The following is a 57,361-nucleotide window of genomic DNA, read 5'->3' as shown; positions in this document are numbered from 1 at the left end:
ATCTGGCCCTCGCGCCCCACGAGGGGCGAGTTTGACGGCTCAAAGACGATGGCGAGCGTAGGGGGATCTATCTCTATGGGCTCAAGCTCCACGGGGTTGTCCGGGTCGGTGTAGACGTCGCCGATGTCCGTGCCATCGATGCCCACGACGGCGGCGATGTCGCCGGCCTCGACCTCCTGGCACTCCTTACGCCCCAGGTAGTCAAAGGTGAAGAGCTGCTTGACCTGCGCCATGGCCCTGCTCCCGTCGTTCTTCACAACCAGGATCCTGTCGCCGGCGCGCAGGGTCCCCGAGTAGACGCGCCCAATGCCGATGCGGCCCACGTACTCGGAGTGGTCAATGGTCACGCACTGCATGGCCAAAGGCCCCTGCGCGTCAACGTCGGGAGCGGGCAGGGCGTCCACGATCATGTCGAGCAAGGGGAACATGTCCATGTTGCCGTCATCTGGCGAGAGGCGCGCAAAACCGTTGACGGCGGAGCAGTAGATGACGTGCTCCATGGCAAACTCAAGCTGGTCGTCCGTCGCGCCCAGGTCCATCATGAGGTCGAGCGAGGCATTGAGGGCGTGCTCGGGGTCAGCGGCGGGCTTGTCGACCTTGTTGATGACGACCATGACCTGCAGGCCGGCGGCAATGGCGTGCCTGAGCACGAAGCGCGTCTGGGGCATGGGGCCCTCGGCGGCGTCAACGAGGAGCAGGGCACCGTCGGCCATCTTGAGGACGCGCTCGACCTCGCCGCCAAAGTCGGCGTGGCCCGGGGTGTCGATGACGTTGATCTTCACGCCCTGGTACTCGATGGAGATGTTCTTTGCCAGGATGGTGATGCCACGCTCGCGCTCCTGGTCGTTCGAGTCAAGCACGCGCTCCTGAACCTGCTGGTTCTCGCGAAACGCGTCCGTAGCGCGCAGGAGCTTGTCCACGAGCGTCGTCTTGCCGTGGTCCACGTGGGCGATGATGGCAATGTTTCTTATGTTCTCTTGGAGCATGCGGGCCTCTGTCCCTCGTTCTGTGGTTTGCCGGCAGACGCGGCACGTAACTGGAAGACTGTATACCACGCCGCCGCCGGGGCGACGGGCGTCGGTGAGAATGCTGCGTTATTTCACGGACGTCACGCCCGAGGAAGGGGAGCTCGCCTCTTGGGAGCGGAGGCGGACAACGTCACAGAAGCGGCTCAATCTCGCCTGCGGGGGCAGGGTCGCTCCATTGAAAGTCCTCGTGGGCGCCCCTGCCTGCCACGAGCGAGTAGGCGGAGTAGGCCCGGTAGCCCCGCTCGCCAAACTCGAGCATGAGCGCATCGTGATAGGAGCCGTCGTCGTCGGCGACGGCCCCCTCGTAGGCGATCGCGTAGCGCACCGGCGCCTTAGGGTCATGTGCGTCCGCGTCCGCGGCGAGTGACCTGACCGTCTCGCGGGCGCCCATGAGGCAGGCCTCCACCCCGTCGTCAGAGACGTCGTAGGACGTCACGGCGCCGTTGCAGGCCTGGACGACGAGCAGAACGTTGAGGTCCCTGCCGTCCGCGAGGAGGTTGAGCGCGTCGCCCGCGAGCGTCGCTCCCAGGCTGTCAAGCTCGGGCGACATGCCCTCTTGTCTTTCGGCTGAGGATGGCGACATGGACGTTGCCCTTTCTTGGACGCGATGTTCCCACAGCATAGCGCAGCGCACGAGACCGCGCTAAGACGGCGAGGCGGGGCAGATGGAAAAGGTCACAGGCGAAACGCCCGTGACCTCGCGTCGTGTGGTGGAGACGATGGGGTTCGAACCCACGACCTCAGGCTTGCAAAGCCCGCGCTCTCCCAGCTGAGCTACGTCCCCTTTAGCAATAATCACCCCAGCGGCGACTCGGCTCACGCTGGGGTGATTATTATCAAGGAAGGTGGTGGGCCCGACAAGGTTCGAACTTGTGACCTCCCGGTTATCAGCCGGACGCTCTGACCAACTGAGCTACGGGCCCAACGCAAGGAGAGATATTACTCCCCGCAGCCAAAGAGGTCAACCGTCAAGTTGGTAATTCCTCGGCCATAATTTATCGATTGTGGGCGGGCAGGGCAGGCGGGACGGGTACCATGGCCAGACATAGGGACAGACTGCCACACGAGGGGGTGCTCATGGTACGCATGGACATACAAACCATCATGGTCGGGGCGGGGCCCATGTCATCCCTCGTCGTGCTGCGGCCACGATCGGACGGGCGCGAGGGCGGCGGGGCCTCGGGGCGACTTCCCATTCGCATCGGCGTGCTCGAGGCGAGCTGTATCTCGGCGGGAATCGAGGGTTCGCCCGTGGGGCGACCCCTTACCCATGACCTGCTGCTTGACTGCATCGGGCGGATGGGCGGGTCATTGGACTCCGTCGAGATCGTTGACGTGCGGGGCACGACCTTCTTTGCCCGTCTCAACGTGAGCTGCGCGTCGGGCAGCCACGTGGAGCTTGACGCCCGACCCTCGGACGCGCTGGCGCTCGCCATCCGCGCGGAGGTGCCCATCTTTGCCGACGAGACCGTGCTCGAACGCGCGACCATGCCCGACTTCGACGCGGTCGAGAAGCGGGAGAGGCAGCAGGAGCTCGAGGAGTTTCACGACTTTGTCGAGCATCTCTCGCCCGAGGACTTCTCCTAGCCCATCGTTGCTGCGGCCCGCCGTCCCAGCGGGAGGCGGGCCGCAGCAAACTCTCTTCGCGAGAGGTCGCAGGTCATGGATCGCAGGTCACGGGCTGGGCCTACTCGTCGTCACCCTCGATCATGGTGTCGTCAAGCTCCTCCTCGCCGCCGATGTCAACGGGCTCCTCCTCGGCAGCGTCGGCGGCGCCTGCGCCGGCAAGGTCGAGCACACCCTGGTTGGCCTGGGCCTTTGGGGCCTTCTTCTTGCGGGCGACCATGCGCGCGAGGGCGCTCACCTGATCGTTGTCGCTCATGTTCATGATGCGGACGCCCTGGGTCGAGCGGCCGAGCCGCGAGATGTCCGCCGTCTTGACGCGAATGACGATGCCCTCCTCGGACACGATCATGAGCTCGTGCTGGGGACCCACCACGCGACATGCCACGAGGTCGCCCTTCTTGGCGGTCATCGAGATGGTGGCGACGCCCTGCCCGCCGCGGCGGTGCTGGGGATACTCGCTCACGGGCGTTCGCTTGCCGTAGCCCTTCTCGGTCACCACGAGCAGGTCTCCCCTGCCGTTGGAGATCTCCATGCCCAGCATCTTGGCGTCGCCCTTGAGCGTGATGCCGCGCACGCCCGAGGTGGCGCGTCCCGTGGGCCTGATCTCCGACTCGTCAAAGACGATGGCCTTGCCGGCCGTGGAGCACAGGATGGCCTTCTCGCCCTGCTTGACGCGACGCACGTTGACGAGCTCGTCATTGCGCTTGAGGTTGATGGCAATGATGCCGTCACGGCGGCTCTTGTCATAGTCGCTCATGGCGGTCTTCTTGACCATGCCGTCGCGGGTGGCAAACATCAGGTACTCGTTGGCGGGGAACTCGCGCGTGGTGATGACGGCGGTGGGATGCTCGCCGTCCTCCAGCGGTATGACGTTGACGAGCGCCGAGCCCCGGGCGTGGCGCGAGCCAATGGGCAGCTCATGCACCTTGACGCGGTACACCTTGCCCTTGTTGGTAAAGAAGAGCACGTAGTCGTGGGTGGAGGCCACAAAGAGATCCTCCACGAAATCGGTTTCCTTGAGCGAGAGGCCCTGGATGCCCTTGCCGCCGCGGCGCTGCGAGCGATAGGTCGAGACAGGCAGGCGCTTCACGTAGCCGGCGTGCGTCACGGTGATGACCATGTCCTCCTCGGCGATGAGGTCCTCCACGTCAAGGACGACCGGCGCGTCCGAGATGGCAGTGCGGCGCGCGTCCGCGAACTTGTCCTTGATCTCGAGCATCTCGCTCTTGATGACGCCGAGGATCTTCCTCTCGTCGGCGAGGAGTTCCTCGTAGTAAGCGATGGCGCGCCTGAGGCCGTCGAGCTCCTGCTCGATCTTGTCGCGCTCCAGGCCGGTCAGGCGCCGCAGGCGCATCTCGAGGATGGCCGTCGTCTGCTCCTTGGTGAAGGCAAAGCGCTCGGTCAGGCGCGCAGCCGCCTCGGCGTCCGTACGACTTGAGCGGATGATGGAGATGACCTCGTCGATGTGATCGAGCGCCAGCAGCAAGCCCTCGAGGATGTGGGCGCGCGCCTGGGCCTTCGCAAGGTCAAAGCGCGTCCTGCGCGTGACGACGTCAACCTGGTGGTCAATGTAGTGCCTGAGGATCTGAGGAAGCGAGAGCAGCTTGGGCACGCCGCCCACAAGGGCCAGATCGATGATGCCGAAGGAGGTCTGGAGCATCGAGAACTTGTACAGGTTGTTGAGCACGACCTCGGGGATGGCGCCCTGCTTGAGCTCGATGACCAGGCGCAGGCCCTTGCGGTTGGACTCGTCGCGCATGTCAGAGATGCCCTCGATGCGCTTGTCGTTGACGAGCGTGGCGATCTTCTCCTGAAGGTTGCCCTTGTTGACGCCGTAGGGAAACTCCGTGAAGACGAGCTTGTTGCGGCCGCCCTTGGTTGACTCGACGTGCGCCTTGGCGCGCACGGTGAGGATGCCGCGGCCCGTCTCGTAGGCCTGACGGATGCCCTCAGAGCCCATGATGACGGCGCCCGTGGGAAAGTCGGGGCCCGGCATGACCCGCATGAGCTCCTCAATCGTGACCTCGGGGTCGTCGATCATCAAGCAGGTGGCGTCGATGACCTCGCCGAGATTGTGCGGCGGGATGTTGGTGGCCATGCCCACGGCGATGCCCTGCGACCCGTTGACGAGGATGTTGGGGAAGCGGGACGGTAGCACCGAGGGCTCCTGGAGCGACTCGTCATAGTTGGGCTGCCAGTCCACGGTGTCCTTGTTGAGGTCGCGCAGAAGCTCCATGGCGGGGCGAGCCAGGCGGCTCTCGGTGTAGCGCATGGCGGCCGCCGAGTCGCCGTCGATGTTGCCAAAGTTGCCGTGGCCGTCAACCAGGGAGATGCGCATGGAGAACCACTGCGCCAGGCGGACCATGGCGTCATAGACCGCCGCGTCACCATGCGGATGATACTTACCGATGACCTCGCCGACCGTCCAGGCCGACTTCTTGTGGGGCTTGTTGGGAAAGATGCCCGCCTCGTTCATGGCGTAGAGGATGCGCCGATGCACTGGCTTAAGGCCGTCGCGCACGTCCGGCAGGGCGCGGGCGGTGATGACCGACATGGAGTACTCGATGAACGACTGCTCCATCTCGTGGCCGAACTCGCGCGTCTGCAACGTCCCGCCGTGGATGTCGGTATCGTCCCCGCCGCCGCGGGCGTCGGGGAGCGGCTCGAGGTCGTCGTCCGTCTCGGCGTCCGCGTCGTCGTCCGTGCCGGCCTCGTCGTCGGCGTCGGGGTCATAGGCCGGCAGCGTCGGATCCTCTTGGTCGCGCTGGGCACGCGCGAGCAGCTCGCGGAGGTCGTCGGGCATCATGACGTCGTCGTCGGCGCCCGGCCTGGTTGTCGTTTCGTCAGCCACGTGGCTTGTCCCTTCGTCTAGATGTCGAGGAAGCGGGCGTCCTTGGCGTGACGCTCGATGTAGTCTCGGCGATACTCAACCTGCGTGCCCATGAGGCGTGAGACTGACAGGGCGGCCTTCTGACCGTCCTCGATGGTGATCCTCTGCAGGATGCGGGTCTTGGGGTCCATCGTCGTGTCAGCCAGCTGCTGGGGGTCCATCTCGCCCAGGCCCTTGTAGCGCTGCACGCTGTACTTTCGCTTCTTGCCCTCGACGTCGAGGGGAACATGCTCGTCGATGGCGCGGGCCAGGAGCGTCTCCTCGGAAGTCTTGCTGTCTGGGTAGACGTAGTGGACGCGCTTGCCAACCTTGACCCCAAAGATGGGGGGACAGGCAGAATAGACGTATCCCGCGTCGATGAGGGGACGCATGTACTTGTAGAAGAACGTCATGAGCAGGATGCGAATGTGCGCGCCGTCGACGTCGGCGTCGGTCATGATGATGATCTTGTGATAGCGGGCCTTGGTAATGTCAAAGTCGCCGCCGTCGCCGGTGTTGTTGGTCACGCCCGTGCCGATGGCCGTGATGAGCGACTGTATGGACTCGGACGAGAAGGCGCGATGGTCGCCCACGCGCTCGACGTTGAGGATCTTGCCGCGCAGGGGCAGGATGGCCTGGATGTCGCGGCGGCGGCCGTCCTTTGCCGAGCCGCCTGCGGAGTCGCCCTCCACGATGAACAGCTCGGTCATGGAAGGATCTCGCACCGAGCAGTCAGCGAGCTTGCCCGGCAGCGCGGCGCTCTCCAGCAGTCCCTTGCGACGCGTCGCCTGGCGGGCCTTCTGGGCGGCAAGACGCCCCCGAGCCGCCGAGGAGGCCTTCTTGAAGATCTCCTTCGCCTGATTGGGGTGCTCCTCAAGGTAGTCGGAGAGCCCTTGCGACACGACCCTGTTGGTGAGCGAGCGCATGTAGGAGCTTCCGAGCTTTGACTTGGTCTGTCCCTCGAACTGCGGGTCGGGAAGCTTGACCGAGATGACAGCCGTGAGGCCCTCGCGCACGTCATCTCCCGTCAGGTTCGAGTCCTTGTCCTTAAGGAGCTTCTTTGAGCGGGCGTAGTCGTTGATCGTCTTGGTGAGCGCCGTCCTGAAGCCCTCCAGGTGCATGCCGCCCTCTTCGGTGTAGATGTCGTTGGCAAAGGACATGACCGTCTCGGAGTAGCCCGCGTTCCACTGAAGGGCCACCTCGACGTCACCCTTCCTGTGAACGGGCTCGCCGGGGTCGGAGCTTCCCTCGATGTAGACGATGGAGCGCTGGCAGTTGGGCAGGATGGTCTTCTCGGCGTTGAGGAACTTGACGAAGTCGATGATGCCGCCGGAATAGCAGAACTCGTCCACGCGCGGCGTCAGCTCGCGCTCGTCCGTGAGGACGATCTTGAGGTTCTTGTTGAGGAAGGCCGTCTCCTGCAGGCGGTCATGCAGCGTGTCGTAGCTGAAGGAGGTCGTCTCGAAGATGGTCTCGTCGGGCCAGAAGGTCACGGTGGTTCCCGTTGCCTTTGAGCTGCCGATCTTCTTCATCTTGCTCGTGACCTTGCCGCGCGAGAACTCCATCTGATAGATGCCGCCGTCGCGCTTGACGGTGGCGACGAGCCTGCTGGAGAGCGCGTTGACGACGGAAATGCCCACGCCGTGCAGGCCGCCCGAGACCTTGTACGCGGCGTTGTCAAACTTGCCGCCGGCGTGCAAGATCGTGAGGACGACCTCGAGCGTGGGAATCTTCTTCTGGGGGTGCTTCTCGACGGGGATGCCGCGCCCGTTGTCCTCAACGGACACTGAGCCATCCGGGTGCACGGTCACGGAGATCTTGGTGCAGAATCCCGCCATGGCCTCGTCGACGGAGTTATCGACGATCTCCCACACCAGATGATGGAGGCCCGCCGCGGAGGTCGTGCCGATGTACATGCCAGGCCGCTTGCGGACCGGCTCGAGGCCCTCGAGGACCTTGATCTCGCTGCCTCCGTAGTTGCTGTTGCTTGTTGCCACGAGCTTCCCTTCCTTGCAGGGGTACACGTTGAGAACACAGTCTTCTAATTTTAGGGTAGAACGCCCGTAAACCCAAGAAATACTTCGGAGCGACAATAATATCGGTAACGTGAGGGGGCAACATCGCCTCTCCGGCGTTGTGACGGCGATTTTGAGCCCGTTGCGTCAAACCTCGTGTCCCCCCGGCGGGGCGCGCACGGACGTCACGACGCGGGCGGAGGGGGCGTCCGGTCGCGATGCAGGCTGTCCCTCATGGCCTGGGCCAGGCGCTCCCTCAATCCCGGCGGCAGTTCGGCGCAGCGCCTACGGATGCGCTCCTCATCCTGCATCGAAAGGGACCCAGACGCGGTCGCGGCGGGCGAGGTGGGGCGGGGTGACGTGGGCGGACGGTGGTTGCGCGCCAGCCTGAACTCAAGGCCCGAGAGCTCGAGGCCCGCCGCGGCGAGGCGGGCGAGGTAGATCTCTCGGTTGGTGTTCCAGTCCATCAGTCGCGCATGGGAGTCAACGTAGACGCCCATTACCGGCGGCAGCGCGGCGTTTGGGGGTTTGCGCAGATAGACGCCGCAAGTGTGCATGCGTTCCACGTCGCCGTTGGCGTCGCGCCATGCGACGGCGGCGCGCTGGTTGGCGCTCAGGGAACGTCCCAGGCCGCGAGACAGGAAGCGTCCCAGAAGGTGATCAACCGACTCAGAGCCCCTCTCGCGCGGGTTGAGACCCCACACCGACCTCAGGGCGCCCGAGCTTGGAGGCTTCCACTCACTCACCTATGTTCACCACCCGCGCGGCCCCAAGGAGCGAGGCAGGAAAATACCCCAGGTTCGTGGTGGTGATGACGGTCTGGACGCCCTCCTGCACAAAGCTCGTCATCGCGCTACGACGGCGCTCGTCAAGCTCGCTCATGACGTCATCAAGCAAGAGCAGGGGCGCGCCGCCCGTGAGCTCGTGGCTGAGCGCCAGCTCGGCCATCTTCCACGCCAACACGATGGTGCGCTGCTGGCCCTGTGAGGCAAAGGAGCGCGCGTCGCGGCCGTCAACCAGGAAGGTCACGTCGTCGCGTTGGGGTCCCACGAGCGTCTGCTGACGGCGTCGCTCCTGTTCGCGCAGCTCGCCCAGGCGCCTGAGGAAGATCTCGCGCAGCTCGTCTCGGGAGAGCGTGGTAGGGTCGACGTCGTCGCCCAGCGAGCATAGGTAGGAGCAGTCCAGGCACTCTCCCTCCGCGAGCTGGGCGTGGATTCTCTTGATGTGCGCCGCCAGGCGCGTGAACATCCTCACGCGGGCGGCCAGGAGGGTCGCGCCGCCCAGTGACAGGGACTCGTCCCAGGCCTCGAGCAGGGAGCTGTCCGGGTTGATATCCTTGAGCAGACGGTTGCGCTGCTCGACGGCATGGAGGTAGGAGCCAAGGACGCTCCCGTAGCCCTTGTTGGCCTGCCTGCCGAAGGCGTCGAGCTCGTCTCGGCGCCATGAGGCCCCACGCTTGACGAGCGAGAGATCGTCGGGCGTAAAGAGCACGCTCATCAGCGACGCGGGAAGGTCGGCGGCCACGCAGCGCTTGCCGTTGCGCTCAAAGAGGCGGCGCGCGCCCTCGACGCGGCAGGCCACGTCGATGACTCGTCCGTCGCCGGTGAGCGTCGCGGCGGCGCGGGCGCAGGACGCGCCCTCCAAGATGAGGTCCTGGGGTCGGGGACGCCTGAAGGAACATCCCGCCGTCAGGAGCTGGAGCGCCTCTATGACGTTGGTCTTGCCCGCGGCATTATGGCCGTGCAGTATGGTCATGCCCCCCGCAAACGTCAGGGACTCGTGGCGAAAGTTGCGCCAGTCGTCGAGCGTGAGGGTCCGCACGAGCAGTCCCATGGCTACATCCTGACGGGCATCAGCAAATAGAGGTAGTTGATCTGACCATACGACTTGAAGATGCCGGGCTGCATGGTGTTCTGGAGCTCGAGCGTCAGCTGGCTGTCTGTGGTCGCGGCGTTGACGCAGTCAAAGACGTAGTGATAGTTGAGGGCGATGGACATGCTCTCTCCCTCCGCGCGGACGGGGATCGTCTCCGTCGAGTCGCCCTGGTCGGGAGAGGATGCCGACAACCTCATGACCTCGCCCTCGACGTCGATGTCAAAGCGCACAGACGAGTTGGACTGGGCGATGACGGAGACCCTCCTGAGGGCCGCCGAGAGGGTCTCGACGTCAACGGTGACGGAGGTTCCGCAGCTCGACGGCAGCAGCTGCTTGTAGTTGGGAAACGTCCCTTCGATCCTTCGGGCGACATAGGTCGTGGCACCAAACGAGAACACGACCTGGCTTTCGTTGGTGCCCATCATCATGCTGTCGGCGTCTGAGGCCAGCGAGAGCACGTCATGCAGGGTGGAGCCGGCAACGATGGCCGTAAAGGGCTCGTCCGTGCCGGACGTCTCGGTGTTGGAGTCGCACACGGCGAGACGATACGAGTCTGTGGCCACCATGCGAATCGTGTTCTCGTGGACGGAAAGGAGCACGCCTGAGAGGATGGGTCGTGAGGTGTCCTTTGAGGTAACCTTGTAGACCTTGTCGACCATGGCGCCCACGAGCGCGCAGGGAAGCTCGATGGAACGTTCGAGGGTGTAGGAGGGAAACTCGGGAAAGTCCGCCGCGTCGAGCGTGTTGAGACGAAAGCGAGACTTCTCGCAGGCGATGGCGACGACGTGGTCGCGGCTTTCGAAGCTGACCGCCGCGTCCGAGAGCGTCTTCACGATGGCCTGCAAGGTCTTGCCCGCGACGACCGTCTCTCCCTCCTCCTCGACGTTGGCGGCGACGCTGTGGCGTATCGAGATGGTGAGGTTGGTGGTCTGTAGCTCGATGGCCCCAGGTCTGGCGATGATGTGGATGCCTGACAGAATGGGGAGGGTCGAGTTTGACGCCATGCCCTTCGTTACGACGGCGAGGGCCCTCTCCAAGGACGACTGGCTTACCGAGAACTTCATCGTGACCCCTTTCGACGCGGCCGCCCCGGGCGCAGGGCAAAGGTTGGTTGCTGCTACTAATACTGTCTTATATATAAGAGAACAGTACTACCAATATCGCGTGACGATTTGTAGAGAACTGTGACGTCAGGCAGGTGGAAGGGCATGTTTCGCGCGACGGGACAGGGGGCGGGACTCTTCATCATCAACATCAACGCCCCTTCTCCCATCGTCCTTCAACGTCGAGCGCCTGGTTTTCATAGCTCGTCGCAACGGTTTCAACGTAGGTTTCAACATCTCATCCCTTGTCGATGATGCTGTCTTTGAGCGTCTCAAGCTGGTCAAGGAAGAGCCGGTCCTCCTTCATGGCCTTGTCCACCCAGATGATGCTGTGCTTGACGGTGGCGTGCGAACGACCGCCAAACTTCTTGCCGATGTCGGCGAGGGTGTTATCCGTGAGCTCGCGCGTGAGCCAGATGCCCACGTGGCGCGGCTCCATGAGCTCCTTGTTGCGCTTTGACCCCACGAGCTCTGAGTGGGAGACGTCGTAGTGCCCCTCGACGGCCTTCTGTATCTGCTCAATGGTCACCGCGCGCTGGCCGCTGGGCCATTTGGCGTTCGCCAGACGGATGACGTCCTCCCGCCCCAGGGCGGTGCCCTTCTGCTCGAGCCGGCCGGCGTTCATGATGCAGGTCTGGACGAAGCCCTCTATGACGCGGATGTTGGTGCCCGAGCGCTCGGCCATGAGCTGACGCATGTCCTCGCTGATGCTGCCGGTGAGGCCTCCCACGTGCTCGCGCTCGGCGTCCTGGCGCATGCGCTCGTAGAAGGCGTTTATGAGGTTGAGCTTGAGCTCGTAGTCGGGCACCTGGATGCTCACGGTGACGCCGGAGTCCATGCGGCTGGTCTCGCGCTCGTCGAACTTGCTCTCCCCCATGCCCAGCTGCGAGGGCGAGCGGTCGGCGGCGAGCACGATCTGCTTGCCATGGGCCATGAGGGCGTTGAAGGTCTCGAAGAAGAAGCGGATCGTGCCTGCCGCCGTGCGCATGTTCTGCACGTCGTCGATAATGAGTATGTCGACGTTCTGGTAGTTGTTGGACAGGGCGCTGCGCGCTGAGGTCTCGCTGTTGTTCCAGGCGATGCGATAGTCCTCCACGAACTCCGCCGCCGTGCGATACACGCAGACGCGCGACGGGTCGTTGGTGACCACGTAGTTTTGGATGGCTCGCAGAAGATGCGTCTTTCCCAGGCCGCTCTTCCCATAGATGAACAGCGGGTTGTATCCCTTGTTCTCGCCGTTGGCGACCTGCTTTGCCGCCTCGAAGGCCAGCATGTTCTCCTCGCCCGCGACGAAGCGCTCAAAGGTGAGCTTTGAGTCGGCGAGGTCGCCGGCGGTGTCCGCGAGCGGGCTGGCGTTTGTCGCCGTGCCGCCAGACGGCGAGTGCGCCTTGGCGGGCGCCTGCGCGCGGGCCTCGGAGGTGATGCGCCTCAGCTCGCTGCTGGAAAGATGCGAGCTGGTGTCAATCTCCATCGACTCGCTCGGTTGAGCGAGGAGCACCCTCAGCTCCACCGGCTGGAAGGCCGCCTCGTTGAGGCAGGCCTCTATGAGCTGCGTGCATTGACGAATCTTCCTCTGGGCAAAGCCAAGGTTGGTGGAGATGGACAGAGCCGTGCCGTCAAAGCCGATGACGTCGCAGCTCTTGAGCATGGCGAGAACCGAGGGTGCCAGGCTCTTGGTGTCCAGCATGACCAGTACGTCATGCCAGAGAAGCTTTGCGTCGTCCTGCGTCGAGTCCATGTGGTCCACCTGACGCCCCATGCGGGGCTGTGAGATTGTAGAAAAGTGAGCGCCCGTGGCGCGCAGTTTCCTAGTATATGATGAAAACTCGCCCAGGTGAGGGAAAGTCGGCCTCATGCAGGATGAGCGTCACCATCTGTCGTCGCGAGAAACGCCCTTCCCGCCGCAGAGAGACGACGCTTCTGCTCGCCGCGCCGCTTGTTGACAAGCCCCAGGTCCTCCAATGACGAGAGCTCGCGCGACCAGGTGGGCTGAGAGCTCCCGTACGCCCTCATGAGGTCCGTGGGACCGACGCTCTCATGGTCGCGGAGAAACGAGAGGACGAGGTGGCCCCGCTCGCTGATCTCAAGGGTGTGAGCTTTCGCCTCGTCGGCGGATGCGGCGCCAGCGCCTGACGGCCACGGCGCCGTTGTGGGGTATGTCGCGGCGGGCAGGGGGGTTGAGGGCGCCGATCCCCAGACCACCGCGCCCTGACGTTGGGTCGCGGCGCCTGGCATGATGGACGGCATGGCGCCCGGCGCCGCCTGTGGCCATCCCACCTGAGGCTGCGCCTGGTAGGGGGCGGCCGGGTGTGCGAGCGGCCATGAGACCGCCGTCCCAAACGGCGCGAGCTCCTGCGCCGCGCCGACCGTCGGTGCGGCACCTGCGCTCATGAGACCTTGCGATTGGGCGGGCCACGACGTCGTGCCGGACTGCCCTGCCGCCTGAGGGGCGCACCCTGCCGTCCTCGTATCCGCATGTGGCGTCCTCACGGCGGAGATGGTCACGACCGTGCCGGTGGAGATGTTGTCCTCGATGGTGAGGGCACCGCCCTTGTCCTGCATGTACTGCTGCACGTAGGGCAGCCCCGACCCGACGCCTCGGATGTAGCGGCGCATCTCCTCCGTGGCTGAGCTGGTGCCAAACTGCAACGCCCGGTCCTTCTCCTTGATGCCGGGGCCCTGGTCTGAAAAGCGCAGGGTGTTGCCGTCGTCCAGGATGCTGATGGTCGGCTGGCGAAAGAAGGAGTGAATGAAGTTCTCCACGATCTCGCGAATGACCATGAAGGGCACCGTGCTGCCCTGCTCCCTGGCGAGGCGGGACACCGTCGCCGTGATCTCGTCCAGATAGGGCCGGACGTCCTGGGGCTCTATGACGACGACGCGCGGCGCCGCGGAGACGTCGTCATAGACGGCGATGCGCGCGGGATACCTGACCACGAGTGAGCGCGTCTCGGATGGTGGGCCCTCGCCGGGATCGTCGTCTCCCACAAAGGGGAAGAAATCCCTAGCCATGGTCCCACCTCCCCTTTCGACAGCAATTCATCATTGTTGAAAACTTTCATTCAAAGTGCGATGTGTGAATGGAATATTTCAACAATGGTGCAATGTTGTAGAAAACCACAGTTACAAAGCAGTCATGCAAGAAAAATAGTACCACGCCATGGATGAAAGAAGTGCGTGCCTGACGTAGGTCATTCATCCTGCGTCAGCGTCCGGCGCGGACCATCATGGCCGTGGGGGTGATTGGCGATTATTTTATGTGTGGTGTGCAGGGAATGTTTGACAGCATCCAGGTATGACTCATATAATCTTAGGGCTTGCTCACATTAGTTTTTTGGTATCCCAGGAGGGTTTGCAATGAAGCGTACGTACCAGCCCAACAAGCGGAAGCGTGCCAAGACGCATGGCTTCCGTGCTCGCATGGCCACCAAGGGCGGTCGTGCCGTACTCGCCCGTCGCCGCGCCAAGGGGCGCAAGGAGCTGACCGTCTAAGCTCGTCATGAAGACCATCAAGTCCAAGCGCGATTTTGAGAGGGTCTACGCGACGGGACGACGAGTTAATCACAGGCTTGTGCGCATGACAGCTCTTGTGGGTGATGAAGGCGACTTTGGAAGGGTCGCCTTTGTTGCACCTAAACGCCTGGGAAACGCCGTCCTCAGGAACAGGTGCAAGAGACTGCTCAGGGAGGCCGCTCGCCAATGCGGGCTTCCGCGCCGGGGGTGCGACCTCATCCTGTTTGCGACGCGTCAGACGCACATAAGCGACCCAACCGAACTTGCGCGGGCCCTTGAGGTCGTACTTGGCAAAGCGGGAATCAGGTGAGCGTGCCATGTGTCGCATAGATGCGGGGAAGCTGATCGTTCGCGCTCTCCGCTGGTATCAACGGGTGATCTCCCCCCTCTTCAGGGGTCATTGCATCTATGTGCCCACCTGCTCCCAGTACGCGGTCGAGGCCATCTCGACCTATGGCACCGCACGGGGGAGCCTCCTTGCGGTGAGAAGAGTCCTTAGATGCAATCCCTTGCACAGGGGCGGGTTCGACCCCGTACCCTAGCTGCCTTACCTGGAGGAACCATGTGGGAATGGATATGTAATCTTCTGACCAGCATCCTTGCTGCGATTCAGGGCGTCTGTGGTGACTGGGGCCTCGCCATCATCATCCTGACCCTCTTCATCCGTCTGCTCATCACGCCGCTGATGACGCGCTCGACGGCCTCGTCCGCGCGCATGCAGGCGCTCCAGCCCAAGATCAAGGAGATTCAGGAGCGCTACGCCGACGACCCTCAGCGTATGAACGAGGAGATGCAGAAGTTCTACTCGGAGCATAAGTTCAACCCGCTTGGCGGATGCCTGCCCGTGCTGCTCCAGGCCCCCATCTTCTTTGCCCTCTTTACCGTCGCTCGCCAGGTGGGCGGCGATGCTCATTTTTACAACATCATTCCCTCGCTCTCGCAGTCCGCGTCGGGGGCCATGGCAGAGCTGGGATTTGCGGGCGGCTGGGTGTATGCGGCCCTCGTTGCGGCGTTTGGTGTCCTGACGCTCATCCCCATGGTCATGAACATGAAAAACATGCAGGAGGAGCAGCGCTCGCAGTCGCTCATCATGGGCGCCGTCATGTCCGTCATGATGCTCTGGGTCGGATGGGGCCTGCCCGCCGCCGTCATCCTGTACTATGACACCTCCGCCGTCTGGCAGGTCATTCAGCAGATAGTCGTCACGCAGCGCGTCATGGACAAGGTCAAGGCCGAGACGGAGGCAAAGTTGGCCAACCAGCCCGTCCAGCTTGACGTCGTCCGCAAGGAGCGCAAGCCTCGGCCCAAGAAGACGAAGTAAATATTCAGAAAGTTTTCAGCATAAGGGAGGTCAGCGTGGATTCGGATGAGATGAGTTCCTCCACCACCGGCGCTCAAGAAGAAGGTGCGGCTGCTGCTGTAGTCTCTGACGTCTCGTCGCAGGACCGTTTTGCCGATATCAAGGAACGCTTTGAGTCCGGCAGCGATCTGAGTGACGCGGACGTTGACGCCATCGCGGACGTTGCCCTGACCTATGTCAGACAGATCATGACGTTCTTTGGCGAGGAGCATGTCACGATAGACGAATATGATGGTGACGATGGTGAGCTGATTCTTGACGTGAGTGGTGACGATCTTGCCGTGTTCATCGGTAGGCATGGACGCACCCTTGATGCCCTCCAAATGCTCGTCACCTCGTACATGAGCAATGTCATGCGCTTTCATTACCCCATCGTCATTGACATAGAGGGGTATAAGGCTCGCCGTCGGCAGAAGCTCGTCTCTTTTGCCACGCAGGCCGAGGCTCACGCAATTAAGCAGCGCGGTGAGGTTCGCCTGGCGCCGATGAATGCCTACGAGCGGCGTATCGTGCATCTGACGCTCGCCAACAGCGAACGGGTCAGCACGCACTCAGAAGGCGTTGACCCGCAGAGGAGGGTCGTCGTAACCTTCGTGCACTGACCGTTTGACGCATAGTTTATAGCTGTTCGTCATTACAGGTTCTGCTGTCGTACACTATGGGGAGAGATTTGATCTCTCCCCCTTTTTGTCAATTGTTCTTGAATCAAGGAGTTCTGTCACATGGATGTTTCAGACGCAATCGTAACTGACATGGGACATTTGGATTCAGTGCATAGTGTTCCCGACGCTGACAAGATTGAGGTCTTAATGTCCTATGCGTCTGCATACGGCCTCTCTCTCACTCCCGAGCAAGCCAAACTCCTCATCCAACATATCCTGCTTGTCATTGACAAAAATAAGCAGCTCAATCTCACGAGAATTACTAGCATGGAATCAGCATTGGTTCTGCACGCGCTTGATTCACTTCTTGTCGTCAACGTATATGATGCATCCCGCACCTTATCGTGCTGCTCCACTGAGCAGGAGCGTTTTCTTGACATTGGAACAGGAGCAGGATTTCCTGGCATTCCTTTTGGCATCGTTACAGGCATGAACGGTCTGCTTCTTGACTCCGTCAACAAGAAGGTCATGGCTGTCAAAGAGTTCATTGGTGAGCTTGGGATGACATCACAGCTCACAACAAGCTCACTCAGGGCAGAGACTCTCGCAAAAAAGGAAGGGCAGACCTTTTTCCTCGTCATGGCACGTGCTGTCGCAAGTATGAATGTGCTCGTCGAGTACGCGTCGCCTTTCTTACAACAGCATGGTCTTCTGATCTGCTCGAAGGCCCGTATTTCTGATGATGAGGTACAACACTCTCTCCATACGGCTCGTTTGTGCGGCATGAAGCTTGTTTCACGTGAAACATTCGATCTTCCTCACGACCTTGGGTATCGTGAGCTTTTTACGTTTGAGAAATCATCATACCCTCGTCTTCACCTGCCACGAGCTATTGGAATGGCGAAAAATAAACCTCTTTAATCGTATGTGCCTTTATGAGATTAAAAAATAGGCGAAGTAAGAGCTACTATGTCATAAAGGTAGCAAGGTAAACATTATCAACGTATCCAAGGTTTGTATCATACGTCAATGAGAGTACGTGGCGCTTGTAAGCTTCTATGGCGGCAACATGGGAGGATATGTGGAGTACAAGGAAATAAAGCGTGCCTTTCCCGATAAAGAGACACGCATCATTGCCATCATCAATCAAAAAGGTGGTGTGGGAAAGTCAACGACGGCCGTCAATCTTGCGTCAGTCTTAGGCGAAAACAAGAAGAAGGTTCTCCTCATTGATTTTGATCCTCAGGGGAACAGCTCAAGCGGTTTTGGCATCCAGAAGGACGAACTAACACATGATATCTATGATGCCCTGCTTAAGGACGTGCCTCTTGAGGAAATGGTGCTTCCAACCATAGAAAAATCCGTCTTTGTGGTTCCGGCGACCATCCAGCTCGCGGGAGCAGAGATTGAGCTAGTCGCTCATGTTTCACGTGAAACAATACTCAAGGAGATTCTTGAGCCCATAGCCAAGGAGTTTGACTATGTCTTCATAGACTGTCCTCCGTCTTTAGGGCTATTGACAATGAACGCGCTTGTGGCGGCAGATTCAATCCTGATTCCCATCCAATGTGAGTTCTATGCGCTGGAGGGATTGAGCAAGCTTCTTGAGACCATGAAAATGGTAAAAAAGCGCCTCAATCCCAATCTTGACGTATTTGGCGTCGTTATGACGATGTTTGACGCACGTACTACGCTTTCTCGTGAAGTGGTCAACGAGGTACGAAAGTACTTTGGAACGAAGGTGTTCAAGTCAATCATCCCGCGTAGCGTAAAGCTGTCGGAGGCGCCGTCGCATGGGTTGCCGATTAACCATTATTCGCGCGTGAACAAGGGCGCCTTAGCCTATCAACGGCTTGCTCGAGAGGTGGTGCGTCGTGGCTAGAAAAAGTGGATTGGGAAAGGGCCTTGAATCGCTCATGGGCGTGGCCGACGCTGAGGTACGTGCCATAACGGCAGACTCGACGATTCCCATCGAAAAAATCATGCCAAACAAGGATCAGCCGCGCAAGGAGTTTGATGAGGACAAGCTTCATGAGCTTGCTGACTCCATACAAAAGAATGGCGTCCTCCAGCCCATCCTTGTGCGAAAAAAGGGTCACCGATATGAGATTGTTGCTGGCGAGCGAAGATATCAGGCGGCGAAGCTGGCTGGCCTCACGGAACTGCCTGCCGTCGTTCGCGATATTTCCGACGACGAGGTGTTTCAACTTGCCCTCATTGAAAATCTTCAACGAGCAGACCTCAATCCCATTGAAGAGGCACAAGGTTATGCCAGGCTGCTCAAGGAGAACGGCTTTACGCAGGAGCAGCTTGGCCAAGTCCTATCAAAGTCACGGTCGGCAATAGCGAACACGCTGCGCCTGCTTGACCTGCCCCGAGAAGTACAGGAGATGATGGCGTCAGGAAAGATAACGGCCGGCCATGCTCGTGCCATACTATCCGTGGCGGGCGAAAATCAACGGCTGCTCCTTGCCCAAAAGGTTATTGACGACAATTTGACGGTACGTCAGACAGAACATCTCGCTCCATTGATATCTGTCAATACAGAGACGTCACACCATCGTGAGCCGACGCCCCAGGCATTCAAGCGTGCGGCGCGCCAGCTGCGCATCAGTCTTGGCACAGGCGTACGCGTCAAACGCGTGAGGAACAGGAACAAGATTGAGATCGAGTTTGCTGACGAGGAAGAGCTTGCCCGTTTGACGGAGCTCATCGTTGCCGCGCAGTCAGGAAGTGAGTAGCATGAGGCAGAGGCGCGGGCTCGTTGGAATCTTGGTAGCGGTTGCGGCCGTCTACGGTGCCTCGCGGATTCTGCTGACGCCCGAGGCACGCAGGCATGTGACGGACGCAGGCAAAGACATACTCAACCTTGCGCGCACCTGCCTTGACCAGAGCCTGTCAGTGGCAGCTCCGAGCGTCGACGTGCAGGAGCTCGAACGACGTCGCAAGGACATAGAGAGTCAGTGGGAGCAGCTAATCCAGGCGTAAGAGGAGCGACGTTTCAACTATAAGAACATATGTTCTATAATCACGGGGCGCCGCGATGGCTAGGGGCGGCGCCCCGTTGCGCTAGCGAATGGATCTGCGTCCCACGTTCTGCCTAAGCTGCCCGCAGGCGGCGTCGATGTCCGCGCCGCGGGAGTTGCGCACGGTGGCCACGACGCCGACGGAGGAAAGGCGCCTCACAAACTCCTGGGCCCGTGCGTCCGAGGAAGGCTGGAACCTGGAGCCCTTGACGTCATTGAGCTTGATCAGGTTGACGTGGGCAAGGTTGTCGCGACAGAAGTCGCACAGCGCCCCCAGCTCATCGTCCGTGTCGTTGACGCCCTTGATCAAAGCATATTCGTACGTGGGGCGACGCCCGGTCTTGTCGACGTAGTCGCCCATGGCGTCATACAGATGTATGAGCGAGAACTTCTTGACGCCCGGCATGAGGGCGTCACGGGTTCGCTGCACGGCGGAGTGAAGCGAGACCGCGAGCGAGAACTGCTCGGGCTCGTTGGCAAAGCGCATGATCATGGGAATGATGCCGCAGGTTGACACCGTAAGATGACGCGCCCCGATGCCCGCGCCGTCGGGGGAGTTGAGCTTGCGCAGGGCGCCCACGGATGCGTCGTAATTTGCGAAGGGCTCCCCCTGTCCCATGAGTACGACACTCGTCACGCGCCGTCCAAAGTCGTCACGCACGTGCATGACCTGCTCATATATCTCGGCCATGGAAAGCGACCGCGTAAGCCCGGAGGCTCCCGTGGCGCAGAAGGCGCATCCCATGCCGCAGCCGGCCTGTGTGGAGGCACAGACGGCAAGCTTGTCGCGTGAGGGCATGCCCACGCACTCCACGGTGACGCCGTCGGCAAGGCGCAGCAGGTACTTTCTGCTCCCGTCCGCGGACGCCTGCCGCACGACCTCCACAGGGACGTCCAGGTACAGGCGTTCCTCAAGCTGCGCACGCAGCGTCTTGGGGAGGTTGGTCATCTCGTCAAAGGAGGAGGCGTTCTTGGTCCAGACCCACTCCTTAATCTGCCGCGCCCTGAAGACAGGCTGCCCCAGCTGCCTCAAAAGCTCCCTCAGCCCCGCGTCGTCCAGGTCGCGCAGGTCCTGCCTGCGCACGGCCGCCCCGTCCGTTTGGGGGGAGGTCGGGCGGTCCCGAGTGATGTCGCTCGTGTCATTCTGCATGATTTGCAGGTCCCATTCTGTGTATGTCTCCCAAGGTGGAGTATCCTCGACTGAGCCACCGGGACCATCCCGGCGGCAGACGCCTCGCGCGTGTGATTCTACGCTAGCATGCTGCGCCAAAAGGAGAGCCCTCAATGGAGAAGACCGAGCTAACACACTATAAGGTCATAGTCCTTGGCGGCGGCTGGTCTGACGAGAGGGACATCTCGATGGCCTCGGCTCGCGCCTGCAGGGACGCCCTTGAGCAGGCAGGCTTTGGCACGGTTGACCTTATCGACGTGGCCGACGCGTCGTTCATCGACACGATCGCCCACGGCGGCTACGACGTGGCCTTCGTCGCCATGCACGGGAGGTACGGCGAGGACGGTAGCATCCAGGGACTTCTGGAGATCCTGCACCTGCCGTACACCTTCTCGGGGGTACTGGCGTCGGCCCTTTCGACCGAGAAGGAGAAGGCCAAGGACGTCTGCCGCGCGGCGGGCATCCCCGTGCCCCTAGGCAGGGTCATCGAGGCGGGCTGCTCCGTCACGGCCGATCAGGCCGCCGCGCTCGTGGAGGAGCTGCGCCTTCCGCTCTTCGTGAAGCCCGCCGCAAACGGCTCTAGCTTTGGCGTGTCGCGCGTGACCGCGACCGACCGGCTTCCGGAGGCGGTGCGCGCGGCGGGAGCGCAGGGGGGGCGCGTCCTTGTCGAGGAGTGCGTCGAGGGGACGGAAATAACCGTGCCCGTCATCGGTAACGACGAGCCCACGGCCCTTCCCGTCATCGAGATCGCGTTTGACTCCGCGTTTTACGACTGCACGGTGAAGTATGAGCCTGCCGAGCTGCACCACATCATACCCGCCCGCCTGCCGAGGGACGTCTATGAGCGGGCGCAGGAGCTTGCCGTGAGGGCGCACGTAGCCCTGGGCTGCCGGGGCGCCTCGCGCACCGACTTCATCGTCCGGGCCGACGGCACGCCCGTGATGCTCGAGACCAACTCCATTCCGGGCATGACCGAGCAGAGCCTCTTTCCCGACGCCGCGCGGCGCGCGGGGATCGAGTTTCCGGAGCTGTGCCGACGCCTGGTCATGTGGGCCCTTGAGGACGCGGCCTCCGGCCGCGAGACCGCCTGATGGGTCCGGACAAGCGGCGCGAGGAGGGCGACGCGGGGCAGGGGGCCCTTGCGCGCCTGATGATGCCCGGGTGTTCCGAGGGGACGCTCCGGCGCTACGCGAGCCTTGCCGCCGTCGCCCGCACGCGCGACTTTGGCCCGCTCGAGGACGGCGTGGTGGCGCTTGACACCGAGACCACGGGCCTCTCGTTCAAGAGCTGCGAGCTTATCGAGATCGCGGCCGCGCGCATTCAGGGCAAGGAGGTCGTGGAGCGCTTCGAGACCTTCGTTGACCCCGGGCGGCCCATTCCGAGCGAGATAAGCGCCCTCACTCACATTCGCGACATAGACGTGGCCGGCGCGCCGACGAGCGAGGAGGCCGTCGCCCGTCTGGCGGACTTCGTCGGCGGCATGCCCGTCCTCGCGCACAACGCGGCCTTCGACCGCTCCTTCGTCGAGAAGGTACGAGGCGGGCGGCAGGTGAGCGACTACTGGGTTGACACGCTCTCGCTCTCGCGCATCGCCCTGCCGCTGCTGACGTCTCATCGCCTGTCCGACATGGCGGCGGCCTTTGGCTGCGACTCGGTGACGCATCGCGCCATGGACGACGTCGACGCGTTGTGCGGCATGTGGCCCGTCATCCTCGCCGGCCTCCTTGAGCTGCCGCAGGACCTCTTGGACAAGCTCGCCGCCATGCACGGCGACGTCGCCTGGCAGTTTCGCCCCATTCTCTCCCACATAGCGAGCATGAACGATCCCGCGCCCTTCTCGCTGAAGGCGGCGCGCGCCGCCCTGCGCCGCCCTGCCGACGACGCGCCCAGGGTTGACGCGGCGGAGCTCATGGACCTGCGTGCGCCCGACGCGGGCGACATCAGGCGCGCGTTTGGCCCCGACGGCCTGGCGGCGGCGCTTTACGACAGCTTCGAGGAGCGTCCCGAGCAGCTCGCCATGGCTCTGGAGGTGCGCGACGCCCTTGAGGAAGGCTCCCATCGCGCCATCGAGGCGGGAACCGGCGTGGGCAAGTCGTTGGCGTATCTGCTCCCCGAGATACTCTTTGCCCAGATGAACGACGTGAGCGTGGGCGTGGCGACCAAGACGAACGCCTTGGCCGACCAGCTCGTCACCAGGGAGCTTCCCGCGCTTTCGCGCGTCCTTCCACGGGGCGTGAGCTTTACGAGCCTCAAGGGCTACGAGCACTACCTCTGCCTGAGCCGTCTTGACGCCGCGTCGCTCGTGGAGCTGCCATCGCCTCCGGAGGGCGGGACGTCAAAGAACACGGCTCGCTCCGAGATGCTCACGGCCATGGCCGTGAGCTACGCCTTTGCCTGCCAGGCGCAGGACGGCGACCTTGACGCCCTGGGCATCCGCTGGCGGTACGTGCCGCGCACGATGCTCACCACGACCCCGCAGGAATGCCTGCGCGCGGCATGCCCCTACTTTCCCAACGAGTGCTTCGTTCACGGGGCCCGCCGCCGCGCCGCGCAGAGCGACGTCGTGGTGACCAACCACGCGCTGCTGCTGAGGGACATCGACATGGAGGGGCGCATCCTGCCCCCCATCCGCCACTGGGTCATCGACGAGGCCCACGGCCTCGAGGCGGAGGCGCGCCGTCAATGGGCCCGCGAGGTGTCGGGTCGCGTCGCGCAGGAGGGCTTCGAGCGCCTGGGCGACACCAAGGGCGGGACGATCAGGTCGCTGCTCGACCGCCTGGTCGCCGTTTCCGGCTCGACGCTCCAGGTGCGCCTCCTCACGAAGCTCTCCGCCGCCTCCGCGGCCGCCGCGCAGGCCATGGGGACGCTCGTCGACGCCATCCACGAGCTGGGCGGGCTGGGAAGGGCGGGCGGCTATGACACCATGGAGCTCTGGATTGACGACACCGTCCGCGCGACACAGGAGTGGCGGCTTGTCGCGGAGGCTCTGACCTGCGCCAAGGAGCGTATGGACGAGCTGGACAAGGACCTTCGACACGGCGCGGACACGCTGGCGGAGCTTGACGCGGGACTTGCCGCCGACCTTCGCGCCGCAGCCGCCTTCGTGCCCGACCTGTCTGCGTCGCTGGGGCTCATGGCGCGCGGCGACGACAAGAGCTTCGTGTACTCGGCCGAGCTGTCCTGCCGTCGGCGCGACCGTAGGGGCGACGCCCTTATGGCCCGCAAGATCGACGTGGGGGCCGACCTGGGGGAGCGCTGGCTGTCTCAGGAGCGCAGCGTGGTGTTCACGTCGGCGACCATGACGGTGGGCGGCAGCTTTGACCACTTTGACCATGCGGTGGGTCTTGACGTCGAGGGGGCGGGGCGCCATGCGGGGCTGAGCCTGGGCTCGTCCTATGACTTTGAGCGCAACATGTCCGTCGTCATCGCCCAAGACATGCCCGTCCCCGGCGACGCCGCCTACCTGCCCGCCCTTGAGGAGCTCCTGTTTGACGTGCATCGTGCCATGGGAGGCTCCACGCTCACGCTCTTCACCAATCGCCGTGACATGGAGCGGCTGCATGAGTCCTTGCGCCCGCGACTGGCCAAGGAGGGGCTTGAGCTGCTGTGTCAGGAGCGTGGTTCCTCGCCGCGCCGCCTGCGTGAGCGCTTTCTTGCCGATGAGGGCTGCTCGCTCATGGCGCTCAAGTCGTTCTGGGAGGGGTTTGACGCCGCCGGCGACACGCTGCGCTGCGTGGTGATTCCCAAGCTGCCCTTTGCGAGCCCCCATGACCCTCTGGTTCGGGAGCGTGAGCTGAGGGAGGATCGCGCCTGGTGGCGCTACTCGCTGCCCGAGGCGGTCCTCTCGACGAAGCAGGCGGCCGGCCGCCTCATCCGCACGAAAAGCGACGTTGGTGTCCTGGTGCTGGCAGACTCGCGCCTGGTGTCAAAGCGCTACGGCAGCCAGTTCGTCAGGTCGCTTCCCAACCCAAACGCCATCCGGCTCGAGAGGGCGCACATGGCCCGCTACCTGGAGACCTGGCGCCGCTCGCGCGAAAGTTAGGAAATCGGGGCCTGGTGACTCCCGAGTCTGTGTGCCTGGGCGCCCTCCGATCGAGGGTCAGGGGCGCCCCTCTGGGGCGAGCGCCCTTCCGTCCTGGTTCGGCAGGGCCCCGATCAGGGCGGCGGCATGGTCCTGGACCTCGCGCCGCAGCGCCTCGTCGCGCACGATGACGCCCGCCCCGCAGGAGCACAGCCGCCGCACGAGCCAGCTGCCGCCAAAGTAGGGGACGGTTGCCTCGACGACTCCCGCGCCCGTCGAGCACACGCGCAGGCCGGGCCAGGGCGCCTCGTCAAGGAGGGCAGGCTCGCGAAAGACCAGGCGCACCTCCCTGCCGCCTCCCTTGCGCGGCTCCAGGGGCGGCGTCTCGTCTCCCTCCGCAAGCGCGAGCTCGCCCATTCGGTCGATGCGGAAGCTGCGTCGGGCGTCGCGGGTGCAGTCGTCCGCGTCAAGATACCAGTGGCCGCTCTCGCTGCGCACCTCCAGCGGCCAAACGACGCGCCTCTGGGGCCTCTCGTCGAGTCGTCCCTGGTATGAGAAGGCCAGGCGCCTTTCGGCCACAAGCGCGAGCGAGCAGCGCAGCAGCCCCGTCACGTCGGACGTTCCGGCGATTGACCCCAGCGTGCGCAGCACCTCGCCCCCGCGCACCGCAAGGTCTCCCGCCGAGCTGCGCAGCTTGACGACGAGGGGGTCGTCCTGGCTCATGCCCAGCCGCATCAGCGCCGCCAGCACCGCCTCCGTCTCGCCGCGGCTCAGGCGTAGCGCGCGCCCCCTGATGCCATGGCCAAAGGAGAAGAGGGTGACGGCGTCAGGCTCGTCTCCCTCGACGACGAGCGGCAGCGGGGTGCCTTCCTCGTCCTCAAGCTGGAGGAGGAGGGTCATGAGATGACGGGCGTGCTCGCGGTCGCAGCCCAGCCGTCTAGAGATGCCCGCAACGTCTATGGCGTCACCCTCGTGCGCGAGGGCGCCCAGGAGCAGGGCGAGCTCGCGCGCCTCGTCGGTTCCGCCCCGTCGTCCCCTGGCGGCGCTCATGCGAGGGCCTCCCGCAGTACGACGCGGTAGGCCTCCCGCAGCGACGGCGGGTCAAGGGGGGTCATGCCGGCCCCGATGAGCCAGCGCGCCGCGCCCCTGAGGTCTGCCACGTCGACGAGCCACACCTCTCCCTCCTCGCGTCGGCCGTCCCGTCGTCCCGCCCCGGCCTCAAGCTGGGCGCGGGCGTCCTGGTCGCAGGACGGGGGGACGACGACGCGCGCCTGGGCGCAACGAGGCCCCATCTGGAAGGGAAGCTTGCAGAAGGTGTTGACGACGAAGTCGGCGGGAATCTCATAGGCGCCCGCATCGCCGCCCGCCCGCAGCTCAAGGAAGCGGTCGGCGCGAAAGGTCCGCGCCCGCTCGCGCCACGGCGCGCCCGCGGCCAGCTCGGCGCTGTCCTGCGCCACGACATAGACGCAGCCGTGCAGTCCAAAGGCACCGAGAAGCGCGAGCGAGCGGCGGCTCGTCTCTCCTCGGGCGTCCTGGTAGAGAGCCTCAACGGGGCGTCGCTCCGACAGCGCTCGGAGGAGCCCCGCCGTCAGGCCCCCGTCGTCCCTCGCCGTCCCTCGCCGCACGGCGCCCCCCATGTATCGGCGGTCCACCTTCTCGAGCGCTCGCGCAAGCTCATGACGCAGGGCAAACTCGGGGTCATCCAGGAGGGGCTGGCAGACGAGGTCAACGAGCAGGGACTCCTCGTCGGACAGCCCCTGCTCGCCGGCAAAGCTCTCGTCGGGGTCCGCCCTCCATCCCGTCTGCCCTCCGCCGAGCGAGATGGGGCGAAGCACCAGGCCCAACGCCCTAAGACGCCGTCGGTCACGTTTGAAGGCGGTGTCGAAGCTGGCCTTGACCAGGCTCCCGTAGTAGCGCTGATGCAGCTCCGAGCCGGCAAGGGGCCCTCTGGCGTTGGAGAACGCGACGATGAGGCTCGCGAGGCGCCGGGCCTGCTCGTCATCCTTCGTCATGCGCCCGCCGCCCTCCTGGCGCGTCTCGCTCATGCGACCTCCCTTGCCCACGCTGCGCCCCGCCTTCCGTCGCCCGAGCGCGGGCCCCGGCGGGCTCCCGTTGCCCGTTTGGAGCGTGCCGCGTCGGCGAACGTGCACCTTTAGACGTATACTCTATCGTTGAATCGATAGTCGAGACAGCCTTCGGCAAGGGGAACACAGCATGGCTTCCACGCGCGACTACACAGACTACCTCAACGACCGCGTTGACATCGCCCCGGCCAACAGCCAGGAGGAGCTGGATGCGGCACAGCTCATCCATGCGATCATGGACGAGCACGGCCTTGACGCCACCATCCAGGAGTTTGACGCGCCCGCCCAGGGCGACCTGGCACACGACCTGACCTACCTGCTCCTCGTCATCGGCATGGTCATGTCCGGCATTCTCGGCACGCCCGCCGGCGTCATCGGCCGGCTGCTCGTGCTTCTGTGCACGGGCGTCCTTGCCGCGCGCTTTGGCGGCTATGACCTGCTGGGCGGCCTGGGTCCCAAGGCCCGCAGCCAAAACGTCATCGGCGTCCATCGCGCCGAGGGTCCGCTGGTGGTCAAGGGCAACCGTCCCATCGTCGTGGTGGCCCACTATGACACGCCCAACGAGGGACTGCTCCACAAGCCCCAGACCGCCGGGTTCCTTCCCGTCATCCGCCGCTCGTCTCTCTGGATCGTCGCCGGCATCGCCCTGTGCGCCTTCGTCCAGCTGCTCGGCTTCATCCCCGACGCTGCGCGGCACCTCTTCTGGATCGTGGGCATGCTCGCCGGCGTTCCCCTCCTGGCCGTCGCCGCCGCAGGGGTGTACGAGAGGTTCGCCCCCTGCACGGCCGGCGCCAACGACAACAAGTCCTCCGTCGCGGCGCTCCTTGGCGTCCTTGACCTCGTCCGTCCCGCGGACGACGCGGCCAAGCGCTGGGCGGCGTCGCACCCGCGCACCGCGCCCGCCCGACAGGACGGAACCGCTCCCGCACCGGCTACCCACGAGGGCGAGGACGCCGCGCCTGCGGCGCCCGACGAGCCCTATGAGCGGGGCGCCGACGAGGGTGCCGCCGCCGGGGGCGTCGCTGCCGTCTCCGCCCGTCTGGGCGCCCTGGCCGCCTCGCTTCGCACGGGCGCCCTCGACCTCGTCGGGCGCGCGCGTGGCGCCGTCCTGCATGACGAGGGCGCTCCCGACGGTCGGGACGTTCAGGACGATGCGGCGGGCGCCCCCACGGTCGTGGCGACGACGCGCACGGCAACGCCGGCCTCGTCGGAGTGGGGCTCGGTCGAGCCGGCCCAGCCGACGCTCCGGCTGGACGGCGAGGCGCCCCACGCTGACGAGAACGACGCGAAGAGCCCTGAAGAGGGCGCGCCTGAGGATTCGATCGAGCAGGCCCACGAGGCGCAGGCCGCAGGTGACGACGTGCGGCCAGGCCGGGAGCCGGCCGCGTCCGCTGCGGCGCCCGCGCCCGCGACGTCATCTCAGACCGCGTCGGCGTCCGTCGCGACCGAGGAGGTCTTCCACGGCGTCGTCCGTCGCGGTGCGGGGTTCGTCGAGAGCCTCCAGATTCTCCCGTCCGACTGCGAGATCGTGTATGAGCGCCCGCCGCGTCCCAAGATCGACCTCTCGCGCCTGCCGGAAGTTCCCGCGATGCCGGAGTTTCGCGTGGAGGACTTCTACCTTCCGCCGACCGAGGGCCAACAGGAGGGCCCGGAGGTCGATGACGAGACGGGGACCGGCTACATCCCGCCCTTCATCAACCCGCACCGTCGCAGCGTGACGTCTTCCGTCACCGCCGACGTCGCCGCACCCGTCGACGACCAGGCCACCGCCCGCTACGCCCCGCACGTCGATGACGCCTACAGGGCCGACGACGGCTCGCGTGCGGGGGCGTCGTACCCTCCCACGGCCCAAGATCTGCTTGACCGGGTTCCCATCCCGGAGTATCAGGTGGTTGGCGTCGACGACGCCGGGCGCGACGGTCAGGCACCCGCCCGTCGTGGTGAGACCCCAGACGACCGTGACGCCACCGAGGGCGTCGAAGCCACGGCGGAGCCGTCACCCGACGTCCCTCACGACAATGACGCCCTTGCTTCCGCGACCGACGGCGACGTTCGCTCGGAGGGCTCCTACGACGAGCGGCCCTATGACGCCTATTACGATGACGACCTCGACGACTATGACGTCGAGCCTGCCGGGATCCTCGACAAGATTCGTTTTGCGCTCGCTGACATAGGGGGGCGCCTCTCAAAGCGAGACAAGATGTCGGGAAACACCGAGACCTTCATGCCGCTGCCCGACACGTCGCGCACGGCCGAGGTGGCAAGGCCGACGCAGGCCGCCGCGACGGACGAGCCGCATCCGACCCAGACCGGCGACGTGGAGCCCGCCGGCCGCGCCGCTGCCGATGCCACCTTGCCTCAGGAGCAGGACGACGCCGACAGCACGGCGCAGGCAGAGCCTCCGACGGAGGAGTCAGGCACAACTGTCACGCCCGACTCCAGCGAGGAAGACGCCTCGCCATCCTCACTGGTCAAAGGCAACTTTGATACTGGGGATGACACCCGCAGCCTCGTCGAGGGCGACATGGCGGGACTCGACCTTGCCGAGGAGGAGCCTCAGCCCGAGGAGCGTCCCGCCCCGCGTCCCATCGACGACCCGCAATGGGGGACGCCCGACTATACCCCCGCCCCGCCCGTCGCTCAGCGCGCCGCCCTCTTTGACCTGCCGGATCCGTCGGTCATGCCCAAGGACCCCTTTGCCCCGGACGACCTGGCCCCCATCGACGTCCAGGACGCGCAGTCTCCGTCGGATGACGGCGCGGCGCAGGCGCGTGGCCAGCGCCAGCCCATCGGCCTCGTGCGCCCCCAGCATACCGAGCCCGCAGCGGCCCCGGCGTCCTCGAAGCGACCTCGGTCAGAGCGCTTTGGGGGCTTTGGGCGCCTTGGCAGGAAGAGACGCGAGGAGAAGGAGCAACCGGACTCCATGAGCGAGTGGCTGGGCGTTGACGAGGACTACGACGCAAAGACGAACGGCCGCGCCATCGGGTCCTGGGACAAGTTCAAGGACGAGGAAGACGGCAACGGACGACGCCGCCCGTGGAAGGGCGGTGCCACCGAGCGCTTTGACCTGCGGGACGAGGAGGCGCCGCAGGCGGGGGAGGCGTCATCCGACGTCAACTCGCCCGACGCGAGGGAGCGCCCCTCGGAGGAGGACCTGCGCGAGTCGATTCTGGGTATGAGCGACGATGAGCTTCTCTCACACGACATCTGGTTCGTCGCGCTTGGCGCCTCGACCCTGCGTCACGCCGGCATGCGGGAGTTCCTGGCGGACTACCGCAAGTCCATACGCGGCGCGTTCGTCATCAACCTCGACTCCGTGGGTGCCGGCGACCTTACGCTTCTGACCAAGGAGGGCGTCAGCTCGGCGCACAGGGCGGACCGCCGCCTGGCAAAGCTTCTCGCCGCCGTCGCCAAGGACCTGCACATCCCGCTGGGCAGGATACGCTTTGACTGGACCGACACGGACGCGACGCCCGCCATGGAAGCCTCCCTGCGCGCGGCGACCATCATGGGCGTGTCGTCGCAGGGCGTGCCCGCGCTCTCGCGGACGGCGGACGACGTGGCAGAGAACGTGAACGACCGGCAGGTCGGTCAGGTCACGGAACTGGTGGCGGAACTCATCCGTCGTTCGTAGCCAGCACAACAAGACGCCGGGCCGGGGCCGCCTCAAGGCGGCCCCGGCCCTTGCGTAGGACCCGTCCTACGGCAAGGCAAAGATTGGCGCCGCGATTTTTGTCCGTCGGTCCTGTTAGCTGTAGTGGCTCCCTCTTGCACCACATATAATCAAATCAATGGTACTTGAGTGCTTGACGGCAGAGGAGAGGAGGCTACGACATGGCGATGTTGAATCCCGAGGTGCTTGAATGGGCCGTTCGCCGCAGCGGCCTTTCCGGCGAGCAGGTCGTCAAGGCTTTCCCCAAGTACCGTGCGTGGCTCGACGGCTCCTGGAAGCCGACCGTCAAACAGCTGCGCGACTTCGCGAACAAGACCCATGTGAGCGTAAGCGAGCTCTTTGGCAGCGAGTTGCCCGATTATGCGCTACAGATCGCAGACTTCCGCACAGTGAATGACACGCCGTCCCAAGACCCGAGCCCCGAACTCTTCGACACAATCGACGCCATGATGGGCAGGCAGGACTGGCTGCGGGACTATTTCCTGCATGAGGGATACGATCCCGTCGGATTTGTGGGCTCTTACCGATGGGCCGACCGCAGCGATGAGACGGGAGAGAGGGTCGTCAGCGACCTGCGCGGGCTTCTGAAGCTCAATGAGGGCTGGGCCGCCTCCTGCAAGACGGTTGCTGAGGCGCTCAGGATGCTTAAAGACCGCGTGGAGGCGGCGAACATCTCTGTGGTCATCAATGGTGTGGTGAACGACAACACGCATCGCGCACTGGATGTGGACGAGTTCAGAGGTTTTGTGTTGGCGGACGACATGGCCCCGATTATTTTCATCAACGGACGCGACGCCAAGAGCGCGCAGATCTTCACGCTCGTGCATGAGCTATGCCACCTGGCCTTTGCCCAGACGGGCGTGAGCAACGCGCCCGACGACGAGGATAGCGACGTCACCTTGGAGCGGTTCTGCAACGCCGTCGCCGCCGACTTCCTTGTGCCGACGAGCATCCTGGCGAGCAGGTTCGATGGCGGTGCCACGGACGCCTATCCTGCGCTTAAGGCTATCGCCCATACGTGCAAGGTCAACTTTGTCGTTGTCGCGCGGAAAGCCAAGGACATGGGGCTCATCGACGAGGACACCTTCTTCGCTGCCTGGCGGAGCTACAAGGATGACGTGCCCGAGACCGCCAAGCCTGACAAGGTCGGAGGCAACTACTTCCTCAGCAAGCAGTACAAGCTCGGATCTGTGTTCTCCGAGGCCGTGCTCAACGCTGTGAACTCCGACTATCTGAGCTATCGTGACGCCTACGACCTGACCGGCCTGAGCGCACCAAGCTTCAAGACCTACTTCGAAAAGGTGGCGTGACGTTGGAACGCTACCTCCTCGACGCGAACATCTTCATAACGAGCGAGCATCACATCCCGCAGGACATCTTCGAGAGCTTTTGGCTTGAGTTGGGCAACACGCTTGAGTCGGGCGTTGCAGTGCTGCATCAGACGGTGGTAGACGAGCTGAAACGCAAAAAAGACCCTCTTGTCGATTGGATTGGGAGTCTGGACGGCGTTGAGGCGATGCCTGCGTCCGACAAGACGTTGGAGAAATACCTCGAGGTGTGCGCCTGGGCCGACGGGCAGAGCTATGAGCCGCGGGCACTTCGTGAGTTCAAGGATGAGACCCGCGCCGATGCATGGCTGTGCGCCGAGGCGCTGGCGAGCAACTTGACACTAGTGACCTATGAGACTCCGTCGAACAGCCTGAAGAGGGTGAAGATCCCTAACGTCTGCGAGGGTCTTGGCGCGCGTCACGTCGACGGCTTCGACTTCATGCGGGCGCAGGGCTTTCGGTTCTAGGAGAAATGCCGTTGCCGTCACGTGTACGCGTATACGTACCGCAAACGAAGAGCCGCTAGATGCGGCCGTGACAGCGGGGGAGACCGTCTCTGGGCTTTGCGTGTACGCCTGCCAATTAGACAAATCATAGATGGTCTTTTCGACCGCCGTTGTGCTAAGATTTCGTGTTGCGCGGGCGTCGCCAAGTGGTACGGCACGAGCTTCCCAAGCTCGCATTCGCGGGTTCGAGTCCCGTCGCCCGCTCCAGAACCGTGATGGGCGGACCTTCGGGTCCGCCCTTTTCATATGAGTGCGTCATATACACAGGTTAAAGACGCGTGCCTGTGTGAGAACGGAGGTCGTCCATGAGCGAGCCGGAAGCCATCCCCGGACCGTCAGGCGAGGCCCTTGCGACGCGGCAGCGACGCTATGCGCGCCTGCTCGTGCGTACGGGCGTGGCCATCAAGAAGGGGCAGGAGCTGGTGCTCCAGGCGCCGGTGGAGCGGGCGGACTTTGCCCGCATGGTGGTGAGCGAGGCGTATGCCGCAGGCGCTGCCCGCGTGACCGTCCTGTGGCGTGACGACCAGGTTGACCTCCTTGACTACCAGCATGTCGCCCTCGAGCGCTTCATGCACACCGCTAGCTGGAAGCGCGAGCAGCTCGACTCGCTGGCGGAGGCCGGGGCGGCCTTCCTGTTTCTGACGGGTTCCGACCCCTCGCTGCTCGCAGACGTCGATCCGGCAAAGCCTGCCGCCGCGATAAAGGCGCGCAACACCGAATGCCGCGCCTATCGTGAGGGCATGGACTTTGGTCGCAACGCCTGGTGCATCGCCGGCGTGCCGGTCGAGGCTTGGGCGCGAAGGGTATTTGGCCAGCTCGCGCCGCACGAGGCCGTCGACAGGCTCTGGCGGACCATTCTTGTGGTGGCACGCAGTGACGGAGACGACCCAGAGAGCGCCTGGGCGAGCCATGACGCCACGCTCAACGACCGCAAGCGGCTGCTTAGTGAGGCGGCGTTCACGTCCCTGCGCTATCGTTCGTCAAACGGCACCGACCTGACCGTTGGCCTCAATCCCGACCACGTCTGGGAGGGCGGGTCGATGACAACCCAGGCCGGGTGCACGTTCTTTCCCAACATGCCGACCGAGGAGGTGTTTACCACTCCCGACCGCCTGCGCGCGGAGGGCGTGGTCCACTCGGCCCTGCCCCTCGTCCATGCCGGGCAGGTGGTCGACGACTTCTGGCTGCGCTTCTCTGAGGGACGCGTCGTCGAGTTTGACGCCGCGCGAGGCAAGGACGTCCTTGAGCAGGTCCTTGCGACGGACGAGGGCGCTCGTCGTCTGGGGGAATGTGCGCTCATCTCAAAGGACACGCCCATCAGGCAAAGCGGCCTGTTGTTCTACAACACGCTGTACGACGAGAACGCGAGCTGCCACCTTGCGCTTGGCATGGGATTTCCCGAATGCCTTCGCGGCGGCCCGTCCCTGGGCACGGACGAGCTCCTCAGGCGCGGCGTCAACCAGTCCGCCACTCACGTCGACTTCATGATGGGCGCCGACGACCTCGCCGTCTGGGGCGTCGATGCCACGGGAGACCAGACGCCCCTATTTGAGCGGGGCAGGTGGGCGACGTCCTGGGCAGGCTAGGCGTCGGGGCGCGCAAGCGTGCTACACTATGCCGGGGGCCGTTAGCTCAGTTGGTAGAGCAGAGGACTTTTAATCCTAAGGTCGAGGGTTCGAGACCCTCACGGCCCACCATTCCATACCGCTTGCCGCCTTTTCGGCGGCGACCTGCCCGCCGGCGGCCCATGCATTAAACTCACGCAATTCCGAAAGCCGGGCAGCTGCCCGGCGCGCCTGCCCGCTCGCCAACAGGGGCATCTTCGCCGAGGTGAAAGAATGCGCGTGCGTCTCCGCCCTTGTGGGCTGCCCGGGGCGCGCCGGTAGTGCTATATGTATAAATTAGCGAATAATAGTAGTAAATTTAGCTTGTATGGCATAAAAAACGACATATCTATTGTTTCAATATGACTACCGTACGACATTTCTGACCTTTCGCGGATGCAGATTGGCTACAGTACTCTAGCAACAGGCGCCTCATGCCCAGGGTGCAACGCGAGCAAGACGAGAGGAGAGTCCCATGGCACGGTTCCAGAACGCCCTGCTCGCACAGGGCTCCCTCCGACGCCAGGACCGACGAATCTCGCTGCGACGCCCCCGCGTGTAGCTTCGGTCCCCTGAGGAACGCCTCACCTCACTTCACATACGGACTGAACCAGCGCCCGGCATCGCCCGGGCGCTTGTGCGCACCGGCGCTCGCAGCGCCAAGCCGAGCGGCTGACATCTCCCGACCGACATCCCTCTCACGAAACGACGGTGATACGCATGACGCAGAAGCATAACAAGGAAAAGGTCGTCCTGGCATACTCGGGCGGGCTCGACACGTCGGTCATGGTCAAGTGGCTGCAGCTTGAGAAGGGCCTGGACGTGGTCGCCATCTGCGGCAACGTGGGACAGGACGCCGACGACCTCGACTGGGTCCAGAAGAAGGCGTACGACATGGGGGCGATCTACTCCCGCTCAATCGACATGCGCGCGGAGTATGCCCAGACGGTGCTCACCAAGGCCATCGCCGCAAATGCGCTGTATCAGGGAGCCTACCCGCTGCTCTCGGCCCTCTCACGACCCCTGATCGCCAGCAAGCTCGTTGACGTGGCCCACGAGACGGGCGCCACCTACGTCGCCCACGGCTGCACGGGCAAGGGCAACGACCAGGTGCGCTTTGAGACCTGCATCCACGCCCTCGACCCCTCCCTCAAGATCCTCGCGCCGGCGCGCGAGTGGGACCTCCTGACCCGCGAGCAGGAGATGGCCTGGGCGCGCAAGCACGGCGTGCCCGTTCCCACCACCGCCGCCAAGCCGTATTCCATCGACGACAACCTCTTTGGCAGGGCCATCGAGTGCGGCGCCCTCGAGAACCCCTGGTCCGAGCCGCCTGCGGACATCTGGACGATGACCGCCGCGCCCGAGGACGCCCCCGACACCCCCGAGGAGATCGTCGTCGGCTTTGAGAAGGGCGTGCCCGTCTCGCTCAACGGACGGAAGATGGGCCTCGTCTCGCTCATCGCCGCCCTGAACGAGATCTGCGGCGCCCATGGCTACGGTCGCATCGACATGGTCGAGGACCGCGTGGTGGGCATCAAGAGCCGCGAGTGCTACGAGTGCCCGGCGTCCCTCGCCCTGATCACCCTGCACCACGACCTCGAGACGCTGTGCCTTGACGCCCGGACGCTTCAGTTCAAGCACCAGGTCGACCACCTGTGGGCGACAACGGTCTATGAGGGCCTCTGGTTCTCGCCGATCAGGGAGGCGCTCGACGCATTCTGCGCCACCACGCAGCAGGTCGTGTCGGGCGAGGTCAAGGCCAAGCTGTACAAGGGGTCCCTCACGGTCACGGGCCGCAGGAGCCCCTGCTCGCTCTACGATCAGAACCTTGCCACGTATGGTGACGGCGACAGCTTTGACCGCGAGGCGTCCAAGGGCTTCATCGACCTACACAGCCTGCCGAGCAAGACCTGGTCGCGCGTGCAGGGCCCCGCCTCCCGCGCCTTGGCGTCCGAGGCCGACGAGACGGACGACGCCGGCGACGACCTCGTCATCCTCTCTGCCTAGGCCCTCGTGGAGTCGTCTCATACGAAGGGAGTGCGCATGGCACTCTGGTCTGGACGCTTTGAGCAGGGCGTGAGCGAGGGCGCTCAGCGCTTTGGGGCCTCGCTGCCCGTTGACCGAGCGATGTACGTGCAGGACATCGCCGGTTCCATCGCTCATGCGAGGATGCTGGGCCGGCAGGGGATTCTGGACGCCGCGGACGTCGAGCGCATCGAGAAGGGTCTGCTCAACATCAAGCGCCAGATGGACGAGGGCACGTTCGTGTGGGACCTCAACGACGAGGACATCCACATGGCGGTGGAGTCACAGCTCATCAGGGACGTCGGCGCGGCGGGCGCCCGCCTGCACACGGGGCGTTCGCGCAACGATCAGGTGGCCACGGACACGAGGCTGTATGCCAAGGAGCTGCTGCTGTCGCTCGTTGACGGCAACGATGCGCTGCGAAAGGTCATCCTCACGTCCGCACGCACGAACTTTGGCGTCATCATGCCGGGCTACACCCACCTGCAGCACGCGCAGCCCGTGCTCTTCTCCCACCACCTGCTGGCGTACTTCTGGATGCTCACGCGCGATCACGTGAGGCTCGTGGCGGCCTGGCGCTCCGCCGACGCAAACCCGCTGGGCTCGGCGGCCCTTGCGGGCACGACCTACCCTTTGGACCGCGCCTACACGACGGAACTTCTGGGCTTCAGCCATCCCATCCCCAACTCCATGGACGCCGTGAGCGACCGCGACTACCTGCTTGACCTGCTGTATGCCTGCAGCGTGTCCATGATGCACCTCTCGCGCCTCTGCGAGGAGATCATCACCTGGTCAACGACGGAGTTTGGCTTCATCACGCTGTCGGACGCCTACTCCACGGGCTCGTCCATCATGCCCCAGAAGAAGAACCCCGACTTTGCCGAACTCACGCGAGGCAAGACGGGCAGGGTCTACGGGGACCTCATGGGTCTTCTGACTACCCTCAAGTCGCTGCCGCTGGCCTACGACAAGGACCTTCAGGAGTGCAAGGAGGGGGCCATCGACGCCGCCGGCACTCTGCGGGATGCCATGGCCTGCGTGGGAGGCATGGTCGCAACCTGGCAGGTGAACGCCGACGCCATGCGCGCGCAGGCGTCGCGGGGCTTCACGGCGGCCACCGACGTGGCGGATTATCTCGCCCGACGGGGCCTGCCGTTTCGTGACGCCCACGAGGTCGTGGGCGAGCTGGTGCTGTACTGCGAGAGGCGCCGCAAGGGCCTCGAGGACCTCACCCTCAAGGAGCTCCGGTCGTTCTCGCCGCTCTTTGACGACGATGTCCTCGAGGGACTCGACCCCGAGGGCATCGCCCGGGCGCGCACGACGTACGGCGGCACGGGGCACGAGGCGGTCAAGACCCAGCTGCGCGAGGCGGCCCGTCAGCTCGGGCGCGACCGGAGACAGGCGTCCTCGCTCAGGGGCCACATGCCAAACGTGACGGGGGACTAGGGCGTCTTGCCTCGTCCCGCGGCGGGACGGGGACGCCTGACGCGTCGTGTCGCGCCCCCGTCATGAGGCCTCCGTCTGCCGCAGCGCACTGCGCGCGGTAGAATGGAGGTGCATGCGAACTTCCGCCCCTGTGGGCGCCCGCCGAAAGGATCCCCATGATCGACCGATACACCCGCCCCGAGATGGGGCGCATCTTCTCGCTTGAGAACAAGTATGCCATCTGGCAGGAGATAGAGGTCCTTGCCTGCGAGGCTCACGCCGAGCTGGGACAGAGCGGCATCACGCGCGACGAGGCGCGCTGGATTCGCGACCACGCCGGCTTCTGCCGCGAGGAGGTTGATGCGATCGAGGCCGTGACCAACCATGACGTCATCGCCTTCCTCACCAACATGGGCAGCTACGTCGACAAGGGCGTGGCGCCTGGCGCGCCCAAGCCCAGCCGGTGGGTGCACTACGGGATGACGAGCTCGGATTTGGGCGACACGGCCCTGTGCTATCAGCTGACCCAGGCCTGCGACCTCATTATCGAGGACGTGCGCGCGCTCGGCGAGATCTGCAGGCGCCGCGCCTTCGAGGAGCGTGACACCCTCTGCGTGGGGCGCACGCACGGCATCCATGCGGAGCCCATGACCTTTGGGATGAAGTTTGGGTCGTGGGCCTGGGAGCTCAGGCGCGACCTTGACCGTCTTATCGACGCCCGCGCCTCCGTGAGCTTCGGCGCCATCTCCGGCGCCGTGGGTACCTACTCGAGCATCGACCCGCGCGTCGAGACGTACGTCTGCGAGCATCTGGGGCTCACGGCCGACCCGCTTTCGACCCAGGTCATCAGTCGCGACCACCATGCCCATCTGGCGGGCGTGCTCGCCACGACGGCGGCCACCTGCGAGCGCATCGCCACCGAGGTGCGCAACCTCCAGAAGACGGACACCCTCGAGGCTGAGGAGCCCTTCAGGAAGGGGCAGAAGGGCTCAAGCGCCATGCCCCACAAGCGCAACCCCATCACCATGGAGAAGGTCTGCGGCCTCGCGCGGGTCGTCAAGGCAAACGCGCAGGTCGCCTTTGACAACGTGGCGCTCTGGCACGAGCGCGACATCAGCCACAGCTCCGCCGAGCGCGTGGCCCAGGCCGACAGCTTCATCGCCCTTGACCACATGCTTCAATGCCTCATCCGCGTCATTGACGGCCTGCAGCTCTATCGCGAGCAGATGCTGGCCAACCTCGACAGGACGCGGGGGCTCATCTACTCGTCCAAGGTGCTTCTGGCCCTGGTGGACACCGGCATGACCCGCGAGGAGGCCTACCAGGTGGTCCAGCGCAACGCCATGGCGACCTGGCATGAGGTGCAGGCCTGCGTGCCGGGGACGAGCTTTCTGGAGAGGCTCGAGGCCGACCCGGACTGCGCGCTGTCGTCCGAGCAGCTCAAGGGCATCTTTGACCCGCGCAGCTTCCTGACTCGGACGGATGTCGTCTTTGAGCGCCTGGGGCGGCTGAGCTTTGCGTAGGCGTCCCGCCCGGCCCGCCCGCGCCGTCCCGGCGCGTCAGAGTCGCGCCAGCCAGGAGGTACCGTGGCCATGAATCTTCCAGACCAGACGCGGCGTCCCACGTCTCGGGAACCTCTGCCGACGCGCCGCGCCGACGCGCCGCGGCCGCGCCTAGCCCTGCCGCAGCTGCCCGTGAGCCGCCGGACGGCCCTCAGGGTCGCCGCCGGCGCCGGCGTCGTGGCGGCGACGGCGGGCACGGTCAGCGTCGTCAGGGGCTGCTCCGCGCCGGGCGGAAACGAGGGCTCACCCACCGTCGTGGACGCGACCCGCGCCGACTACGTCATCGACCCCAAGACGAACGAGAGTCGTTACGACGTGGTTGACCTGCCGCTCGCGGAGAGGTCGTCCTGGACGCTGGGGCTGGGCAACGTCCTGCACCCCGGGGAGGGAACCTGGCTTCCCGTGACGACGGCGGGCTCCTCGGCGGCGCCCATGGTCAAGGGCTCTACCCTCTCGACGGCAGACGGCACGCTCAGGGAGGTCGTCGCCGAGCCCCTCTCAAGCGACAAGACCAGCTTCGTCATATATGACGTGCGCTGCTCGGACGCAGTCTACGCCTGGGTCGAGCTCGACCTCCTCACGCATGCCTGGGTGCTGTATGCCTCGGCGTTTACGGGCGGGGCTCTTGCGGGCAGCCCCACCAAGCTGTGGGAGGCGGGAGCCGACTACGACCCCGCGCCCTTCGCGGTCACGGGCACCAAGGTCATCTGGCAGGTCATGCCCGCGCTGTCCGGCTCCAAGACCACCGAGCACTCCTACTGCTACGTCTGGAGCCTGGGGTCCGGCGAGGCGAAATCCGTCGTCGAGTCCCCGGGCCGCTTTGCGACCGAACCGCTCGCGTCGGGCGGCACCGTGACGCTCGTCCCGCGCGTCAACGCGGAGGCGGGCGTCTATTACGGCATCACGGCCTACACGCTCTCGGATGACCTCGCCACGCAGGTGGACCGCCTCGTGCTGCCCGCCACCGTCAGGCCCCTCAACGCCGTGCGCATCGGGGACGAGTTCGCGTTCTCCATCGAGGCCACCTACGCCTCCGGCGGGCTCCTTGGCACCATGGGAACCTACGTGGGCCATGGTGACGGCCCCTTCGTGGCGCTGTCCCGCGAGCCTGCCGCGGCGGTCGCGGGACGGGGGAGAACCTACGTCATCAGGGCCAGCTCCTCGTACTTCGTGGTTGACGCCGGCAGCAGGACCTACTCGACCCTCTCGGCGGCCAACCGCTGCATCAACTACGGGGAGTACCCCGCGCGGGCGGGGGAGTGCGACAGCTTTGTGACCTTCTCCACCATCAAGGCTCAGGACACCGGGTATCCTGAGTCCGTGAACGTGCGGAGCTTCTCGTTTGGCTCCTGATGCCAAATGCGCCCGACTGCGCTAAGATGTGTAGAGAATAGTGATATTTTGTGTGCCTGCGCGCCGCGAGCGCTGCCGACGACGGAGGGGGATCACATGACGGAAGAGAAGAAGATCCTTCTGGTGGAGGACGAGAAGACCATCCGCGACGCCGTCGCGGCCTACCTCGAGCGCGAGGGATACATGGTGCGAGGTGTGGGCGACGGCCAGAGCGCGCTCGAGGAGTTCGAGAAGCACAGCTTTGACCTCATCGTGCTCGACCTCATGCTTCCCAAGCTGTCGGGCGAGCGCGTCTGCCGCGCCGTGCGCGAGACGTCCAACGTGCCCATCATCATGCTGACCGCAAAGGGCGAGGTCGAGGATCGCATCATCGGCCTGGAGCTCGGCGCGGACGACTACCTTGTCAAGCCGTTCTCGCCGCGCGAGCTCGTGGCGCGCGTGCGCGCCCTGCTGCGCCGCGCCCATGCCGAGGCGGAGCCCCAGCTTGAGGTGCTCGACTTCGGCGACCTGGTCATTGACATCTCGGGCCATAAGGTGCTGGTCGAGAACGAGGAGGTTGACCTCACGGCCTCCGAGTTCAAGCTGCTCACCACCCTGGCGCGTTATCCCGGGCGCGTCTATAACCGCATGGAGCTGGTCGAGAAGGTCCTGGGATACGACTTCGAGGGCTATGAGCGCACGATCGACTCCCACGTCAAGAACCTCCGCGCCAAGCTGGGTGACGACCCGCGCCACCCGCGCTGGCTCTACACCGTCCACGGCGTGGGCTATCGCTTTGAGGCCAAGGACAAGCCGACGGACTCCACGGACGCCCGCGCCCCCAGGAAGTAGGTGCCAGCCGTCGTGGCAGACTCACCCGACGACCTCAAGCGTCGTCGCGACGACGCGTCCCCCTGTCGCATGGACGTGGAAAAGGCCAGCTACAGCACCGTCTCGCGCAAGGTGAGGCCGCCACGCGCCACCAAGACCTTCGGCGGCAGGATGGCGTTCTTCTTTGTCCTCACGACGTTGACGACCGTGCTGGTCCTCACGCTCGTGCTGGCGGTGACCTGGGAGGGGCAGTTCCAGAGCTACACCCGCCAGAACATGCAGAACCTCGTCGAGCAGACCGCGGAGAGCATCGCCGCCAAGTACGACGCCGACGGCTCCTGGACCCCTGACGTCCTCAGCTATGCCGCCGACGTGTCGCTCTCCTCGTCCGACGTGGGCATTCAGGTTCTCGACGCGGACGGCACCGTCGTCTACGACGACACCTGGCACAGCTCCCGGCGCTCCGGCGGCATGACGTCCACCGGGACGCACGTGCCGGCGGGTGCGGTGCCGGCTGGGGCCGACTCCGTGGTCACGGCCGACGTGGTCGCCTCGGGCGGCGAGGTCGTGGGCACGGTCCGCATGTGGGCGTTTGGCTCGGACGCGCTGCTCACCAAGAACGACAGCGCCTTTCGCGTCAGCTCGTATCAGGCGATCGCGGTGGCGGCCGCCATCGCCATAGGCACCACCATCGTCATCGGCTACCAGTTCTCGCGCTCGCTCGCCAAGCCCATCCAGAAGATAACCAACACGGCGGCGCGCATCAGGAGCGGTGACCTCACGGCGCGAACGGGGTTCTCGGGCGACGACGAGTTTGGCAGGCTCGGCGAGACCTTTGACGGCATGGCGAGCGAGATCGAACACGATATCAAGTTTGAGCATCGTCTCACGAGCGACGTGGCCCATGAGCTCAGGACGCCGCTCATGGCGACGCTCGCCACGGTCGAGGCCATGCAGGACGGGGTGCTCCCCGCCGACGACGAGCACTTCGAGATCGTCGCCGCCGAGGTCAGGCGCCTCTCGCGCCTGGTTGACGCCATGCTGCACCTCTCACGCATCGAAAACGACAGCAGCGACCTTGCCGTCGAGGACACCGACCTCGTGTATCTGTGCCGCAGCCTGGTGTCCATGCAGGAGCAGCTCTTTGACGAGAAGGGCCTGCGGCTGCACTTTGACGATCAGACGCCCTCCCACGAGCTCTTTGCGGAGGTCAACCCCGATCTCATCCGCGAGGCAATCACCAACCTCATGTCCAACGCTCTTCGCTACACGCCCGAGGGCGGCAGGACCCTCGTGAGCGTGGCCCGAGAGCGCGGCGTGGCGCGCATTAGCGTGCAGGACACCGGCATTGGCATCGCCAAGGAGGACGTCGCGCGCGTCTTCTCGCGCTTCTGGCGCTCCGACGCCAGCCGCGAGCGCGTCTCGGGGGGGCTGGGCGTGGGGCTGGCGCTCACCAAGGAGATCATCGACCGCCACAACGGGAGCATCAGCGTGGAGTCCGAGCTGGGAAGGGGCACCACCTTCACGCTCAGGATTCCCCTCGTGCGCGAGAGGGACGGCTCGCACTCCCGCGAGCCGCGCCCGGCTCCTGTGGCGATGCCGCCCGGGCGGGCGCCTGACGGCTCATAGCGAGCCGCGTCGACGGCAGTGCGCCTTCTTGTGGGTTCGCATGCGCTGGTTCGGGAGGGGGCATACAGTACAATCGGGTGTGGGCGCCGCTGCGCGGCGGCTCAGACAGAGAAGCACGTTGCGTGAGGAGAGAACATGGGAGCTATGGAGCTTCGACCGGACTCGCACGGCAAGGTCCGCGACATCTACGACTGCGGCGACAGCCTGCTGATGGTTGCCAGCGACCGCATCAGCGCGTTTGACTTCATCCTGCCGGACGAGATTCCCCATAAGGGAGAGGTGCTGTCGCGCATCTCGGCATTCTGGTTCGACATGTTCAAGGACCTCATACCCAACCATCTCATCTCGATGGACGTGGCGGACTTCCCCAAGGGGTACCAGGCGTACGCCGACTACCTGATTGGCAGGTCCATGCTGGTCAAGAAGGCCCAGACCGTTCCGATCGAGTGCATCGTGCGCGGCTATCTGACCGGGTCGGGCAAGAAGACCTACGACGAGGACCAGACCGTCTGCGGCATCAAGCTCCCGGCCGGCCTCACTGAGGCCTCCAAGCTTCCCGAGCCCATCTTTACGCCCTCGACCAAGGCCGAGCTCGGCGACCATGACGAGAACATCTCCTTTGAGCGCTGCGCCCAGATCGTGGGCGATGACGTGGCGCGCCAGCTTCGCGACGCCTCGCTCAAGATCTACACGGCGGCGTCTGAGTATGCCGCCGAGCGCGGCGTGATCATCGCCGACACGAAGTTCGAGTTTGGCTTCATCGACGGCGAGCTCACGCTCATCGACGAGGCGCTCACGCCCGACTCGAGCCGCTTCTGGCCCGCCGACGCCTTTGAGCCCGGCAAGGTCCAGCCCAGCTATGACAAGCAATACGTCCGTGACTGGCTCAAGGCCAACTGGGACATGACCGGCGAGCCCCCGCACCTGCCCCAGGAGGTCATCCAGGGAACGTCCAGGCGCTACGAGGAGGCCTTCCGCATCATCACGGGCGCACCGTTCGAGTCCATGAGGAGCTCACATGTCTCTGCGTGACACCATCGAGGCCGCCCGCAAGGAGGCCCAGGAAGCCGGCGTCCTGCCCAAGGCGGGCGCCGAGGACGCCAACGACAAGGCCGAGAGCGACGAGGAGCGCGCGGGCTTCACGCGTCGCTCGGTCGCGCGCGCCAGGCCCAGCCGCGAGGCGGCGCAGGGCGTCCGGGTTGTCAACGCCGCCAAGGTTCGCTCCGGCGAGCAGACCGCGTCGGGCAAGAGCGTCGCGCAGATGAGCAAGGACGAGCGACGCGAGGCGCGCAGGCGGCGGCGCGAACGCGAGGACAGCCGCGCCAGCGCATCGCGCGTGCTGCTCAAGGACGACCCCACCTACAGGCGCGGTCAGCGCATCTGGTGGATTCTGCTGGGTGCGGGATTCGGCGCCACGGTCATATCCACGATCCTGATGACCTACTATCCTGACGCGCAGGCAGATCCCCTCTCGGTGCCGGGGCTGCTGTCCATCGCCCTCATCGTGCTCGCCTACGGCGGCATCGTCGGCGCCCTGATCTATGACTGGCGCAAGGTCAAGCCGCTCCGCACGGCCGCGGAGGCGGCGGTCAGCGGCATGAGCGACAAGAAGGTGGCGCAGATCCTGCGGCAGGACGCCGAGAAGGAGGCCCGCAGGAAGGCGCAAAAGGCCGAGGCGCGCGCCGCAAGGAGGGGCGTTCGCAACACGCGTCACGAGTAGCGACGCGGCGGGCCCTGCCTGGGAGCGGACGCGCCGCCCGACGGTCCCAAACTGTGGCGCACCGTCCGCCCAAGTGATGCTAGAATGCTAACGCACGGCCCCGTAGCTCAGGGGATAGAGCACAGGTTTCCTAAACCTGGTTTCGTTGGTTCGAATCCGACCGGGGTCACCACGCAACACGAGGCCACAGCCCTAGGGCTGTGGCCTTTTTGTCACGGGCCACTCGCCTGGGGCCCGTGACGGGGGGCGCGCGTGTGCGCCCCCCGTCTGACGGCCGGCTAGTTGCCGCCCGACCCCGCCGAACCCGCGCCGCCCGCGTTCGCGGAGGCACCGGACGACACGCTGATGGCAATCGTGGAGCCCCGGGTGGCGCTGCCGGTGACGGACTGGCTGATGACCGTGCCCTTGTCCACGGTCGAGCTGGTCTCATAGCTCGTCGACGCCGTGAATCCCGCCGCCTTCAGGGCGCTCACCGCCGCGCCTTCGCTCATGCCCACCACCGAGGGGACGGTCGCCTTCGTCGATCCGGAGGAGACGGTGATGGTGATGGTGGAGCCCTTGGCGGCCTTGTCGGTGCTTGACTGCCTGATGACGTGACCCTTGTCAACCTCGTCGCTCTCGGCCGACTTGGTGCTCACCGAGAACCCCGCCGCCTCCAGGGCGCTCGTGGCCTCCTGCGCCGACATGCCGACCACGTTAGGAACGTCCACGTTCTCGGCGCCCTTCGAGAGCTGGTAGGTGACGGTGTCGCCCGCCTTTGCCGAGGCGTCCTTGCCGGGGCTCTGGGACGCGACGGTTCCCACCTCGACGTCGGAGCTGTAGACGGAGTCCCCCGCCTGGCCCACGAGGCCCACGGCCTTGAGCGCCGCCTCGGCCTCGGACGGCGTCATGTGCGTGAGGTCGGGAACCGTGACCGTGGCGGCGGGCTCCTCCCCCTTGGAGACGACGAGGTTGATCTGGGTGCCCTTGGGCTTGCGCAGCCCGGCGTCGGGGTCCTGGTCAATGACGAGGCCCTTCTGCACGGTGGAGCTGTACTCCTCCTTCACGCTGCCCTTTTGGAAGTAGCCGGCCTCGGAGATCTCCCGTAGGGCCTGTTCCTGCGTGAGGCCTATGAAGTTGGGGACGGGCTGGGTCTGCGAGCCGTTGCCGAGCATGGTCACAACGGCGACGATGGCGCCGACGAGCAGGATGGTGGCCACGATGGTGCCGGCCACGAGGCGGCGTCGATGGGACCGGCGCTGGTCGGCCTCATCCTGGAGCGCCCTCTGCGTGGCCGTCTGCGGGCGCAGATGTCCCGTGGCGTCCACGCGGCGGAAGGATGCGGTGTTGCCCGCGGGCGCGGCCGCCTGATTTGGGCTCGTGACGGGCAGGGGGGTCGTGACGTTTTGGATCGTGGCCGTCGCGCTGTTGACGGCGCGCAGGCGGCCGGCAAGATAGTCCCTGAGCACGCGCGCCAGCTCGTCCGCCGACTGGAAGCGGTCGGACGGGCTCTTCTGCATGCACTTGAGGATGATGCTCTCCAGCGAGGGGTCGATCTGGGGGTTGCGCTGGCTGGGCGGCATCGGCTGCTCGTTCACCTGCTTGAGCGCCACCGAGATGGCGTCGTCGCCGTCAAAGGGAACCGATCCCGTGGCCGCCTCGTACATGACGACGCCCAGCGAGTAGATGTCCGTGGTGGGTCCGAGCACCTTGCCCTGGGTCTGCTCGGGCGAGACGTAGTGGGCGGTCCCCAGCACCGAGTTGTCCGTGGTCAGGTGGCTGTTCTTGGCCCGCGCGATGCCAAAGTCCATGACTTTGACGTTGCCGTCGGGCTGGACCATGATGTTTTGGGGCTTGATGTCGCGATGGATGATCTCGTGGGCGTGCGCCACCGAGAGGGCCTGGGCGATCTGTGACCCAATCTGGGCGACCTTCTTGCAGTCGAGCGCCCCGTGACGCCGTATGCCGCTCTTGAGGTCGGTTCCCCGCAGGTATTCCATCACGATGTAGTACGTCTCGCCGTCCTTGCCCCAGTCATAGACCGAGACGATGTAGGGACTCTGGAGCGCCGCCGCCGCCTGGGCCTCCTGCTTGAAGCGTGCCGCGAAGGAGGGGTCGGCGGCAAACTGGGGCAGCATCGTCTTGATGGCCACCGTACGCCCGAGTACCTGGTCGATGCCGCGATACACGACGGCCATGCCGCCTGTGCCGATCTTGTCCTGGACCGCGTATCGTCCGCCGAGCAGCTTGTCTGACATCGTCTCTCCTATCCGTTGGCGACCGCGTCGCCCTCACGCATGCTCATGGTACAACGCACACCCCTACTTGCTCGCCCCCAGGGCCTGGACCTTGAGGCACGCCGCGAGCACCTCGCTCGCGACCGCCGACGCCTCGCCGCTGACGTCGTTGACCTCGGACCCCTCGATGCAGACCGAGATGGCGACGGTCGGCTGGTCATAGGGGGCAAAGCCGACAAAGAGCGAGTTTGCGACCGTCGAGGTCACCTGGGCCGTGCCGGTCTTGCCAGCCACCTTGACGCCCGGGACCTTGGCCCTCGCGCCCGTACCCTCCTCCACGACGCCCAACATGGCCTCCTTGAGGCTCTGCGCGACCTGCGACGAGACGGCCTGACCGAGCGCCTTGGGCTGCGTCGTCGAGGTCGTGACGCCCTCGGGCGAGAGGATGTGGTCTATGACGTAGGGGTTCATGGCGATGCCGTTGTTGGCGACGGCCGCCGCGACGACCGCGTTCTGCATGACCGTGGTCTGCGGCCCCGCGGGGCTCGCGTGCTGGCCCACGGGCTGGCCCACGGCGGCCCAGGCGGTCTCCCATTGGGTCATCTCCGCAGGGTCAGGCATGACGGAGGGCATCGTGGCAAAGTCCTGGCCCAGCCCCGTCCCGTAGCCGAAGGCCCTTGCGTAGCCGACGAGCGCCTTGGCGCCTATCATGTCGCCCAGCTGGCCAAAGACGGTGTTGGCGGAATAGGCGAGCGCCTCAGAGAGCGTGAGCCTCGGCCAGGACTCGTCGTGGATGTTGGTGATGGCGGCGCCGCCGATGTCAAGGGAGGCCGGCGCGCCGAAGCTCGTGTCCAGGTTGGCGACGCCGCTGTCAAGGGCGGCGGCGAGGGTGACCACCTTAAAGGTGGAGCCGGGAGCGTAGAGCGTCCGGGTGGCACGGTCAACCAGCTCGCCGTTCGAGTCGTTCCCGGTGATGACGTCAGAGATGTTCGCGTGATCATAGGTGGGGGAGGACGCCTTGGCGAGCACCTCTCCCGTCGTGGGGTCGAGCACGACGACGGAGCCCGTCCTGCCCCTGAGCGCCGCCTCGGCGGCCTTCTGCATCTGGGAGTTGATGGTGAGCACGACGGATGACCCCGACGTCTGCATGCCCGCCATGGAGTAGAGGGCCCCCATCCAGCTCGAGTAGTCCGACTTGCCCGTCAGCGCGTCGTTGAAGGACGACTCGACGCCCGTGGCCCCGTACTGGGTCGACACGTACCCCACGGTGTGCGCGGCGAGCGAGCCTTGGGGATAGGAGCGCTCGTAGGTACCGTCGGCCTGCTCGACGGACTCAGCGAGGGTGACGCCGTCGGAGGTGATGATGGCCCCGCGCTGCACGCGCGCCGTCTTGGCGATCGTGTGGTTGTTGTTGGGGAGCCGCTGATAGTCCTGGGCCCTGACGACCTGGATGTAGGTGAGATTGACCACAAGCGCGCCGATCATGAGCGAGAAGAGCCCGACGAGCCGCACGAGTCGGTTGCCCAGGGCGACGCGTCCCAGCACGCCCGACTCGGGCGTGAGCATTCCGTAGCGGCGGCGCAGATGCGAGCCGGCCGTGCTGCCGGACGTCACGTCGGCGGCCCGCCTGCCGCCGGCGAGCAGCGAGGAGCCTCCCGCCTCGCGCATCTGCATCTCGGCTCCGCGACCCGTGCCCTCGTCGCCGGTCTTGAGCAGCAGGCCCAGGATGACGAAGCTGGCCAAAAGCGAGCTGCCGCCCTGGCTCATGAAGGGCAGCGTGACGCCCGTGAGGGGAAGCAGCCTGGTGACGCCGCCGGTGATGACGAAGGCCTGGAACACGATGGCGGACGTGAGGCCGACGGCCGTGAAGGCGGCTACGTCAGACTTGGCGCGTGCCGCCGTCGCAAGGCCGCGGACGGCAAAGAGCAAGTAGCAGATCAAAACGGCGGAGGCGCCCAGGAGGCCCATCTCCTCCCCGATGGCGGAGAAGATGAAGTCGGACTCGACGACGGGGATGAGCGTGGGGAGCCCCTTGCCGATGCCCGTGCCCACGAGGCCGCCGTCGGCCAGCGAGAAGAGCGACTGGACGATCTGCAGCCCCTTGTTGGAGGGGTCCGAGAAGGGGTCGATCCACATCTGGACGCGCACCTGCACATGGGCAAAGAGGTGATAGCACAGCACGCCGGCCACGGCGAGCAGCGCGACGGAGACGACGACGTAGCCCACGCGCCCCGTGCACACGTACAGCATGATCACGAAGAAGGAGAAGAACAAGAGGGCGCTGCCCAGGTCCGTCTCGAAGATGACGACGAGCAGCGAGATGCCCCACATGGCCAGCAATGGCGCGAGCATGCGCGGGCGAGGCAGGCTGAACGGGCCCACGTGGCGCGTGGAGGCCGAGAGCAGCTCGCGGTTCTCGGCCAGGTAGGCGGCGAGGAAGAGCACGATCAGTATCTTCGCCAGCTCGCCCGGCTGGAACGAGAAGGGCCCCAGGACCAGCCACAGCTTTGAGCCGCCACGCGAGGTGCCCACGAGCATGGGCAGAAGCAGCAGGGCGATGCCTGCGACGCCGATGGTGAACTTGTACTCGGCCAGCAGGTCGATGCTCCTGACGGCCACGAGGGTGGCCACCATGGCGCCCACGGAGACAAAGAGCCAGAGCGTCTGACTGACGGCGAGGGCGGGCGCGAGCCGCGTCACGAAGGCGAGCCCGACGCCTGACAGAAGGAAGGTGATGGGCAGGAGCGCCGGGTCCGCCCCGGGGGCGCAGCGCCTGACGGCAAGGTGGGCCACGGCGAAGGCGCCGAAGAGCCCCAGGGGCACGGACAGGGAGCCGGCCGTCACGGCGAGCTGATCGTCCATGACGTACATGGCCCAGAGCAGCAGCACGGGGACGGCCGCCAGGACCAGAAGGCCGAGCTCCACGTTGCGCCGCGTGTTGAGCTGAAGGGTCTCCATCCTAGTCACCCGATCCCGTCGCGGCGCCGCTCGCGGTCGCTCCGGCAAGGTCGGTGCCGGAGGTGGAGCGGTCGGCGGTCACGGCCGCGGTGCTCTTGTCGGCGTCAATCTGGTCGCGGTAGCTCTCGACCGTGTCGTGCGCCTCCTGCTCGCTGCTGACGCGCAGGCCGCGCCTGAGGTTGTCCTGCACCGCCGTGGGCAGGTCGGACGTCCTGACCGAGCTGGTCTCGGAGAGGTGCGAGAGCGAGACGCCAAACAGGCGGCCCGTCACGCCCTGGTAGATGCCGACGGTTCCGCCGTTGTCGCCAAGGTACCAGGAGTTTGTGATGACGGCGGCGCCAAGGCCCACGACGATGAGGAGCGCGGCGAGGATGCCGATGATGCCCCCCAGGACCCATCTGCGTCGCACGTCGCGATGATGCTCGAGCGAGCCGTCGTCCACGACGTCCACCACGACCACGGTGACGTTGTCGTGCCCCCCGCCCGCCAGCGCCGCCGCCACGAGGCTGTCGGCTGCCGCCTGAGGCGTGGCCGTGGAGCACGCGACGGCCTCGATCTGGGAGTCGTCCACCATGGACGAGAGCCCGTCCGAGCAGAGTACGATCCTGTCGCCCAGGACCACGTCGAGCGTGAAGTGGTCCGCGTACATGTCGGGGTCGGAGCCGAGCGCCCGCGTGATCACGGAGCGCGAGGGGTGTACGCGCGCCTCGTCGGCGGTGATCTCGCCGGCGTCCACGAGCTCCTCCACGTAGGAGTGGTCGTGGGTCAGGCGCACGAGGGCACCCTGATGAAGCAGGTAGATGCGGGAGTCGCCCACATGGGCGATGGCCATCTTGTCCTTTTCGATAAGGACGCACGAGGCGGTGCAGCCCATGCCGGGCTTGCCGGCCCCTCGCACGACCCCCTCGATGACCGCCGCGTTGGCGGCCTCGACGGCAACGCCCAGCAGCACGTCGTTGGCGTGCTCTGGCGCGTGCGAGGCGATGGTCTCGACGGCGATGGAGCTCGCGACCTCTCCCGCCGCGTGGCCGCCCATGCCGTCGCAGACGGCGAAGGTGGGGGGTTGGATGAGGAACGAGTCCTCGTTGTGCGAGCGCACGAGCCCGACGTCCGTGCGCGCCCCCCAGGTCAGCGTCGCGGAGCTGCCGCTCTTGGACTCCCCACCCTCGCGCAGCCGAACGGGCAGCTCCTCGTGGCCGGGGCTCATCGCGGGCTCGGGACTCCTTGCGGGCTCGTCCTGGTCCCTATGCGGAGGCGTCGCGCTCATCGGCGGCTCACCCGCATGATGGCGTCGCCCACCTGCACCTCGTCGCCGTCGCGCAGGGTGACGGGCTGGTTGATGGGATGACCGTTGACAAGGGTTCCGTTGGTGGAGTCGAGGTCCTCGAGCACGAGCGCCGGCCCCTGCAGCGTGAACCTGGCATGCGTCGCCGACACGTAGGGCTCGTCCACGACGATGTCCGACGAGGGGGAACGGCCGACGACGACGGGCCCCAGCATGTCAACATGCAGTCCGCGCAGGCCCCGGGTGCCCTTCTCCACGTCAACGGACCAGATGGCGGCGTCGCGACGCTGTCCTCGCACGAGCCCGATGCCGGTGCGCATGACGGCAAAGAGGAAGAGGAAGAGGAGGACGACGAGGACGACCCTGCCGGCGAACAGCACGAGGTCGATCATGACGCATGCTCCCTGAAGACGAGGTTCGTGAGGCCGACGGTCACGACGTCGCCGTCGCAGAGGGTGGCGACGCGCACGTCCACGTCGTTGACGAGCGTGCCGTTCGTGGACCCGAGGTCGGCGATGTGCCAGCTGCGACCGTCAAAGCTCAGCTCGGCGTGACGCCGGGAGACGTTGGGGTCCCTGAGCACGATGCCGCCGGGGACGCCCTCGCGCCCTATGACGGTGGCGGGGGCGCGCCCCACGTAGACAATGCCGGTCTGGCGGTCAGTGAGTTGGCAGCTGACGCTCTCCTGCGAGACCGCGCCGTGCCTTGGGGCCACCGGCGGCGCCGGCTCCACGCGACGTCGCGTTGCGGGGACGCCGACGGGTCCCACGTGGGAGTCGTCCGGGTTGGGAATGAGGGGCTCCTGCATCTGGGGAATCACCTCGGACAGAGGCGCCGCCGCCGCGGCGGGCCGGCTGATGCCGGCCTGGGCGTAGATGTCGCTCAACGCCTCGTCAACGGCCTGGTCGGGAATGACCTCGAGGCCCACGGAGTCCTCGGAGAGGCCTGCCGCGCCCTGGGCTCCGACGACCTTGCCACCCGCCGGGGGCTGGGACGGCGCGTCGGCGCCGGGCTCATGCCCGGCGAGGTCGGGCATCTGCTGGGGGGTGTATGAGCTGGCGCGACGGCGCAGATGGCTTGAGTGGCCCTCCACCGGCGCGACCTGCGCCGCCCCGGGCGTCCCGAGGGAGCCGGAGAGAAAGGCGAGCTCCTCCTCGCGCAGACGCGCCAGGGTGCCGCCGTCGACGTTCTCGGCAAAGACGGCAAAGCGGCCGCTTTTGAGCGAGGGGTCAACCATGAAGCGGGCCAGGGGCCTGCCGACGAACACGTAGCCCCTCTCGGAGGCCTGCGCCTCGACGAAGGAGACCACCTCGCGCGTGATCTGGGGATACAGGGGCCTCATCAGGGCGTCATCCTCGGACGAGACGAGGATGGTGTACAGGGCGGGGGCCGTATCGATCCCGTCTATCTCGAACGTCTCGTTCTCCATCTCGCGCGCGGCCCTGCGGGCGAGCTTCCTGAACGAGAAGGGCGCGGCGAACCCCTCGGGGGCCGCGCCGAAGGCGTCGCCGATGCGGCTCTCGAACGTCTTAAGCAGCTTCATCGAACTCATCTACCTTACGATCGGTGGACAGAGGGCCCCGGACGAAGACCCAGAGGCACAGAACCACCCCTAAGAGTAGCGCAACGAGCGGATTGACCCAGCTGGCGGGGGTCCAGATGCCCCCATTCTCCACTCGTGCGGCGAGAAGCTGCGCCCCCACGACCACCCCGGCGCAGACGACCTGCCCCATGACGCCGCCCCTCACGCTTGGCCAGCGGCGCGAGATCCCGGACGAGAGCGCTGCGGCCACGACGCAGCCGACGCAGGACGTCAGCGCGGAAAGGGAGCCAAGGCGCTCCAGCAGGGCCGCCACGCCGCCGGTCGCGTCAAAGCCCGCCGGCGCCAGAACGGTCACGACCCAGGAGAGCAGCCACGAGACCGCCGCCGTGACGCCGGCGCTCCCCGGGCGTTCGGCCAGCGACGCCAGGGGGGCGCCCAGCAGGGGGTTGCGGGCGCACGGCCCCAGCAGCAAAGCGCAGCTTGACAGGCTATCGCCCCTTCCCGTCGTGGCCCACCACGTCAGGACGACCGCAAAGACGACCAGGGAGAGCAGCATGCCCTCCGCGCCGGCGGAGGCTGTCAGGACGGCGGCTGCCAGCGACGCCGTGGCCAGGACGGAGCCCGCGGGGGGCCACGCCGCCGTCGCGGCCGCCGCCAGGACGCAGACGACGGGACGGCTGACGCCCAAGGCGGGCGCGTAGGCCCCCGAGGTCATGGCGACCGCCCAGAGCACGACGAGGGCGCTCGCCAGGCGCGTGAGGCTTCCCAGGAGCCAGGGGTAGCGGTACGCGAGCGGAAGCCAGGCCCTGAGGAGGGTCTCGTCGCCCGCCCCCTCGTCGGTTGACTGGGCCATGAGCCCGCGAATGGACTCGGCGCCCGCGTCGGGGTCGCCCAGGCCAAAGGCCACGCAGCGGGCAAATGACTCCACCGAGGGCGGCCGCGAGGCGGGGGAGGGGGAAACGGCCTGCATGATGGCCTCCGCCGCCATGCCTCCTATGGAGCCGTCGAGCTTGGCTATGTCACGCCTGGGTCCGCGCTCTATCTTCTTGAGGGACTCCTCGGCCGTCGCGGCGGCAAAGGGATTCTGGCCCTCAAGCGCCTGCCAGCACACGACTGCCAGCGAGAAGACGTCGGAACGCTCGTCCACCAGGTCTCCGACGATCTGTTCGGGGGGCATGTAGCCCACCGTGCCGCCGCGCGCCCCGCCGTACCCCGCGGCGGAGGCGAGGGTCGCCATGCCAAAGTCGCAGATCTTGACGGCTCCGTTGCGCTCGAACATGATGTTGGAGGGCTTGACGTCAAGGTGGAGCACGCCGTTCTCATGGGCGTATCCCAGCGCGTCGCCCACGTGTTCCACGAGGTAGGCGACCTCGTCGTTGGTGAGCGTGCCGCCCTCAACCCGGCTCAGCAGCTCGGTGAGCGTCAGCCCGTCCACAAACTCCATGACGAGATAGGCCCACTGGTGGTCAACCTCAAAGTCATACATGGTGACGATGTTGGGGTTGGCAAGCATGCTGGAGGTCCGTGCCTCCGCGAGCGCCTCGTCGATGATCTGACGGGAGGTGAAGGATCCCGGCTGCGAGAGGGGCATGCGCTTGATGGCGACGCGGCGCTGCAGGCGCGTGTCCCAGCAGATGAGGACCGCGCCGAAGCCCCCCGTGCCGCAGGCGCCCATGACGCGATAGCGTCCCAACAGAAGGTCGGCGGCGCTCGACGCCGTGGCGGCAGCGGGCGGCTGCCAGGCCCCCTGCGCCTCGGTCGTATGTGGCGTGACGTCCCTCACGGCGGCTCCTCGTGTGATTAAGCGTCCTGTCCGTCTGCCGTGACGATGCCCACATTCTAGCGCGACTTGACGTATGTCGCAGGTGGGGAGGCTGGCGCCCGCCCTCTCCCTCCAGGGGGCGCCCCGAGGGGTCGTCACGCGGGGGCAAAGGGGGGCAGGGCGCCCTTGTAGTTGATGGCGTGTCCCTTGGCGGCGTTGTACACCTCGAGTCGCTCGTCGATCGCCCCGTCCGATGACAGGACGTCTACGACCACCGAGCGCGGGATGGGCTCGTCGCCCTCGTAGACGGGGGTGGCCACATACTGCACCGTCACGTCGGGGTAGCTCCTGAGCCAGCTGCGGATGGCGCTCTCAAAGACGTCCATGCCCCCCTGCCCGTCGTTAGCCCCCACGTTGAGCATGCGCGTGCCCGTGACCAGGTTGACAAGGTCGTCCGAGCCGCCCAGGGACTTTGCCAGAAGATGGCAGCGGTTCCACAGCCATCCGTGGTAGGTCGCGCCCGTGGGCAGGTCGATGTCGACCTCCTCGTTGCGCGGCGGCCACCCGGCGGGGTCGGGAAGGCTCTGCGCGCGCCTGCGGGAGCTGCCCCGCTCGACCATCTGCGAGGTGATGCAGGCGCGTACGGCCCCCGCCCGCAGGTTGTCGTCAAGGGGGGCGTAGACGACCTGTCCGGCGGGCAGGGGGTCGGCTACGTTCGCCCTGCCCACGAGGCGGACGTAGTTGGGGCTCTCCCGCTCGTCCCAGCTGGTGGGGAGCGACATGGCGTCCGGACGCCCCGGGTCGTCGGTGGCTCCGGGGAGCATGCCGCCTGCGGCTCGGAAAGGGGCGAAAGGCGCGGGCGAGGGGGCGCCGACGGCCAGGGCAAGGCCCAGGCAGGCGAGCGCGGCGGCCAGGGCAACGAGACACGCGTTCTTGCGTCGTGGCGACCGCCGCGCCCGTCTCGCGAACAAGCGTCTGCGCCAGACCCTGGTCGTCATGCGTCTCTCGTCTCTCTTTGTGCGAAGGACGTTTTCACGTCATTCTATCAGCGGCATTCCAGGGGCGCCCTCTGAGGCGCGGGTCCCGTGCGTCCGCGCTCCCTTCGTGCCACCGGCTCGTGCGGTCAGGCCCACGACGCCCTCGCCCAAGGACTCACGATCGCCGGCTCGCCGGCGCCGCCCGATTTTTTTAACTTGGCATTGCCCCGGTCAGGGTGTTGGGGTATTATCTCTTCTCACGCGGGCGTGGCGGAATTGGCAGACGCGTACGGTTCAGGTCCGTATGAGAGCAATCTCATGAAGGTTCAAGTCCTTTCGCCCGCACCAGTACACACAGGAGCGTTTCCGCTGGCAGATGGCTCATGGGCCAAGGCGGGAACGCTCTTTTCGTGTAACGGGACACGACTTTTGCGCAAGCGGTCCGAGGCCGGCACACGAGACAAGGGTCATGTCGCGCAGCGCCGAGGGCGCCGCGTCGCGCCTCACTTCTCGGCGTCGTCGTCATCCCGGTCGAAGAAATCCCAGTCATCGTCGCTGCGCTCATGGTTCTTGTACAGGGCGCGCGTGCGGCGCTCGAGCACCAACGAGATGAGCAGAAAGAGCACGATGCCGCCGACGACGAGGGAGAGCACGCCGGGGCGTGTGCCAAAGAGCCAGTCAAAGAAGCCGGAGACCTGTTCCATCATCGAACCTTCCGCATGGTGGCGTCCCGGGGACGAGGGGCGCCGCGTGTCAAGCGTGTCAAGTATATACTTGACACGATCAAAGGCAGGCCGCGCCCCACAAGACGGCCTGCGCAAGACGACACACGGAGAGGTGCCTTCATGCTCGACATCAAGTTCGTCAGAGAGAATCCCGACGTCGTGGACACGTCCTGCGCCTCGAGACAGAACGCCCACTGGGATCGCGAGCACTTCTTCGAGCTGGACGAGGCGCGCCGCGCCACCATCGGCGAGGTCGAGCGGCTTCAGGCGGAGCGTAACGCCACGTCAAAGATGATCGGCCAGCTCATGCGCGACGGCCGGCAGGATGAGGCCAACGCCGCCAAGGAACGGGTCGCGGCCAACAAGGGGCGCATCTCCTCGCTCGAGGGGCGGCGCTCCGACATCGACAAGAAGCTGTTTGACCTTGTCGCCGCCATTCCCAACATTCCCCACGAGTCCGTGCCCTACGGCAGGGACGACTCGGACAACCCGGTCGTGCGCAGCTGGGGCGAGCCCACCACGTTTGACTTTGCGGCGCTGGCGCACTGGGACCTCGGCCCCGCCACCGGCATGATCGACTTCGATCGCGGCGTCAAGCTGGCGGGCACGCGCTTTTACCTGCTGGGGGGCGCCGGCGCCCTCATGGAGCGCGCCCTCATCGGCTTCTTCCTCGACCAGCACGTCAAGGCGGGGTTCAAGGAGTGGTGGCCCCCCGTTATCGCCAACGCCGAATCGCTCTTTGGCACGGGCCAGCTGCCAAAGTTTGAAGAGGACCTCTTCCACGTGAGCGGCGGGATGTACCTCATTCCCACGGCCGAGGTCATGCTCACCAACATCCATCGTGACGAGATCCTTGACGGCGACGCGCTCCCCCTTCTCTACACGGCATTCACCCCATGCTTCCGCGAGGAGGCGGGATCTGCGGGCCGGGACACGCGCGGCATCATCCGCGTCCACGAGTTTGACAAGGTCGAGATGGTCAAGTTCGCCAAGCCGGAGGACTCCATGGACCAGCTTGAGTCCATGGTGGCCGAGGCGGAGGAGTGCCTTAGGCTTCTGGGCCTGCCCTACCGCGTCGTCACGCTCTGCACGGGCGACCTCGGCTTCTCGGCGACCAAGTGCTACGACATCGAGGTGTGGATGCCTAGCTACGACAATTACAAGGAGATCTCCTCCTGCTCGAATTGCTGGGACTTCCAGGCGCGTCGCGCCAACATTCGCTATCGCGACCCCAAGGAGTTCAAGGGCTCTCGTCTGGTGCACACCCTTAACGGCTCGGGCCTTGCGGTGGGGCGCACCATGGCGGCCATCATGGAAAACTATCAGCAGGCGGACGGCTCCATCGTGGTGCCCGAGGCCCTGCGTCCCTACATGCGAGGCATGGAGGTCATCAGGCCCCTCTCGTGACGATGCGGGGCGGCGCCGTCAATGGCCCAGAGAGGCGCCCGGTTTCCGGGCGCCTTTTTTTAGGCGGGTTTCTCTTGCGAGTATAGAACATATGTTCTATACTCGAGGCAGGTCACAAGAAGGGGGGCCACATGGCACGGCGGCAGGTGTTCTGGCACGAGACGGAGGGTGACGAGGTCAGGGAGGCGGCGCTCATCGAAGACGACGGCCTGGTCGCCATTGAGGAGTGCAGCAGCGGCCGGTTGACTGAGGGGGTGTTTGGCGCTTTGAGCTACCGGAGGTCGGTGACGCTCGCGGACGACGAGGTGCGCCTTCGGGCCTGTTGCGCGCTCCGGCGTGGCAGCGCACCGTCAGCGCTGATTCGGCTGCTTGCATGGTTCTATGCCACCTGCGCAGGGCGGCTCGTTGACATCGAGGACATTCTGGACGAGGCGGGCGTCGAGTATGCCTACACGGCCTGTCCCGTATGACGCCCCGCCTCGTGCGCAATAAAAAAGAGCCCCGAAAAGGGGCTCCAGCTCTTGAGTGGTGCGCCGTCGGTAAAACTCTTCGAACCAAAC

46 protein-coding genes and 6 tRNA genes (1 of these 52 cut by a window edge) are annotated in these 57,361 nt (G+C 65.4%); 30 read left to right on the top strand and 22 right to left on the bottom strand.

Features of this window, described 5'->3' with window-relative positions; all coding sequences use genetic code 11:
• The 4 genes from typA to HMPREF2826_RS02320 all read right to left on the bottom strand — a co-directional run.
• Positions 1–986, bottom strand: the 5' portion of a protein-coding gene (gene typA, locus HMPREF2826_RS02335; protein WP_070638871.1) for a translational GTPase TypA. Its footprint begins 853 nt before the window's first position; the window shows 986 of its 1,839 coding nt (coding positions 1–986); its start codon is at positions 984–986; its stop codon lies off the left edge, out of view.
• 172 nt (positions 987–1,158) lie between these two features.
• Positions 1,159–1,611, bottom strand: a complete 453-nt coding sequence (locus HMPREF2826_RS02330; RefSeq protein ID WP_070638869.1) for a hypothetical protein — start codon at positions 1,609–1,611, stop codon at positions 1,159–1,161.
• Positions 1,612–1,736: 125 nt separating this feature from the next.
• Positions 1,737–1,812 (bottom strand) — tRNA-Ala (locus tag HMPREF2826_RS02325).
• A gap of 62 nt (positions 1,813–1,874) precedes the next feature.
• Positions 1,875–1,951 (bottom strand) — tRNA-Ile (locus HMPREF2826_RS02320).
• A gap of 154 nt (positions 1,952–2,105) precedes the next feature.
• On the opposite strand from HMPREF2826_RS02320, the gene HMPREF2826_RS02315 reads away from it, so the two are divergent.
• The gene (locus tag HMPREF2826_RS02315; protein ID WP_070638867.1) at positions 2,106–2,615 is read left to right on the top strand and encodes a bifunctional nuclease family protein; all 510 of its coding nucleotides are present in this window, start codon (positions 2,106–2,108) and stop codon (positions 2,613–2,615) included.
• 100 nt (positions 2,616–2,715) lie between these two features.
• Here HMPREF2826_RS02315 and gyrA read toward each other — a convergent pair whose 3' ends face one another.
• The 7 genes from gyrA to HMPREF2826_RS02280 form a co-directional block, all read right to left on the bottom strand.
• Entirely contained in the window at positions 2,716–5,505 is a 2,790-nt protein-coding gene (gyrA, locus tag HMPREF2826_RS02310) for a DNA gyrase subunit A (RefSeq protein WP_371440564.1), read from the bottom strand.
• A gap of 17 nt (positions 5,506–5,522) precedes the next feature.
• Positions 5,523–7,520 (bottom strand): DNA topoisomerase (ATP-hydrolyzing) subunit B, encoded by a 1,998-nt coding sequence (gene gyrB / locus HMPREF2826_RS02305; protein WP_070638865.1) that lies wholly within the window; start codon positions 7,518–7,520, stop codon positions 5,523–5,525.
• A gap of 203 nt (positions 7,521–7,723) precedes the next feature.
• Positions 7,724–8,284, bottom strand: a complete 561-nt coding sequence (locus HMPREF2826_RS02300; protein ID WP_246824657.1) for a hypothetical protein — start codon at positions 8,282–8,284, stop codon at positions 7,724–7,726.
• Entirely contained in the window at positions 8,277–9,371 is a 1,095-nt protein-coding gene (locus HMPREF2826_RS02295; RefSeq protein ID WP_070638861.1) for a DNA replication/repair protein RecF, read from the bottom strand. The genes HMPREF2826_RS02300 and HMPREF2826_RS02295 overlap by 8 nt, the downstream gene beginning before the upstream one ends.
• A 2-nt stretch (positions 9,372–9,373) precedes the next feature.
• Entirely contained in the window at positions 9,374–10,477 is a 1,104-nt protein-coding gene (gene dnaN / locus HMPREF2826_RS02290) for a DNA polymerase III subunit beta (RefSeq protein WP_070638859.1), read from the bottom strand.
• Positions 10,478–10,754: 277 nt separating this feature from the next.
• Entirely contained in the window at positions 10,755–12,254 is a 1,500-nt protein-coding gene (locus tag HMPREF2826_RS02285) for a DnaA ATPase domain-containing protein (RefSeq protein ID WP_070639037.1), read from the bottom strand.
• Positions 12,255–12,367: 113 nt separating this feature from the next.
• Positions 12,368–13,528 (bottom strand): ATP-binding protein, encoded by a 1,161-nt coding sequence (locus tag HMPREF2826_RS02280; protein ID WP_070638857.1) that lies wholly within the window; start codon positions 13,526–13,528, stop codon positions 12,368–12,370.
• 345 nt (positions 13,529–13,873) lie between these two features.
• Between HMPREF2826_RS02280 and rpmH the strand changes: the two genes are divergently transcribed.
• The 9 genes from rpmH to HMPREF2826_RS02240 all read left to right on the top strand — a co-directional run bounded on the left by rpmH (position 13,874) and on the right by HMPREF2826_RS02240 (position 18,979).
• Positions 13,874–14,008 carry a 50S ribosomal protein L34 gene (gene rpmH, locus HMPREF2826_RS02275; protein ID WP_058270821.1) on the top strand — a complete coding sequence of 45 codons (135 nt, stop codon included), beginning with the start codon at positions 13,874–13,876 and terminating at the stop codon, positions 14,006–14,008.
• A 7-nt stretch (positions 14,009–14,015) separates the two neighbouring features.
• The gene (rnpA, locus tag HMPREF2826_RS02270) at positions 14,016–14,339 is read left to right on the top strand and encodes a ribonuclease P protein component (RefSeq protein ID WP_070638855.1); all 324 of its coding nucleotides are present in this window, start codon (positions 14,016–14,018) and stop codon (positions 14,337–14,339) included.
• Positions 14,340–14,346: 7 nt separating this feature from the next.
• The gene (yidD, locus tag HMPREF2826_RS08990; RefSeq protein ID WP_083307192.1) at positions 14,347–14,571 is read left to right on the top strand and encodes a membrane protein insertion efficiency factor YidD; all 225 of its coding nucleotides are present in this window, start codon (positions 14,347–14,349) and stop codon (positions 14,569–14,571) included.
• 20 nt (positions 14,572–14,591) lie between these two features.
• Positions 14,592–15,350 (top strand): YidC/Oxa1 family membrane protein insertase, encoded by a 759-nt coding sequence (locus HMPREF2826_RS02265; RefSeq protein WP_058270823.1) that lies wholly within the window; start codon positions 14,592–14,594, stop codon positions 15,348–15,350.
• 35 nt (positions 15,351–15,385) lie between these two features.
• Positions 15,386–15,991 carry a Jag family protein gene (locus HMPREF2826_RS02260; RefSeq protein WP_246824656.1) on the top strand — a complete coding sequence of 202 codons (606 nt, stop codon included), beginning with the start codon at positions 15,386–15,388 and terminating at the stop codon, positions 15,989–15,991.
• Positions 15,992–16,111: 120 nt separating this feature from the next.
• Positions 16,112–16,912 (top strand): 16S rRNA (guanine(527)-N(7))-methyltransferase RsmG, encoded by an 801-nt coding sequence (gene rsmG / locus HMPREF2826_RS02255; protein WP_083307191.1) that lies wholly within the window; start codon positions 16,112–16,114, stop codon positions 16,910–16,912.
• 148 nt (positions 16,913–17,060) lie between these two features.
• A complete protein-coding gene (locus HMPREF2826_RS02250; RefSeq protein WP_070639031.1) occupies positions 17,061–17,873 on the top strand; it encodes a ParA family protein in 813 nt (270 codons plus the stop codon).
• Positions 17,866–18,732, top strand: coding sequence for a DUF7119 family protein (locus HMPREF2826_RS02245; RefSeq protein ID WP_148138304.1), 867 nt, complete (start codon positions 17,866–17,868; stop codon positions 18,730–18,732). The genes HMPREF2826_RS02250 and HMPREF2826_RS02245 overlap by 8 nt, the downstream gene beginning before the upstream one ends.
• A 1-nt stretch (position 18,733) precedes the next feature.
• Positions 18,734–18,979: a hypothetical protein gene (locus tag HMPREF2826_RS02240; RefSeq protein ID WP_070638851.1), complete on the top strand. Its 246-nt coding sequence runs from the start codon at positions 18,734–18,736 to the stop codon at positions 18,977–18,979.
• Positions 18,980–19,060: 81 nt separating this feature from the next.
• Here the strand turns inward: HMPREF2826_RS02240 and rlmN are convergent, their stop codons facing one another.
• Entirely contained in the window at positions 19,061–20,170 is a 1,110-nt protein-coding gene (gene rlmN, locus HMPREF2826_RS02235) for a dual-specificity RNA methyltransferase RlmN (protein WP_371440567.1), read from the bottom strand.
• Positions 20,171–20,301: 131 nt separating this feature from the next.
• Here rlmN and HMPREF2826_RS02230 point away from each other — a divergent pair, with 131 nt between their 5' ends.
• Positions 20,302–21,279 carry a D-alanine--D-alanine ligase family protein gene (locus tag HMPREF2826_RS02230; RefSeq protein WP_070638849.1) on the top strand — a complete coding sequence of 326 codons (978 nt, stop codon included), beginning with the start codon at positions 20,302–20,304 and terminating at the stop codon, positions 21,277–21,279.
• Positions 21,279–24,230 (top strand): helicase C-terminal domain-containing protein, encoded by a 2,952-nt coding sequence (locus HMPREF2826_RS02225; RefSeq protein WP_070638847.1) that lies wholly within the window; start codon positions 21,279–21,281, stop codon positions 24,228–24,230. Before HMPREF2826_RS02230 ends, HMPREF2826_RS02225 begins: the two co-directional genes overlap by 1 nt.
• A 57-nt stretch (positions 24,231–24,287) precedes the next feature.
• On the opposite strand, the gene HMPREF2826_RS02220 is transcribed toward HMPREF2826_RS02225, so the two are convergent.
• Complete coding sequence (locus HMPREF2826_RS02220) at positions 24,288–25,259, bottom strand: WYL domain-containing protein (RefSeq protein WP_070638845.1); 972 nt, start codon at positions 25,257–25,259, stop codon at positions 24,288–24,290.
• Positions 25,256–26,254 (bottom strand): helix-turn-helix transcriptional regulator, encoded by a 999-nt coding sequence (locus tag HMPREF2826_RS02215; protein ID WP_070638843.1) that lies wholly within the window; start codon positions 26,252–26,254, stop codon positions 25,256–25,258. Before HMPREF2826_RS02215 ends, HMPREF2826_RS02220 begins: the two co-directional genes overlap by 4 nt.
• A 169-nt stretch (positions 26,255–26,423) precedes the next feature.
• Between HMPREF2826_RS02215 and HMPREF2826_RS02210 the strand changes: the two genes are divergently transcribed.
• The 15 genes from HMPREF2826_RS02210 (at position 26,424) to HMPREF2826_RS02140 (ending at position 44,100) form a co-directional block, all read left to right on the top strand.
• Positions 26,424–29,927 (top strand): zinc-binding metallopeptidase family protein, encoded by a 3,504-nt coding sequence (locus tag HMPREF2826_RS02210; protein ID WP_070638841.1) that lies wholly within the window; start codon positions 26,424–26,426, stop codon positions 29,925–29,927.
• Positions 29,928–30,127: 200 nt separating this feature from the next.
• Complete coding sequence (locus tag HMPREF2826_RS02205; protein WP_070638840.1) at positions 30,128–31,276, top strand: ImmA/IrrE family metallo-endopeptidase; 1,149 nt, start codon at positions 30,128–30,130, stop codon at positions 31,274–31,276.
• 2 nt (positions 31,277–31,278) lie between these two features.
• The gene (locus HMPREF2826_RS02200) at positions 31,279–31,761 is read left to right on the top strand and encodes a DUF4411 family protein (protein WP_058270832.1); all 483 of its coding nucleotides are present in this window, start codon (positions 31,279–31,281) and stop codon (positions 31,759–31,761) included.
• A 171-nt stretch (positions 31,762–31,932) separates the two neighbouring features.
• A tRNA-Gly gene (locus HMPREF2826_RS02195) sits at positions 31,933–32,007 on the top strand.
• A gap of 98 nt (positions 32,008–32,105) precedes the next feature.
• Positions 32,106–33,386: an aminopeptidase gene (locus HMPREF2826_RS02190; protein WP_070638838.1), complete on the top strand. Its 1,281-nt coding sequence runs from the start codon at positions 32,106–32,108 to the stop codon at positions 33,384–33,386.
• A 35-nt stretch (positions 33,387–33,421) separates the two neighbouring features.
• A tRNA-Lys gene (locus HMPREF2826_RS02185) sits at positions 33,422–33,497 on the top strand.
• A 627-nt stretch (positions 33,498–34,124) separates the two neighbouring features.
• Positions 34,125–35,411, top strand: coding sequence for an argininosuccinate synthase (locus HMPREF2826_RS02180; RefSeq protein ID WP_070638836.1), 1,287 nt, complete (start codon positions 34,125–34,127; stop codon positions 35,409–35,411).
• Between the two features lie 36 nt (positions 35,412–35,447).
• Positions 35,448–36,875 carry an argininosuccinate lyase gene (gene argH, locus HMPREF2826_RS02175; RefSeq protein WP_070638834.1) on the top strand — a complete coding sequence of 476 codons (1,428 nt, stop codon included), beginning with the start codon at positions 35,448–35,450 and terminating at the stop codon, positions 36,873–36,875.
• A 155-nt stretch (positions 36,876–37,030) separates the two neighbouring features.
• Positions 37,031–38,377 (top strand): adenylosuccinate lyase, encoded by a 1,347-nt coding sequence (gene purB / locus HMPREF2826_RS02170; RefSeq protein ID WP_070638831.1) that lies wholly within the window; start codon positions 37,031–37,033, stop codon positions 38,375–38,377.
• 69 nt (positions 38,378–38,446) lie between these two features.
• The gene (locus HMPREF2826_RS02165; protein ID WP_246824655.1) at positions 38,447–39,769 is read left to right on the top strand and encodes a Tat pathway signal protein; all 1,323 of its coding nucleotides are present in this window, start codon (positions 38,447–38,449) and stop codon (positions 39,767–39,769) included.
• Positions 39,770–39,865: 96 nt separating this feature from the next.
• Positions 39,866–40,600 carry a response regulator transcription factor gene (locus HMPREF2826_RS02160; protein ID WP_070638829.1) on the top strand — a complete coding sequence of 245 codons (735 nt, stop codon included), beginning with the start codon at positions 39,866–39,868 and terminating at the stop codon, positions 40,598–40,600.
• Positions 40,601–40,612: 12 nt separating this feature from the next.
• The gene (locus HMPREF2826_RS02155) at positions 40,613–42,208 is read left to right on the top strand and encodes a sensor histidine kinase (protein WP_070639024.1); all 1,596 of its coding nucleotides are present in this window, start codon (positions 40,613–40,615) and stop codon (positions 42,206–42,208) included.
• A 135-nt stretch (positions 42,209–42,343) separates the two neighbouring features.
• A complete protein-coding gene (locus HMPREF2826_RS02150) occupies positions 42,344–43,240 on the top strand; it encodes a phosphoribosylaminoimidazolesuccinocarboxamide synthase (protein WP_210388954.1) in 897 nt (298 codons plus the stop codon).
• Positions 43,227–43,928 (top strand): hypothetical protein, encoded by a 702-nt coding sequence (locus tag HMPREF2826_RS02145; protein WP_070638825.1) that lies wholly within the window; start codon positions 43,227–43,229, stop codon positions 43,926–43,928. The genes HMPREF2826_RS02150 and HMPREF2826_RS02145 overlap by 14 nt, the downstream gene beginning before the upstream one ends.
• Before the next feature lie 96 nt (positions 43,929–44,024).
• Positions 44,025–44,100 (top strand) — tRNA-Arg (locus tag HMPREF2826_RS02140).
• 106 nt (positions 44,101–44,206) lie between these two features.
• Here HMPREF2826_RS02140 and pknB read toward each other — a convergent pair.
• From pknB to HMPREF2826_RS02105, 7 genes are all read right to left on the bottom strand, one after another.
• Positions 44,207–46,165 carry a Stk1 family PASTA domain-containing Ser/Thr kinase gene (gene pknB, locus HMPREF2826_RS02135; protein ID WP_070638823.1) on the bottom strand — a complete coding sequence of 653 codons (1,959 nt, stop codon included), beginning with the start codon at positions 46,163–46,165 and terminating at the stop codon, positions 44,207–44,209.
• A gap of 63 nt (positions 46,166–46,228) precedes the next feature.
• On the bottom strand, positions 46,229–49,102 hold the full coding sequence (locus HMPREF2826_RS02130; protein WP_070638821.1) for an FtsW/RodA/SpoVE family cell cycle protein: 2,874 nt from the start codon (positions 49,100–49,102) through the stop codon (positions 46,229–46,231).
• Position 49,103: 1 nt separating this feature from the next.
• A complete protein-coding gene (locus tag HMPREF2826_RS02125) occupies positions 49,104–50,309 on the bottom strand; it encodes a Stp1/IreP family PP2C-type Ser/Thr phosphatase (RefSeq protein ID WP_246824654.1) in 1,206 nt (401 codons plus the stop codon).
• A gap of 56 nt (positions 50,310–50,365) precedes the next feature.
• Positions 50,366–50,779 carry an FHA domain-containing protein gene (locus HMPREF2826_RS02120; protein WP_070638817.1) on the bottom strand — a complete coding sequence of 138 codons (414 nt, stop codon included), beginning with the start codon at positions 50,777–50,779 and terminating at the stop codon, positions 50,366–50,368.
• Positions 50,776–51,930: a DUF3662 and FHA domain-containing protein gene (locus HMPREF2826_RS02115; RefSeq protein ID WP_070638815.1), complete on the bottom strand. Its 1,155-nt coding sequence runs from the start codon at positions 51,928–51,930 to the stop codon at positions 50,776–50,778. The genes HMPREF2826_RS02120 and HMPREF2826_RS02115 overlap by 4 nt, the downstream gene beginning before the upstream one ends.
• The gene (locus HMPREF2826_RS02110) at positions 51,917–53,713 is read right to left on the bottom strand and encodes a protein kinase domain-containing protein (RefSeq protein ID WP_070638813.1); all 1,797 of its coding nucleotides are present in this window, start codon (positions 53,711–53,713) and stop codon (positions 51,917–51,919) included. Before HMPREF2826_RS02110 ends, HMPREF2826_RS02115 begins: the two co-directional genes overlap by 14 nt.
• A gap of 134 nt (positions 53,714–53,847) precedes the next feature.
• Positions 53,848–54,690, bottom strand: a complete 843-nt coding sequence (locus tag HMPREF2826_RS02105; protein ID WP_070638811.1) for a DNA/RNA non-specific endonuclease — start codon at positions 54,688–54,690, stop codon at positions 53,848–53,850.
• A gap of 240 nt (positions 54,691–54,930) precedes the next feature.
• Here HMPREF2826_RS02105 and HMPREF2826_RS02100 point away from each other — a divergent pair.
• Positions 54,931–55,017: transfer RNA gene (locus HMPREF2826_RS02100), tRNA-Leu, on the top strand.
• A 155-nt stretch (positions 55,018–55,172) separates the two neighbouring features.
• Here the strand turns inward: HMPREF2826_RS02100 and HMPREF2826_RS02095 are convergent.
• Entirely contained in the window at positions 55,173–55,376 is a 204-nt protein-coding gene (locus tag HMPREF2826_RS02095; RefSeq protein WP_246824652.1) for a DUF6724 family protein, read from the bottom strand.
• Positions 55,377–55,514: 138 nt separating this feature from the next.
• Here HMPREF2826_RS02095 and serS point away from each other — a divergent pair, with 138 nt between their 5' ends.
• Positions 55,515–56,801: a serine--tRNA ligase gene (serS, locus tag HMPREF2826_RS02090; protein ID WP_070638809.1), complete on the top strand. Its 1,287-nt coding sequence runs from the start codon at positions 55,515–55,517 to the stop codon at positions 56,799–56,801.
• A gap of 131 nt (positions 56,802–56,932) precedes the next feature.
• Positions 56,933–57,271: a hypothetical protein gene (locus tag HMPREF2826_RS02085; RefSeq protein WP_070638807.1), complete on the top strand. Its 339-nt coding sequence runs from the start codon at positions 56,933–56,935 to the stop codon at positions 57,269–57,271.
• Positions 57,272–57,361 lie beyond the last annotated feature (90 nt).

The organism is Olsenella sp. HMSC062G07, from assembly GCF_001811895.1.
Lineage (GTDB): Bacteria > Actinomycetota > Coriobacteriia > Coriobacteriales > Atopobiaceae > Olsenella_F > Olsenella_F massiliensis.
The sequence above is the reverse complement of the archived record's forward strand: the minus strand, read 5'-3'. Positions and strand labels throughout refer to the sequence as shown.

What these genes read in the sequence shown, in the direction of transcription:
- HMPREF2826_RS02095 (WP_246824652.1), bottom strand. Translation starts at nt 55,376, where the DNA reads ATGATGGAACAGGTCTCCGGCTTCTTTGACTGGCTCTTTGGCACACGC.
- purB (WP_070638831.1), top strand. Translation starts at nt 37,031, where the DNA reads ATGATCGACCGATACACCCGCCCCGAGATGGGGCGCATCTTCTCGCTT.
- HMPREF2826_RS02220 (WP_070638845.1), bottom strand. Translation starts at nt 25,259, where the DNA reads ATGAGCGCCGCCAGGGGACGACGGGGCGGAACCGACGAGGCGCGCGAG.
- HMPREF2826_RS02105 (WP_070638811.1), bottom strand. Translation starts at nt 54,690, where the DNA reads ATGACGACCAGGGTCTGGCGCAGACGCTTGTTCGCGAGACGGGCGCGG.
- HMPREF2826_RS02165 (WP_246824655.1), top strand. Translation starts at nt 38,447, where the DNA reads ATGAATCTTCCAGACCAGACGCGGCGTCCCACGTCTCGGGAACCTCTG.
- rsmG (WP_083307191.1), top strand. Translation starts at nt 16,112, where the DNA reads ATGGATGTTTCAGACGCAATCGTAACTGACATGGGACATTTGGATTCA.
- HMPREF2826_RS02115 (WP_070638815.1), bottom strand. Translation starts at nt 51,930, where the DNA reads ATGAAGCTGCTTAAGACGTTCGAGAGCCGCATCGGCGACGCCTTCGGC.
- rnpA (WP_070638855.1), top strand. Translation starts at nt 14,016, where the DNA reads ATGAAGACCATCAAGTCCAAGCGCGATTTTGAGAGGGTCTACGCGACG.
- HMPREF2826_RS02210 (WP_070638841.1), top strand. Translation starts at nt 26,424, where the DNA reads ATGGCTTCCACGCGCGACTACACAGACTACCTCAACGACCGCGTTGAC.
- HMPREF2826_RS02250 (WP_070639031.1), top strand. Translation starts at nt 17,061, where the DNA reads ATGGGAGGATATGTGGAGTACAAGGAAATAAAGCGTGCCTTTCCCGAT.
- HMPREF2826_RS02315 (WP_070638867.1), top strand. Translation starts at nt 2,106, where the DNA reads ATGGTACGCATGGACATACAAACCATCATGGTCGGGGCGGGGCCCATG.
- HMPREF2826_RS02145 (WP_070638825.1), top strand. Translation starts at nt 43,227, where the DNA reads ATGTCTCTGCGTGACACCATCGAGGCCGCCCGCAAGGAGGCCCAGGAA.
- pknB (WP_070638823.1), bottom strand. Translation starts at nt 46,165, where the DNA reads ATGTCAGACAAGCTGCTCGGCGGACGATACGCGGTCCAGGACAAGATC.
- HMPREF2826_RS02085 (WP_070638807.1), top strand. Translation starts at nt 56,933, where the DNA reads ATGGCACGGCGGCAGGTGTTCTGGCACGAGACGGAGGGTGACGAGGTC.
- HMPREF2826_RS02330 (WP_070638869.1), bottom strand. Translation starts at nt 1,611, where the DNA reads ATGTCGCCATCCTCAGCCGAAAGACAAGAGGGCATGTCGCCCGAGCTT.
- HMPREF2826_RS02265 (WP_058270823.1), top strand. Translation starts at nt 14,592, where the DNA reads ATGTGGGAATGGATATGTAATCTTCTGACCAGCATCCTTGCTGCGATT.
- HMPREF2826_RS02240 (WP_070638851.1), top strand. Translation starts at nt 18,734, where the DNA reads ATGAGGCAGAGGCGCGGGCTCGTTGGAATCTTGGTAGCGGTTGCGGCC.
- HMPREF2826_RS02180 (WP_070638836.1), top strand. Translation starts at nt 34,125, where the DNA reads ATGACGCAGAAGCATAACAAGGAAAAGGTCGTCCTGGCATACTCGGGC.
- dnaN (WP_070638859.1), bottom strand. Translation starts at nt 10,477, where the DNA reads ATGAAGTTCTCGGTAAGCCAGTCGTCCTTGGAGAGGGCCCTCGCCGTC.
- HMPREF2826_RS02280 (WP_070638857.1), bottom strand. Translation starts at nt 13,528, where the DNA reads ATGGCTAGGGATTTCTTCCCCTTTGTGGGAGACGACGATCCCGGCGAG.
- HMPREF2826_RS02295 (WP_070638861.1), bottom strand. Translation starts at nt 9,371, where the DNA reads ATGGGACTGCTCGTGCGGACCCTCACGCTCGACGACTGGCGCAACTTT.
- HMPREF2826_RS02125 (WP_246824654.1), bottom strand. Translation starts at nt 50,309, where the DNA reads ATGAGCCCCGGCCACGAGGAGCTGCCCGTTCGGCTGCGCGAGGGTGGG.
- HMPREF2826_RS02150 (WP_210388954.1), top strand. Translation starts at nt 42,344, where the DNA reads ATGGGAGCTATGGAGCTTCGACCGGACTCGCACGGCAAGGTCCGCGAC.
- HMPREF2826_RS02120 (WP_070638817.1), bottom strand. Translation starts at nt 50,779, where the DNA reads ATGATCGACCTCGTGCTGTTCGCCGGCAGGGTCGTCCTCGTCGTCCTC.
- yidD (WP_083307192.1), top strand. Translation starts at nt 14,347, where the DNA reads ATGTGTCGCATAGATGCGGGGAAGCTGATCGTTCGCGCTCTCCGCTGG.
- argH (WP_070638834.1), top strand. Translation starts at nt 35,448, where the DNA reads ATGGCACTCTGGTCTGGACGCTTTGAGCAGGGCGTGAGCGAGGGCGCT.
- rpmH (WP_058270821.1), top strand. Translation starts at nt 13,874, where the DNA reads ATGAAGCGTACGTACCAGCCCAACAAGCGGAAGCGTGCCAAGACGCAT.
- HMPREF2826_RS02215 (WP_070638843.1), bottom strand. Translation starts at nt 26,254, where the DNA reads ATGAGCGAGACGCGCCAGGAGGGCGGCGGGCGCATGACGAAGGATGAC.
- HMPREF2826_RS02190 (WP_070638838.1), top strand. Translation starts at nt 32,106, where the DNA reads ATGAGCGAGCCGGAAGCCATCCCCGGACCGTCAGGCGAGGCCCTTGCG.
- HMPREF2826_RS02205 (WP_070638840.1), top strand. Translation starts at nt 30,128, where the DNA reads ATGGCGATGTTGAATCCCGAGGTGCTTGAATGGGCCGTTCGCCGCAGC.
- serS (WP_070638809.1), top strand. Translation starts at nt 55,515, where the DNA reads ATGCTCGACATCAAGTTCGTCAGAGAGAATCCCGACGTCGTGGACACG.
- HMPREF2826_RS02160 (WP_070638829.1), top strand. Translation starts at nt 39,866, where the DNA reads ATGACGGAAGAGAAGAAGATCCTTCTGGTGGAGGACGAGAAGACCATC.
- HMPREF2826_RS02230 (WP_070638849.1), top strand. Translation starts at nt 20,302, where the DNA reads ATGGAGAAGACCGAGCTAACACACTATAAGGTCATAGTCCTTGGCGGC.
- HMPREF2826_RS02225 (WP_070638847.1), top strand. Translation starts at nt 21,279, where the DNA reads ATGGGTCCGGACAAGCGGCGCGAGGAGGGCGACGCGGGGCAGGGGGCC.
- HMPREF2826_RS02285 (WP_070639037.1), bottom strand. Translation starts at nt 12,254, where the DNA reads ATGGACTCGACGCAGGACGACGCAAAGCTTCTCTGGCATGACGTACTG.
- HMPREF2826_RS02130 (WP_070638821.1), bottom strand. Translation starts at nt 49,102, where the DNA reads ATGGAGACCCTTCAGCTCAACACGCGGCGCAACGTGGAGCTCGGCCTT.